Source organism: Pseudoxanthomonas japonensis (genome assembly GCF_043632995.1).
Classification (GTDB): Bacteria; Pseudomonadota; Gammaproteobacteria; order Xanthomonadales; family Xanthomonadaceae; genus Pseudoxanthomonas_A; species Pseudoxanthomonas_A japonensis.
This window is the reverse complement of sequence record NZ_CP171632.1, coordinates 3254073-3310868: the sequence shown is the minus strand read 5'-3', so window position 1 is coordinate 3310868 and position 56796 is coordinate 3254073. Positions and strand designations below refer to the sequence as shown.

General features: G+C 66.3%; 49 protein-coding genes (2 of these 49 running past the window's edge). 35 read left to right on the top strand and 14 right to left on the bottom strand.

The genetic code is table 11. From position 1 onward, the window contains the following. The 9 genes from mraY to lpxC all read left to right on the top strand — a co-directional run. On the top strand, positions 1–278 hold the 3' portion of the coding sequence (gene mraY / locus ACGHX3_RS15490; protein ID WP_162336848.1) for a phospho-N-acetylmuramoyl-pentapeptide-transferase. The gene continues 808 nt to the left of window position 1, outside the view; only the last 278 of its 1086 coding nucleotides appear in the window; its start codon lies off the left edge, out of view; its stop codon occupies positions 276–278. Beyond that, positions 278–1591 (top strand): putative lipid II flippase FtsW, encoded by a 1314-nt coding sequence (gene ftsW, locus ACGHX3_RS15485; protein ID WP_162336849.1) that lies wholly within the window; start codon positions 278–280, stop codon positions 1589–1591. Before mraY ends, ftsW begins: the two co-directional genes overlap by 1 nt. 71 nt (positions 1592–1662) lie before the next feature. Beyond that, on the top strand, positions 1663–2733 hold the full coding sequence (gene murG, locus ACGHX3_RS15480) for an undecaprenyldiphospho-muramoylpentapeptide beta-N-acetylglucosaminyltransferase (RefSeq protein ID WP_394697308.1): 1071 nt from the start codon (positions 1663–1665) through the stop codon (positions 2731–2733). Continuing rightward, complete coding sequence (gene murC / locus ACGHX3_RS15475; RefSeq protein ID WP_394697307.1) at positions 2733–4184, top strand: UDP-N-acetylmuramate--L-alanine ligase; 1452 nt, start codon at positions 2733–2735, stop codon at positions 4182–4184. Before murG ends, murC begins: the two co-directional genes overlap by 1 nt. After that, positions 4181–5143: a D-alanine--D-alanine ligase gene (locus tag ACGHX3_RS15470; protein ID WP_213604584.1), complete on the top strand. Its 963-nt coding sequence runs from the start codon at positions 4181–4183 to the stop codon at positions 5141–5143. Before murC ends, ACGHX3_RS15470 begins: the two co-directional genes overlap by 4 nt. Then, positions 5140–5922 (top strand): cell division protein FtsQ/DivIB, encoded by a 783-nt coding sequence (locus ACGHX3_RS15465; protein ID WP_394695534.1) that lies wholly within the window; start codon positions 5140–5142, stop codon positions 5920–5922. Before ACGHX3_RS15470 ends, ACGHX3_RS15465 begins: the two co-directional genes overlap by 4 nt. Continuing rightward, positions 5919–7154, top strand: a complete 1236-nt coding sequence (gene ftsA / locus ACGHX3_RS15460; protein ID WP_055940270.1) for a cell division protein FtsA — start codon at positions 5919–5921, stop codon at positions 7152–7154. Before ACGHX3_RS15465 ends, ftsA begins: the two co-directional genes overlap by 4 nt. A gap of 86 nt (positions 7155–7240) precedes the next feature. Continuing rightward, positions 7241–8467 carry a cell division protein FtsZ gene (ftsZ, locus tag ACGHX3_RS15455; RefSeq protein WP_213604586.1) on the top strand — a complete coding sequence of 409 codons (1227 nt, stop codon included), beginning with the start codon at positions 7241–7243 and terminating at the stop codon, positions 8465–8467. A gap of 328 nt (positions 8468–8795) precedes the next feature. Continuing rightward, a complete protein-coding gene (gene lpxC / locus ACGHX3_RS15450; RefSeq protein ID WP_394695533.1) occupies positions 8796–9710 on the top strand; it encodes a UDP-3-O-acyl-N-acetylglucosamine deacetylase in 915 nt (304 codons plus the stop codon). Positions 9711–9911: 201 nt separating this feature from the next. Here the strand turns inward: lpxC and ACGHX3_RS15445 are convergent, their stop codons facing one another. Further along, on the bottom strand, positions 9912–10385 hold the full coding sequence (locus tag ACGHX3_RS15445) for a DUF721 domain-containing protein (protein WP_394695532.1): 474 nt from the start codon (positions 10383–10385) through the stop codon (positions 9912–9914). A gap of 8 nt (positions 10386–10393) precedes the next feature. Here ACGHX3_RS15445 and ACGHX3_RS15440 point away from each other — a divergent pair, with 8 nt between their 5' ends. From ACGHX3_RS15440 to ACGHX3_RS15430, 3 genes are all read left to right on the top strand, one after another. Next, complete coding sequence (locus ACGHX3_RS15440; protein ID WP_213604589.1) at positions 10394–11344, top strand: M23 family metallopeptidase; 951 nt, start codon at positions 10394–10396, stop codon at positions 11342–11344. 171 nt (positions 11345–11515) lie between these two features. After that, complete coding sequence (secA, locus tag ACGHX3_RS15435; RefSeq protein WP_394695531.1) at positions 11516–14269, top strand: preprotein translocase subunit SecA; 2754 nt, start codon at positions 11516–11518, stop codon at positions 14267–14269. A 117-nt stretch (positions 14270–14386) separates the two neighbouring features. Continuing rightward, complete coding sequence (locus tag ACGHX3_RS15430; protein ID WP_394695530.1) at positions 14387–15361, top strand: bifunctional MutT family pyrophosphohydrolase/thiamine phosphate synthase; 975 nt, start codon at positions 14387–14389, stop codon at positions 15359–15361. A gap of 321 nt (positions 15362–15682) precedes the next feature. Here ACGHX3_RS15430 and coaE read toward each other — a convergent pair whose 3' ends face one another. The 5 genes from coaE to ACGHX3_RS15405 all read right to left on the bottom strand — a co-directional run bounded on the left by coaE (position 15683) and on the right by ACGHX3_RS15405 (position 20983). Then, entirely contained in the window at positions 15683–16300 is a 618-nt protein-coding gene (gene coaE, locus ACGHX3_RS15425; RefSeq protein ID WP_394695529.1) for a dephospho-CoA kinase, read from the bottom strand. A gap of 132 nt (positions 16301–16432) precedes the next feature. Next, complete coding sequence (locus ACGHX3_RS15420) at positions 16433–17296, bottom strand: A24 family peptidase (protein WP_394695528.1); 864 nt, start codon at positions 17294–17296, stop codon at positions 16433–16435. A gap of 3 nt (positions 17297–17299) precedes the next feature. Beyond that, positions 17300–18562 (bottom strand): type II secretion system F family protein, encoded by a 1263-nt coding sequence (locus ACGHX3_RS15415; RefSeq protein WP_394695527.1) that lies wholly within the window; start codon positions 18560–18562, stop codon positions 17300–17302. Positions 18563–18829: 267 nt separating this feature from the next. Then, positions 18830–20563 (bottom strand): type IV pilus assembly protein, encoded by a 1734-nt coding sequence (gene pilB, locus ACGHX3_RS15410; RefSeq protein ID WP_394695526.1) that lies wholly within the window; start codon positions 20561–20563, stop codon positions 18830–18832. Positions 20564–20653: 90 nt separating this feature from the next. Next, positions 20654–20983, bottom strand: a complete 330-nt coding sequence (locus ACGHX3_RS15405; protein ID WP_394695525.1) for a prepilin-type N-terminal cleavage/methylation domain-containing protein — start codon at positions 20981–20983, stop codon at positions 20654–20656. 212 nt (positions 20984–21195) lie between these two features. On the opposite strand from ACGHX3_RS15405, the gene ACGHX3_RS15400 reads away from it, so the two are divergent. The 8 genes from ACGHX3_RS15400 (at position 21196) to ACGHX3_RS15365 (ending at position 28729) form a co-directional block, all read left to right on the top strand. After that, positions 21196–22047, top strand: a complete 852-nt coding sequence (locus ACGHX3_RS15400; protein WP_394695524.1) for a glycosyltransferase family 2 protein — start codon at positions 21196–21198, stop codon at positions 22045–22047. 82 nt (positions 22048–22129) lie between these two features. After that, on the top strand, positions 22130–23404 hold the full coding sequence (locus ACGHX3_RS15395; protein WP_394695523.1) for a glycosyltransferase family 4 protein: 1275 nt from the start codon (positions 22130–22132) through the stop codon (positions 23402–23404). Next, positions 23401–24648 carry a lipopolysaccharide biosynthesis protein gene (locus ACGHX3_RS15390; RefSeq protein ID WP_394695522.1) on the top strand — a complete coding sequence of 416 codons (1248 nt, stop codon included), beginning with the start codon at positions 23401–23403 and terminating at the stop codon, positions 24646–24648. Before ACGHX3_RS15395 ends, ACGHX3_RS15390 begins: the two co-directional genes overlap by 4 nt. Before the next feature lie 166 nt (positions 24649–24814). Beyond that, on the top strand, positions 24815–25849 hold the full coding sequence (locus ACGHX3_RS15385; RefSeq protein WP_394695521.1) for a glycosyltransferase: 1035 nt from the start codon (positions 24815–24817) through the stop codon (positions 25847–25849). After that, positions 25842–26582 carry a WbqC family protein gene (locus ACGHX3_RS15380; protein ID WP_394695520.1) on the top strand — a complete coding sequence of 247 codons (741 nt, stop codon included), beginning with the start codon at positions 25842–25844 and terminating at the stop codon, positions 26580–26582. The genes ACGHX3_RS15385 and ACGHX3_RS15380 overlap by 8 nt, the downstream gene beginning before the upstream one ends. After that, a complete protein-coding gene (locus tag ACGHX3_RS15375; RefSeq protein ID WP_394695519.1) occupies positions 26579–27307 on the top strand; it encodes a class I SAM-dependent methyltransferase in 729 nt (242 codons plus the stop codon). The genes ACGHX3_RS15380 and ACGHX3_RS15375 overlap by 4 nt, the downstream gene beginning before the upstream one ends. A gap of 4 nt (positions 27308–27311) precedes the next feature. Next, positions 27312–27743, top strand: coding sequence for a flavodoxin domain-containing protein (locus ACGHX3_RS15370; protein WP_394695518.1), 432 nt, complete (start codon positions 27312–27314; stop codon positions 27741–27743). Further along, positions 27743–28729, top strand: a complete 987-nt coding sequence (locus ACGHX3_RS15365; RefSeq protein ID WP_394695517.1) for a leucine-rich repeat domain-containing protein — start codon at positions 27743–27745, stop codon at positions 28727–28729. The genes ACGHX3_RS15370 and ACGHX3_RS15365 overlap by 1 nt, the downstream gene beginning before the upstream one ends. A 2-nt stretch (positions 28730–28731) precedes the next feature. Here ACGHX3_RS15365 and ACGHX3_RS15360 read toward each other — a convergent pair whose 3' ends face one another. The 6 genes from ACGHX3_RS15360 to ACGHX3_RS15335 all read right to left on the bottom strand — a co-directional run bounded on the left by ACGHX3_RS15360 (position 28732) and on the right by ACGHX3_RS15335 (position 37822). Further along, positions 28732–29898, bottom strand: coding sequence for a DegT/DnrJ/EryC1/StrS aminotransferase family protein (locus tag ACGHX3_RS15360; protein WP_394695516.1), 1167 nt, complete (start codon positions 29896–29898; stop codon positions 28732–28734). A 131-nt stretch (positions 29899–30029) separates the two neighbouring features. Beyond that, positions 30030–31943, bottom strand: a complete 1914-nt coding sequence (locus ACGHX3_RS15355) for a hypothetical protein (RefSeq protein WP_394695515.1) — start codon at positions 31941–31943, stop codon at positions 30030–30032. A 1-nt stretch (position 31944) separates the two neighbouring features. Further along, entirely contained in the window at positions 31945–33756 is a 1812-nt protein-coding gene (locus tag ACGHX3_RS15350; protein ID WP_394695514.1) for a hypothetical protein, read from the bottom strand. A 149-nt stretch (positions 33757–33905) separates the two neighbouring features. After that, entirely contained in the window at positions 33906–34274 is a 369-nt protein-coding gene (locus tag ACGHX3_RS15345) for a prepilin-type N-terminal cleavage/methylation domain-containing protein (RefSeq protein ID WP_394695513.1), read from the bottom strand. A 425-nt stretch (positions 34275–34699) separates the two neighbouring features. After that, entirely contained in the window at positions 34700–36103 is a 1404-nt protein-coding gene (locus ACGHX3_RS15340; RefSeq protein ID WP_394695512.1) for a sigma-54 dependent transcriptional regulator, read from the bottom strand. A gap of 99 nt (positions 36104–36202) precedes the next feature. Next, on the bottom strand, positions 36203–37822 hold the full coding sequence (locus ACGHX3_RS15335) for a PAS domain-containing sensor histidine kinase (protein WP_394695511.1): 1620 nt from the start codon (positions 37820–37822) through the stop codon (positions 36203–36205). Between the two features lie 200 nt (positions 37823–38022). Here ACGHX3_RS15335 and sucC point away from each other — a divergent pair, with 200 nt between their 5' ends. The 6 genes from sucC to ACGHX3_RS15305 all read left to right on the top strand — a co-directional run bounded on the left by sucC (position 38023) and on the right by ACGHX3_RS15305 (position 43601). Beyond that, positions 38023–39192: a succinate--CoA ligase subunit beta gene (sucC, locus tag ACGHX3_RS15330; protein WP_394695510.1), complete on the top strand. Its 1170-nt coding sequence runs from the start codon at positions 38023–38025 to the stop codon at positions 39190–39192. A gap of 96 nt (positions 39193–39288) precedes the next feature. Beyond that, positions 39289–40167, top strand: a complete 879-nt coding sequence (gene sucD, locus ACGHX3_RS15325; RefSeq protein WP_394695509.1) for a succinate--CoA ligase subunit alpha — start codon at positions 39289–39291, stop codon at positions 40165–40167. Between the two features lie 266 nt (positions 40168–40433). Continuing rightward, positions 40434–40718, top strand: a complete 285-nt coding sequence (locus ACGHX3_RS15320) for a ribbon-helix-helix protein, CopG family (protein ID WP_213600704.1) — start codon at positions 40434–40436, stop codon at positions 40716–40718. A 3-nt stretch (positions 40719–40721) separates the two neighbouring features. Then, complete coding sequence (locus ACGHX3_RS15315) at positions 40722–41024, top strand: type II toxin-antitoxin system RelE/ParE family toxin (RefSeq protein ID WP_394695508.1); 303 nt, start codon at positions 40722–40724, stop codon at positions 41022–41024. An 11-nt stretch (positions 41025–41035) separates the two neighbouring features. Beyond that, positions 41036–42673, top strand: coding sequence for a glutamine-dependent NAD(+) synthetase (locus ACGHX3_RS15310; protein ID WP_394695507.1), 1638 nt, complete (start codon positions 41036–41038; stop codon positions 42671–42673). A 40-nt stretch (positions 42674–42713) separates the two neighbouring features. Then, a complete protein-coding gene (locus tag ACGHX3_RS15305) occupies positions 42714–43601 on the top strand; it encodes a vitamin K epoxide reductase family protein (protein ID WP_394695506.1) in 888 nt (295 codons plus the stop codon). Positions 43602–43677: 76 nt separating this feature from the next. On the opposite strand, the gene ACGHX3_RS15300 is transcribed toward ACGHX3_RS15305, so the two are convergent. Further along, positions 43678–44565, bottom strand: coding sequence for an outer membrane protein assembly factor BamD (locus ACGHX3_RS15300; RefSeq protein WP_394695505.1), 888 nt, complete (start codon positions 44563–44565; stop codon positions 43678–43680). Positions 44566–44683: 118 nt separating this feature from the next. On the opposite strand from ACGHX3_RS15300, the gene rluD reads away from it, so the two are divergent. From rluD to ACGHX3_RS15280, 4 genes are all read left to right on the top strand, one after another. Beyond that, positions 44684–45667 (top strand): 23S rRNA pseudouridine(1911/1915/1917) synthase RluD, encoded by a 984-nt coding sequence (gene rluD / locus ACGHX3_RS15295; protein WP_394695504.1) that lies wholly within the window; start codon positions 44684–44686, stop codon positions 45665–45667. Further along, entirely contained in the window at positions 45664–46434 is a 771-nt protein-coding gene (gene pgeF / locus ACGHX3_RS15290; RefSeq protein ID WP_394695503.1) for a polyphenol oxidase family protein, read from the top strand. Before rluD ends, pgeF begins: the two co-directional genes overlap by 4 nt. Continuing rightward, positions 46419–46958, top strand: coding sequence for a DUF4166 domain-containing protein (locus tag ACGHX3_RS15285; protein ID WP_394695502.1), 540 nt, complete (start codon positions 46419–46421; stop codon positions 46956–46958). The genes pgeF and ACGHX3_RS15285 overlap by 16 nt, the downstream gene beginning before the upstream one ends. A gap of 221 nt (positions 46959–47179) precedes the next feature. Beyond that, positions 47180–47596, top strand: a complete 417-nt coding sequence (locus ACGHX3_RS15280; RefSeq protein WP_394695501.1) for a thiol-disulfide oxidoreductase DCC family protein — start codon at positions 47180–47182, stop codon at positions 47594–47596. A gap of 105 nt (positions 47597–47701) precedes the next feature. Here ACGHX3_RS15280 and ACGHX3_RS15275 read toward each other — a convergent pair whose 3' ends face one another. Then, complete coding sequence (locus tag ACGHX3_RS15275) at positions 47702–50122, bottom strand: TonB-dependent siderophore receptor (protein WP_394695500.1); 2421 nt, start codon at positions 50120–50122, stop codon at positions 47702–47704. A 177-nt stretch (positions 50123–50299) separates the two neighbouring features. Here ACGHX3_RS15275 and ACGHX3_RS15270 point away from each other — a divergent pair, with 177 nt between their 5' ends. From ACGHX3_RS15270 to ACGHX3_RS15250, 5 genes are all read left to right on the top strand, one after another. Beyond that, positions 50300–50773, top strand: coding sequence for a DUF3574 domain-containing protein (locus ACGHX3_RS15270; RefSeq protein WP_394695499.1), 474 nt, complete (start codon positions 50300–50302; stop codon positions 50771–50773). 199 nt (positions 50774–50972) lie between these two features. Next, the gene (locus ACGHX3_RS15265; protein ID WP_394695498.1) at positions 50973–51710 is read left to right on the top strand and encodes an FG-GAP repeat protein; all 738 of its coding nucleotides are present in this window, start codon (positions 50973–50975) and stop codon (positions 51708–51710) included. A 46-nt stretch (positions 51711–51756) separates the two neighbouring features. Beyond that, positions 51757–53340 carry a hypothetical protein gene (locus ACGHX3_RS15260; protein WP_394695497.1) on the top strand — a complete coding sequence of 528 codons (1584 nt, stop codon included), beginning with the start codon at positions 51757–51759 and terminating at the stop codon, positions 53338–53340. Between the two features lie 160 nt (positions 53341–53500). Then, a complete protein-coding gene (gene clpB / locus ACGHX3_RS15255) occupies positions 53501–56101 on the top strand; it encodes an ATP-dependent chaperone ClpB (RefSeq protein ID WP_394695496.1) in 2601 nt (866 codons plus the stop codon). A gap of 134 nt (positions 56102–56235) precedes the next feature. Next, positions 56236–56796, top strand: the start of a protein-coding gene (locus ACGHX3_RS15250; protein ID WP_162337738.1) for an EAL domain-containing protein. Its footprint extends 1719 nt past the window's final position; 561 of the gene's 2280 nt are visible here — the first part of the coding sequence; its start codon is at positions 56236–56238; its stop codon lies off the right edge, out of view.

Genomic DNA, 56796 nt, shown 5'->3' with positions numbered 1-56796 from the left:
GCGCCTTGGCGCTGGGCGCCGTGCTGGGCACCATCGCGGTGATCGTGCGCCAGGAACTGGTGCTGGTGATCATGGGCGGCATCTTCGTCATCGAGACGCTGTCGGTGATGATCCAGGTCGCGTCGTTCAAGCTGACCGGCAAGCGCGTGTTCCGGATGGCGCCGATCCACCACCACTTCGAACTGAAGGGCTGGCCGGAGCCGCGCGTGATCGTGCGCTTCTGGATCATCTCCGTCGTGCTGGTCCTCGTCGGCCTGGCCACGTTGAAGGTGCGCTGATGAACGACACGCCGCGCCAGGCCACGCGACTGGAAGCCATCGGGGGCCGTTTCGACCCTTGGTTGCTCGGTGCCATGCTGGCGCTGGCCTCGCTCGGCGTGGTGATGGTCGCCTCCGCGTCGATCTACCAGCACGGCAACCCGTTCTACTACCTGATCCGCCACGGCATGTTCCTGGGCGTCGGCCTGGGCCTGGCGGCCTGGGCGATGCGTACCGAACTGAAGAGCATCGAACACCACAACCAGCTGCTGTTGCTGGCCTGCTTCGTGCTGCTGGCGCTGGTCTTCGTGCCGGGCCTGGGAAGCAGCGTCAACGGTGCGCGTCGCTGGATCAACCTCGGCGTGTCCAAGTTCCAGGTGGTCGAAGCGGTCAAGGTGCTCTACATCATCTGGATCGCCAGTTATCTGGTGCGTTTCCGCGATGAGGTCAGCGTCACCTGGCAGGCGATGCTGAAGCCGGTGGTGGTGGTCGGCCTGCTGGTCGGCCTGCTGCTGCTGCAGCCCGACTTCGGTTCTTCGATGCTGCTGCTCAGCATCACGGCCTGCATGCTCGTGCTGGGCGGTGCGCCGATCAAGCGCATCATCCTGCCGATCTTGCTGCTGCTGCCGGCACTGGTGGCGCTGGTGGTGTTCGAGCCCTACCGCATGAAGCGCGTCACGTCCTTCATGGATCCGTGGGCCGACCAGCTGGGTTCCGGCTATCAGCTGAGCAACGCGCTGATGGCCATCGGGCGTGGCGAGTGGGGCGGCATCGGCCTGGGTGGCTCGGTGCTGAAGCTCAACTACCTGCCGGAAGTGCACACCGACTTCATCTTCTCGGTGATCGGCGAGGAGCTCGGTTTCGTCGGCGTCTGCCTGGTGATCGCGCTGTATGCGTTGCTGGTGGGCCGCGCGTTCTGGGTGGGCCTGCGCTGCGTGGAGATGCGTCGGCATTTTGCCGGCTACATCGCCTTTGGTGTCGCGCTGTGGGTGGGCGTGCAGAGCTTCGTGTCGATGGGCGTGAACCTGGGCCTGTTGCCGACCAAGGGCCTGACGCTGCCGCTGATCTCGTCGGGCGGCTCCAGCATCCTGATGACCTGCGTGGCGATGGGCCTGCTGCTGCGCGTGTCGTACGAACTGGAGCGCACGCAGCGCCAGGTCGCGCTGCGTGGCGAGGCGGTCCAGGGTGCAGGCGAGGCGCCGCGCGCGCCGGCCGACCCGCGTCCCGCACCGGCCGCGTCGGCATCGGTTGCCGCTGCATCGCTGTCGCAGACGCTGCGTGGCACCAGCCGCCTGCAGCCGCGCATCGAGCCGACCTTCGAGAGGCTGGCATGAACGCGGTCCGTCATGCGAATCCCTCGCAAAAGCCCGCACATCCATGTGCGGGGGTTCAAATTGCTCCCGTGATGATCATGGCCGGCGGCACCGGCGGGCACATTTTTCCCGCGCTGGCCGTGGCCAAGGTGTTGCGTGCGCGCGGCGTGCCGGTCGTCTGGCTGGGCGCGGACGGTGCGATGGAAACGCGGCTGGTGCCGCAGCACGACATTCCGCTGGACACGCTGGCCATCACCGGCCTGCGTGGCAAGGGCACGCTGGCGCTGCTCGGTGCGCCCGTGCGCGTGCTGCGCGCGATCCGTGCCGCCGGCTTCGCCTTGCGCCGCCGCGCACCGCGCGCGGTGGTCAGCTTCGGTGGCTTCGCGTCGGGCCCGGGCGGTGTGGCGGCGAAGCTGATGGGCCTGCCGCTGCTGGTACACGAACAGAACCGTGCGGCCGGCTTCACCAATCGCGTGCTGGTCAAGGTCGCGCGTCGGGTGATGACCGGGTTCCCGGGCGCCTTCCCGTCGCGCGAAGAGGTCGTCGGCAATCCGGTGCGCGACGAGATCGCCGCGCTGCCGCCGCCGGCCGAGCGCTTCGCCGGTCGCAGCGGTCCGCTGCGCGTCCTTGTCCTCGGCGGCAGCCAAGGTGCGCGCGCGCTGAATCTGGCGGTGCCGAAGGCCATCGCGGCCTTGCCTGCCGGCAGCATCGACCTGCGCCACCAGTGCGGCGAGAAGCTGCGCGACGAAGCGGCCAAGGCCTATGCCGATGCCGGCGTGTCCGCCAGCGTCGAAGCCTTCATCACCGACATGGCCGCCGCCTACGCGTGGGCGGATCTAGTGGTCTGCCGCTCCGGCGCGTCGACGCTGGCCGAACTGTGCGCCGTCGGCGTGGGCAGCGTGCTGGTGCCGTTCGCGCAGGCGGTCGACGACCACCAGACCCGCAATGCCGAATACCTGGTCGAGCGCAACGCCGCCGTGCTGCTGAAGCAGGACGACGCGCTCGCCGACAGCCTGGCCGCCACGCTGCGCCCACTCATCGACGACGGTGCCAGGCGCCTCGCGATGGCGCAGGCCGCGCGCGCGCTGGCCAAACCCGATGCGGCCGACCGCATCGCCGACACGATTCTCGAGGAAGCAATCAAGATGAGGACGCAGGCATGATGATGGCCGCCGCACGCGAGCGCCGCCTGCAACACACCGGCAACCTGGCGAAAGAGTTCCGCCGGGTGCACTTCGTCGGCATCGGCGGCTCCGGCATGAGCGGCATCGCCGAAGTGCTGTGCACGCTGGGCTACGAGGTGTCGGGATCGGACAATGCCGACAACGCCGCGACCCGTCGCCTGGCCTCGCTCGGTGCGCGCGTGATGCGCGGCCACAACGCATCCAACGTGCTCGGCACCGACTGCGTGGTCGTATCCAGCGCGATCAAGCACGACAACCCCGAGCTGATGGAAGCGCGCAGCCAGCGCATTCCGATCGTGCCGCGCGCCGCGATGCTGGCCGAGCTGATGCGCTTCCGTCGCGGCATCGCCGTGGCCGGCACGCACGGCAAGACCACCACCACCAGCCTCACGGCCGCCGTGCTGAGCGAAGGCGGCCTGGATCCGACCTTCGTCATCGGTGGCCAGCTGCTCGCCGCCGGCGCCAACGCCAAGCTCGGCGACGGCCAGTGGCTGGTGGCCGAGGCCGACGAGAGCGATGGCAGCTTCCTGCGCCTGAATCCGCTGATCTCCATCGTCACCAACATCGATGCCGATCACCTGGAGAACTACGGCAACGATTTCGAACGCGTGAAGGCCGCCTTCGCCGAGTTCCTGCAGCGCCTGCCGTTCTACGGCCTGGCCGTGCTGTGCATCGACGATCCGGAAGTCGCCGCCATCGCCGCCGACACGCCGCGCCACGTGATGAGCTACGGCTTCGCCGAGAATGCCGACGTGCGCGCCGAAGAGGTGGAGCAGGAAGGCGGTCGCATGCACTTCACCCTGCGCCTGCCGGAAGACGCCAGCATCCGCGTCAGCCTGGCGCTGCCGGGTCGCCACAACGTACTGAACGCCCTGGCTGCCGCCGCGGTGGGCTGGCAGCTCGGCGTGTCGCCGGAGAACATCGCCGCCGCGCTGGAGAAGTTCGCCGGTATCGGCCGCCGCTTCAACGACCTCGGCGAAATCGCCACGCCGCAGGGTGCGCGCGTGCAACTGGTCGACGATTACGGCCACCATCCGAAGGAACTTGCGGCGGTGTTCGCCGCCGCGCGCGGCGGCTGGCCGCACAAGCGCCTCGTGGTCGCGTTCCAGCCGCACCGCTACAGCCGTACGCGCGACCAGTTCGACGCGTTCGCCGCGGTGCTGTCGGAAGCCGACGCGCTGGTACTGAGCGAGGTGTATCCGGCCGGTGAGCAGCCGATCGCCGGCGCGGATTCCAAGTCGCTGGCGCGCGCGATCCGTGCGCGTGGCCGCAACGAACCCGTCGTGGTCAGTCAGGTCAGCGACCTGGTCGACGTGCTGCCTGACGTCCTGCAGGACGGCGACCTGCTGCTGCTGATGGGCGCCGGCGACATCGGCCACCTGTCGCAACACCTCGCGTCGCACGGCTTCACCGCGAAGGATCCCGCATGAGCGCGATCGCCGTACCGCCGCTGCGCATCACCGACGCCTCGCGCTTCGGCCGCGTCGCCGTGCTGCTGGGCGGCGTGTCAAGCGAGCGCGAGGTGTCGCTGAACTCCGGGCAGAACGTGCTCGACGCATTGCTCGCGCGCGGCGTGCAGGCGTTCGCCGTCGACGGCGTGCCGGCGCTGGTCGAGGCGATCCGGGCCGGCAAGGTCGATCGCGTCTTCAACATCATGCACGGCGGCGATGGCGAGAACGGCGTGCTGCAGGGCCTGCTGCAGTCGCTCGGCGTGCCGTACACCGGCCCCGGCGTGCTGGGCTCCGCGCTGACGATGGACAAGATCCGCACCAAGCAGGTGTGGCAGGCGGCAGGTCTGCCCACGGCGAGCTTCGTGCGCATTCCCGCCGGCGGAGATCTGCTCGCAGCGGTGCGTACGCTCGGCTTCCCCGTGTTCGTGAAGCCGTCGGCCGAAGGCTCCAGCGTCGGCGTGTTCAAGATCGAGGGCGAAGCCGACCTGGCGCCAGCGGTCGCGTTCGCGTCGACGTACCCCGGTGAACTGCTGGCCGAGCAGATGCTGACCGGCGGCGAATTCACCGTCGCCATCCTTGGCGACCTGGCGCTGCCGTCGGTGCGTATCGTCCCGGCGAACGGCTGGTACGACTACCACGCCAAGTACATCGCCGAGGACACGCAGTACCTGTGCCCGGGTCTGGACGACGCCGGCGACGAAGCGCGCATCCGTGCGCTGGCGCTGGACGGCTTCCGTGCGGCCGGCTGCAGCGGCTGGGGCCGCGTCGATGTGATGCGCCATGCCGACGGCCGTTTCCTGCTGATGGAAGTGAACACTGCGCCGGGCATGACCAGCCATTCGCTGGTGCCGAAGGAAGCGGCGCAGGTCGGCATCGGCTTCGAAGACCTGTGCTGGCGCATCCTCGAACAGACGGTGCCGGAGGTGGCAGGCCGATGAACGCCGCCCTGCGCATCCTGACCTGGCTGATCGCGCTGGCGCTGGTGGCGCTGCCGGTCGTGGCCGTGGTCAACGGCTGGATCGGCGCGGACCGCTGGCCGCTGTCGCGCCTGCGCGTGCAGGGAGAACTGGTGCGTGTGGATCCCGCCCAGCTGCAGGCGACGGTGCTGCCGTATGCGCGCCGTGGCTTCTTCGCCGTGCGGCTGGAAGATGCCAAGCACGCCGTCGAGAAGCTGCCGTGGGTGGAGCGCGCCGACGTGCGCAAGCGCTGGCCGGACGTGCTGGAAGTGCGCATCACCGAGCACAAGCCGTTCGCGCGCTGGGGCAACGACAAGCTGCTGTCCGAGCACGGCCGCCTGTTCCCGATGCCGAAGGAACTCACGGGCCTGGACCTGCCACAGCTCGGTGGTCCCGACTCGCAGGTGCAGGAAGTGACCGCGCTGTACAACGAATCGCGCCAGCTGTTCGCGCCGATGGGCCTGGACGTCACCACGCTGGTGATGGACGCCCGCGGCAGCTGGTCGCTGCTGCTCGGCAACGGCACGCAGGTGGTGGTCGGCCGTGCCGACGCGCGCCCGCGCCTGGGCCGCTTCGCGCGGATGCTGCCGCAGCTGCTGGCCGCGCAGGCGCAACCGCTGGTGCGCGCCGACCTGCGCTACACCAACGGCTTCGCGCTGAGCTGGGGCGACGCGCCGAAGGCGCCGCCGCCGGCCGCCACACCGACTCCATTGCCTGCGCCGATCGCGGTCGCGGGTCGTCTTCTGCAGGGCATTACATGAATCGCAAGGGTGACAAATCGCTGATCGTCGGACTGGACATCGGCACCTCCAAGGTGACGGCGCTGGTCGGCGAGTACGCGCCGGGCAATCCGATCGAGGTGATCGGCATCGGCTCGCACGAGTCGCGCGGCCTCAAGCGCGGCGTCGTGGTGGACATCGAGTCCACCGTGCAGTCGATCCAGCGCGCGATCGAGGAAGCCGAGCTGATGGCGGGCTGCGAGATCCGCTCGGTCTACGCCTCGATCTCCGGCAACCACGTGCAGTGCCGCAACTCGCCCGGCATCGTGCCGATCCGCGACGGCGAAGTGACCTGGGGCGACCTGGATCGCGTGCTGGAAGCGGCGAAGGCCGTCGCCATCCCGGCCGACCAGAAGATCCTCCACGCCATTCCGCGCGAGTACAAGCTGGACAACTCGCAGGAAGGCATCCGCAATCCGGTCGGCATGACCGGCGTGCGCCTGGAAGTGGACGCGCACCTGGTGTTCTGCGCGCAGTCCGCCGCCGCCAACATCAGCAAGTGCGTGCAGCGTTGCGGCCTGCAGATCGACGACCTGATCTTCTCCTCGCTGGCCTCCAGCGTGGCCGTACTGACCAGCGACGAGCGCGAACTCGGCGTGGTGCTGGTCGACATGGGCGCAGGCACGACTGACCTGGCGGTGTTCGTGCAGGGCGCGATCTGCCACACCGCGTCGCTGCCGATCGCCGGCGACCAGGTGACCAACGACATCGCGCACATGCTGCGCACGCCGACGCCGGAAGCCGAGCAGATCAAGGTGCGCTACGCCTGCGCGCTGGCGCAGCTGGCGACCGCGGAAGAAAGCATCCAGGTGCCGAGCGTCGGCGACCGTCCGCCGCGCCGCCTGCCGCGCCATGCGCTGGCGCAGGCCGTACAGCAGCGCTACGAGGAAATCTTCGAGATGGTGCAGGCCGAACTGCGCCGTTCCGGCTTCGAAGAACGCGTGCGTGCCGGCATGGTGCTGACCGGCGGTGCCGCGAAGATGGAAGGCGTGGTCGAGCTGGCAGAAGAGATGCTGCAGATGCCCGTTCGCGTCGGCATCCCGCAGCACGTCACCGGCCTGGGCGAAGTGGTCGGCAACCCGGTGCATGCCACCGGCGTCGGCCTGCTGCTGATGGGCAGCCAGATCGAACATCCCCGGCGTCCGTCGTTGCCCACGGGCAAGGCAGGCAGCTGGTTCAAGAAACTGCAGAACTGGTATCGCGGCGAGTTCTGAGTGAGGCGACACCTACCGCGAAGTTGAAGGCGTCACGACGTTCGTTCCAACAAGCACTACATAACTAAATAAACGAGGACAAGGACATGGCACATTTCGAACTGGTTGAGAAGATGGCCCCGAATGCGGTGATCAAGGTCGTGGGCGTGGGCGGCGGCGGCGGCAACGCCGTGGCGCACATGGTCAACGGCAGCGTGGACGGCGTGGAGTTCATCACCGCCAACACCGATTCGCAGGCGATCAAGAACTGCGGCGCCAAGCTGCAGCTGCAGTTGGGCAGCAACGTCACCAAGGGCCTGGGCGCGGGCGCGAATCCGGAAGTCGGTCGCCAGGCCGCGCTGGAAGACCGCGAGCGCATCATCGACGCCCTCGACGGCGCCGACATGGTGTTCATCACCGCCGGCATGGGCGGTGGCACCGGCACGGGCGCCGCGCCGGTCGTGGCGCAGCTGGCCAAGGAAATGGGCATCCTGACCGTCGCCGTGGTCACCAAGCCGTTCCCGTTCGAAGGCCGTCGCCGCATGCAGGTCGCGCTAAAGGGCATCGAGGAACTGAGCCACCACTGCGACTCGCTGATCACCATCCCGAACGAGAAGCTGATCACCGTGCTGGGCCGCAACGCGACGATGATCCAGGCGTTCCGCGCCGCCAACGACGTGCTGCTCGGCGCCGTGCAGGGCATCGCCGACCTGATCGTGCGTCCGGGGCTGATCAACGTCGACTTCGCCGACGTGCGCACCGTGATGAGCGAGATGGGCCTGGCCATGATGGGCACCGGCTCCGCCCGCGGCGACGACCGCGCGCAGGCCGCCGCCGAGGCCGCGATCCAGAATCCGCTGCTGGACGACGTCAACCTCAACGGCGCCAACGGCATCCTGGTCAACATCACCGCCGGTCCGGACTTCACCATGGCCGAGTTCGACGAAGTCGGCCGCACCATCGAAGGCTTCGCCTCCGAAGACGCGACCGTGGTCGTCGGCACCGTGCTGGACCCGGACATGCAGGACGAAGTGCGCGTGACCGTGGTGGCCACCGGCCTGAACCGCAACGCCGCCCGCCAGCCGGTCGGCCGTGGCGGCGACCTGCGCGAGCCGATGCGCGCGCCGATCAAGCTGGTCCGCGACGCCACCACCGGCATGCCGATCGACGACGGTTTCCCGATGGATCCGATCAGTGCCGCCACCAGCGGCCTGGGGCTGCGTCGCGGTTCGGCCTCGCCGGCACCGTCCGCGCCGGCGTCCGCGCCGGTCGCGGCGGAACTGCCGTCGGACTACCTGGATATCCCGGCGTTCCTGCGCCGCCAGGCGGACTGATCGCATAGAAGTGGAACCCTCCTCCGCTTGCGGGGGAGGGCAGGGTGGGGGGCAAGCGGAGTCGGTCGACGCGAATGCCATCCAGTGGGTTCGAGCGAGCGGTCTTCGGCGCCCCCATCCCAACCTTCCCCCGCATGCGGGGGAAGGGGCTGTGTACTGCCATGTCCCTTCGCTGCCGGGCCTTCGCCGGTCCGGCAGCCCTTTCCCGACGGCCTTAGCAGACTGTTGTTGCAGGGGTGGGACAGACCGGTTCTTCCGTTAAGATTCAGTGGTCTGCGTGATATTCTCGCTGCCCGCTCAGGTTCCCCCCACCTGTGAATTCCTGCCGATGGCCCAGCAACGCACCCTCAACAACGTGATCCGCGCGACGGGCGTGGGGCTGCACAGTGGCGAAAAGGTCTACATGACCCTGCGCCCGGCCCCCGTGGATACCGGCATCGTGTTCCGTCGCATCGACCTGGCGCCGGTGGTTGAGATTCCCGCCAGCGCGCAACTGGTCACCGAGACCACGCTGTGCACCGGCCTGACCTGTGAAGGCGCCAAGGTGCAGACCGTCGAGCACCTGATGTCGGCGATGGCCGGCCTCGGCGTCGACAACGCCTATGTGGAACTGTCCTCGGCCGAGTTGCCGATCATGGACGGCTCCGCGGGTCCGTTCGTGTTCCTGATCCAGTCCGCCGGCATCGCCGAGCAGGACGCACCGAAGCGCTTCATCCGCATCCTCCGTCCGGTCGAAGTCACCGAGGGCGACAAGGTGGCGCGTTTCGATCCTTACGACGGCTTCAAGCTCGGCTTCACCGTCAAGTTCGACCATCCGATGATCCCGGCCTCGCAGTCGCGTGCGGAAGTGGACTTCTCCACCGGCGCCTACATCAAGGAAGTCGCGCGCGCGCGCACGTTCGGCTTCATGCGCGACCTGGAGTACATGCGCGAGCGCAACCTGGGCCTCGGCGGCTCCATGGACAACGCGATCGTGCTGGACGAGTTCCGCGTGCTGAATGAGGACGGCCTGCGCTATGCGGACGAGTTCGTCCGCCACAAGATCCTTGACGCCATCGGCGACCTGTACCTCGCCGGCAAGCCCATCCTGGGTGCCTACGAGGGCTTCAAGTCGGGCCACGCGCTGAACAACAAGCTGGTCCGTGCCCTGCTGGCCGAGACCTCGGCGTGGGAAGAAGTGACCTTCGAGGACCGCGCAACGCCGTCGCCGGTCGCCTACGTGACCCCGGCCCTCGCTGTCTGAGACGTCCGTCCCGCCGGGACGGTGAATCCGTTGTCGCCCGGTTTCCCACCCCCGTCACGCGGTGGTGTGCGATTGGTTACGCCTTGACGAAAGTGTGACGTCAGTCAGGGAATGGGTTCGAAAATAACGCGCCCTTAACTTCCGGCTAACGTCCCGACCGGCGGTGGCCGGTACCATGCCCCGTCCTTCGTGATGGCCGGGTCAAATTTCCCGCCTCCCACGATGAATGCCCCTCGGGGCCGGCGCGTCGGCGGAGTCCGATGCCGACAGGAGGTCGAGGGCGGCTTGCAGGCCTTTGCGGGACGCTTCCGATACGGGTACGACCGGGTTCTGCGCAGGCTTCCGGGGATGAAGCGGCGCCAGACTCGTCTTGGCAGTGACTTCGCTGACTGCCAGTCCGATGGATTGGGCCACGTTGATCAATTCGGGTGCCGCCAGGCGTAGCCGGGCGTTCCACACGGGGGAGTCGACGATAAAAACGAGCCGCTTGCCCGCCACGTTCGCCAACCGGCAATGCGGCGCGAGGGCAGGCGGAAGGCAGGGGCGAAGCTGCTGTTCCAAGGCGTCGAGCCACAGGGCGCGACGCACCGGGTCGGTGGCGGCATCCGTCAGGGCAGCCTGCAGGGCAGGTTGCGCGATGCCGGCGCGGCGCGGCTTGGACTTCGAATCAGACATCGGTATCTATGAGCTTTAAGACCATCGTAAACAATTCGCGTACCTGGTGGGCCCATGCGTCCGCCCATGGTGCCTACCGTATCCGTCTCGCGTTCCATGCACGTCCGCTGGCCAGCGCCGCGGTGCTGGTCGCCGCCGGCCTGCTGGTCGGCGCCGCCGGACGCAGTGCCGCCGGCCTGGGCCAGGTCTCGCTGCTGCAGGCCAAGGCCGAGCAGCGCGATGCGGAACTGGAGCAGGTGCGCCGCGGCGCCCAGCAGGAAATCAATGCCATGGCCGCGCGCCTGGGCGAGCTGCAGGCGCAGGCCAACCGCCTGAACGCCCTGGGCGAGCGCCTGACCCGCGTGGGCCAGTTGCAGGACGGCGAGTTCGACTTCAACGAGCCGGTCGGCGTCGGCGGCAACGATGTCTCCTTCGACATGAAGCCCGCCGACCTGAAGGACGGCGTGGACAAGCTGGAGCGGCAGTTCGCCGCTTCCGGCCGACAGCTGTCGGTGCTGGAAGCGCTGCTGTTCAACCGCGAACTGGACAGGAACGCGACCCCCGGCCGCATGCCGATCGCCAACAGCTACATCACCTCAGGTTTCGGCGGTCGCGCCGATCCGTTCGGCGGCGGTGGCCAGAACCACAAGGGCATCGACTTCAAGGCGCGCGTCGGCGACCCGGTGCTGTCGGTGGCCGATGGCGTGGTGAGCTTCGCCGGCGTAAAGGGCGGCTACGGCAACGTCATCGACGTCGACCATGGCAACGGCTACGTCACCCGTTATGCGCACAACTCGCGCCTCAGCGTGCGTGCGGGCGATCTGGTCCGCGTGGGCCAGGAAGTCGCCAAGGCGGGCTCGACCGGCCGTTCGACCGGCGCGCACGTGCATTTCGAGGTGTGGGAGAACGGGCGCGTGGTCAATCCGCGTAAGTTCCTGGGCGAAGGCCCGACGCCGGTGGGCCAGGTCAAGCGCGGCTGATCGCGCGGAACCAATCGGGGGCGGGACGGTCTTACGGCCCGCCTTGATTCCCCGGGCGGCGCCCCAAGCTACAATACGGTGTTGCCAGACAGGGCGCCTAGCGCCCTGTTTCGTTTTTGGGGCCGCACACGCTGCGCCGCCCCGGCGTCCTTTTCCTTTCCGGTTCCCTACATGATCAACAACCTGCTCACCCGTGTCTTCGGCAGCCGCAACGAGCGCCTGCTCAAGCAGCTGCACCGCACCGTCGACAAGATCAACGTGCTGGAAGCGGAGCTGCAGAAGCTCACCGACGAGCAGCTGAAGGCCAAGACGCCGGAGTTCCAGCAGCGCATTGCGGGTGGCGAATCGCTCGACAAGATCCTGCCCGAAGCCTTCGCGGTGTGCCGCGAGGCCAGCCGCCGCGTGCTGGGCATGCGCCACTACGACGTGCAGCTGATCGGCGGCATGGTGCTGCATCTGGGCAAGATCGCGGAAATGCGCACGGGTGAAGGCAAGACGCTGGTCGCCACGCTGCCGACCTACCTCAATGCGCTGGAAGGCAAGGGCGTGCACGTCGTCACCGTGAACGACTACCTGGCCCGCCGCGACTCGGCCTGGATGGGCCGCCTGTACAACTGGCTGGGCCTGACGGTCGGCGTTGTGTACCCGGGCATGCCGCACGGCGACAAGAGCGCCGCCTACGCCGCCGACATCACCTACGGCACCAACAACGAATTCGGCTTCGACTACCTGCGCGACAACATGGCGATGTCGCGCGCCGACCGCTTCCAGCGCGGCCTGCACTACGCCATCGTCGACGAAGTCGACTCCATCCTGATCGACGAGGCGCGCACGCCGCTGATCATCTCCGGTCCGGCCGACGAGTCGCCGGAACTGTACATCCGCGTCAACCGCATCGTGCCGCAGCTGATCAAGCAGGAAAGCGAGGAAGCCGAGGGCGACTACTGGGTCGATGAGAAGGGCAAGCAGGTGCACCTGTCCGAAGCGGGCATGGAGCATGCCGAGGAGCTGCTGCTGCAGGCCGGCATCATCAGCGAGGAAGAACCGCTGTACGGCGCCAACAACCTGTCCGTCGTGCACCACCTCAACGCCGCGCTGCGCGCGCATGCCATCTACCAGCGCGACGTCGACTACATCGTGCGCGATGGCGAAGTGGTCATCGTCGACGAGTTCACCGGCCGCACGCTGGCGGGTCGTCGCTGGTCCGACGGCCTGCACCAGGCGGTCGAGGCGAAGGAAGGCGTGCCGGTCCAGCGTGAGAACCAGACGCTGGCCAGCGTGACGTTCCAGAACCTGTTCCGCATGTACAACAAGCTATCCGGCATGACCGGCACGGCCGATACCGAAGCCTTCGAATTCCAGAGCATCTACGGCCTGGAAGTCATCGTCATCCCGACCAACCGCCCGACCGTGCGCAAGGATTCGCCCGACCAGGTGTTCCTCAACCGGCAGGGCAAGTTCAAGGCGGTGCTGGCCGACATCCAGGACTGCTACCAGCGCGGCCAGCCGGTGCTGGTGGGCACCACGTCGATCGAGACGTCGGAAATGCTGTCTGACTTCCTCAACAAGGCCGGCGTGCCGCACGAGGTGCTCAACGCCAAGCAGCACGAGCGCGAAGCGCACATCGTCGCGCAGGCCGGTCGTCCGGGCGCGATCACCATCGCCACCAACATGGCCGGTCGCGGTACCGACATCGTGCTGGGCGGCTCGCTGGAAGCCGAATACGAAGCGCTGGGTGAAGACGCCGACGAGGCCGCGCGCGCCGCGGTGAAGGCCGAGTGGCAGCAGCGGCATGACGCCGTGAAGGCCGCCGGGGGCCTGCACATCGTCGGCACCGAACGCCACGAATCGCGCCGCATCGACAACCAGCTGCGCGGCCGTTCCGGCCGCCAGGGCGATCCGGGTTCGTCCCGCTTCTACCTGTCGCTGGAAGACAACCTGATGCGCATCTTCGCCTCGGACTGGGTCCAGAAGGCGATGAAGCTGATCGGCATGAAGGAAGACGACGTCATCGAGGACAAGCTGGTCAGCCGGCAGATCGAGAAGGCGCAGCGCAAGGTGGAAGCGCACAACTTCGACATCCGCAAGAACCTGCTGGACTTTGACGACGTCAACAACGACCAGCGCAAGGTGATCTACGCCCAGCGCGACGAGCTGCTCGATGCGGAGTCGGTGAAGGACAACATCGACGGCATCCGCGGCGACGTGGTCGCCGAGACGGTCGCCCGCTTCGTGCCGCTGAACTCGGTGGACGAGCAATGGGACCTGCGCGGCCTGGAAAGCGAACTGGGCGAAGAAATGGGCGCGGAGATCCCCGTGAGCCGCTGGCGCGAAGAGGCCGAAGAGCTCGATGCCGAAACCATCGAGCGCCGCGTGCAGGACGCGATGGACCAGCACTTCGCCGACAAGGAAGCCGCGATCGGTAGCGAAACCATGCGCGCGCTGGAAAAGCACATCATGCTGACCGTGCTCGACAAGAACTGGAAGGAGCACCTGGCGCGCATGGACTACCTGCGCCAGGGCATCCACCTGCGCGGCTATGCGCAGAAGCAGCCCAAGCAGGAGTACAAGAAGGAAGCCTTCGAACTGTTCTCCAGCATGCTGGAGCGGGTGAAGAGCGAAGTGGTCACCCTGTTGTCGCGCGTGCGCATCCGCAGCGAGGAAGAGGTCGCGGCGCTGGAGGCGCAGGAGCGCGCGATGGCCGAGGCGCAGGCCCGGCAGATGCAGTTCCAGCACCAGGATGCCGGCGGTTACGGCGCCGACGAGGAAGCCGAAGAGGCGCAGCGCCTGGCCGCCGCGCAGGGTGGCTACGTGCAGTCCGGCCCGGTGCAGGCGCACCGCGATGCACCCAAGGTCGGCCGCAACGACCCGTGCCCCTGCGGCAGCGGCAAGAAGTTCAAGCACTGCCACGGCCAGCTGGCCTGAGGCATCGCCGCATCGCCCGACGGAAAAGGCCGCGCACTGCGCGGCTTTTTCTTTGCGCCGGGCCAGGCCCGACAAGACTATTTGCGTCTACCGGCCGGTTCCCGGCAAGCTGTTTCCATGCCCACCCCGTTGCGTTCCATCCATGTCATGGCCGCCGTCATCGCCGACGCGCGCGGCCGCATCCTGCTGGCCCGCCGCACGGAGGGGCGCGACCTGGCCGGGCGCTGGGAGTTTCCCGGCGGCAAACAGGAGCCGGGGGAGAGTCCCGAGGACGCGCTGGTGCGCGAGTTGCGGGAGGAACTCGGCATCGAGGCGCGGGTGGGCGACCACGTCATCAGCGTCCCGCAGCAGTACCCCGACAAGCGGCTGTGCCTGGAAGTCCGCCACCTGACGGGCTGGACCGGCACGCCGCGTGGACACGAAGGGCAGGCGCTGGCCTGGGTCGCGCCCGACAAGCTGATGCGTTACGACATGCCGCCGGCCGACCGCCCCGTGGTGGCGGCACTGCGGCAACCGGATCGCTACCTGGTCACGCCGGAGCCGGAAGACCCGGCACGTTGGCTGGCCGCGCTCGACCAGGCTCTCGCGGACGGTGTCCGTCGTGTGCAGCTGCGCGTGCGCAGCCTGTCCGGCGAGGCATGGACGACGCTGGCGCGGAGCGCCGTCGCGCGCTGCCGCGATGCGGGCGTGGAGGTGCTGCTCAACGGCGACATCGACCTGGCGCGCGACCTGCAGGTTGGCGTGCACCTGCGCGCATCGCAACTCGCGGCACTGACGGCCAGGCCGTTGCCTGAGGGCCTGACGGTCGCAGCGTCCTGCCACACCGCCGCCGAGCTACAGCAGGCCGAAGCGGTGGGGTGCGACTTCGCGGTCGTCGGCAGCCTCCATCCGACGCCCAGCCACCCCGGCGGTCAATCGCTCGGCTGGCCCGGGTTCGTCCACCTTCGCGAAGGCGTGTCGCTGCCGATCTACGCCATCGGCGGCATGACGCCCGCGGACATCGATGAGGCACGCCGGCACGGCGCGCAGGGCATCGCGGCGATCCGGAGCCTTTGGCCAGCCACGGTTCGGGAAGCGCCTCATGAAATGTAGAGCCGAGCTTGCTCGGCTCCGCGAGGCATGGCCACCGGGCCAGCGGAGCAAGCTTCGCTCTACGGGGTGGAGTCGAGGCGATGCGGAGCCCTTGGCCGGCCCCGGTTCGGGAAGCGCCTCAGTCGATGTAGAGCCGAGCTTGCTCGGCTGCGCGAGGCATGGCCACCGGGTCAGCGGAGCAAGCTCCGCTCTACGGGGTGGAGTCGAGGCGATGCGGAGCCCTTGGCCGGCCACGGTTCGGGAAGCGCCTCAGTCGATGTAGAACCGAGCTTGCTCGGCTCCGCAAGGCATGGCCACCGGGCCAGCGGAGCAAGCTCCGCTCTACGGGGTGGCAGCCGCCAAGGCCAGGTACCGCCGGTGCAGCGCGTCGGCGGCGTGCTGCAGGTGCGCGATGTCGCCGTCGTTGACGACGATGTCGTCGGCCAGCGCCAGCCGGTCGGCGCGCGAGGCCTGCGCGGCCATCATCCGTTCCGCCAGCGCGGCGTCGATGCCGTCGCGCTGCATCAGCCGGGCTTTCTGCACGGCGGTCGGCGTGTCGACCACCAGGATCCGGTGGAGCCACGGATAAACCGCACGGCCCCCGCCTTCGGCCAGCAGCGGGATCACCGCGATGGCGTAGGGACTGGTTGCGTTCTGGCAGATCTCCCGCAGGTGTGTGCGGATCGCGGGATGCAGGATCGCCTCCAGTGCCCGCCGTTCCCCGTCGTTGCCGAACACCCGCTGGCGCAGGGCAGCGCGGTCCAACTGGCCATCCGCCAGCAGTACCTCGCGACCGAACCGCTCCACCACGGCGGCCAGCGCCGGCGAGCCCGGTTTCACCACGTCGCGGGCCAGCAGGTCGGCATCCGCCACGACGATGCCATGCGCGGCGAACGCCTTCTCCAGCGCGCTCTTGCCCGAGGCGATGCCGCCGGTCAGTCCGATGAAGTAGTCGCTCATGGGGGGATTATGGACATTCCCCGGCGCCATCCGCCAAGCCCATCATGCCGCGCAGGGGCGCCCCATGGGCGCGATGCCGTTGCTTCGGTCTTCGGTCCGTTGCCCCAGAAGCATCGCGGGCATGGCCCGCTCCTACGCCAGCCCGGCGAAGCGCAGATAGGCATCGATCATCTGCTCACCCCAGAAGAAGACGATCCAGCCGGCGATGGCGAGATAGGGGCCGAACGGAATGGGCGTCGCATGATCACGACCTTTGATGCCCAGCCAGACCGAGCCGATCACCGCGCCCACCACCGAGGAGATCAGGATGATGGGCAGCACGCCGCTCAGGCCGACCCACGCGCCCAGCGCCGCCAGCAGCTTGAAGTCGCCGCGGCCCATGCCTTCCTTGCCGGTGACCTGCTTGAACAGCCACCACACCAGCCACAGCGACACGTAGCCGGCGATGGCACCCAGCAGCGCGGGCTTGGCCGGCATGTAGAGGTTGTCCAGGCTGCCAATCAGGCCCAGCCACATCAGCGGCAACGTCAGCTGGTCGGGCAACAGGCGCGTGCGCAGGTCGATGCCGCTCAGCGCCACCAGGTAGCAGCCCAGCAGCGCCGCCCCGAAACCCTGCCAGCCGAAGCCGAAGCGCCACACGGCCGCAACCGCCAGCAGTGAGGTCAGCAGTTCGACGATGGGATATTGCGGCGAGATCGGCGCCTTGCAGTGCCGGCACTTGCCACGCAGCACCAGCCAGCTGAACAGCGGGATGTTCTCGTACCAGGACAGCGGCGTCTTGCAGTGCGGGCAATGCGAGCGTTCGACCACGATGCCGGGCGGCGGCGGGTCGTAGAGCTCGGGCTCTTCCAGCACTTCACGTGCGTCGCGCTTCCACTCCCATTCCAGCCGCTTGGGCAGTCGCAGGATGACCACGTTGAGGAAGCTGCCCACCAGCAGGCCGAGGCCTGCGACCACCGGGTATCCCAGTTCGGGGTGTTGATCGAGGAACGCCACAGGTCAGCCGGCTACCGTCGCGGCGACCTTGAAGATCGGCAGGTACAGCGCCACCACCAGGCCACCGACCAGCACGCCGATGATCACCATGATGAAGGGCTCGATCAAGCTGGACAGCGCATCCACCGCGTTGTTGACCTCCTGCTCGTAATACTCGGCCACCTTGAACAGCATGTTGTCCAGCGCACCGGCTTCCTCGCCGATGGCGGTCATCTGCACCACCATGTGCGGGAACTGCTGGGTCTGCTTCATCGCCATGTTCAGCGGGTAGCCCACCGACACGTCGTCGCGCATGCGGTGCACGGCCTTCTCGTACACGGAGTTGCCAGTGGCGCCGGCCACCGTGTCCAGCGCCTCGACCAGCGGCACGCCGGCCTTGAAGGTCACCGCCGTGGTGCGGGCAAAACGCGCGATCGACGAGTTGTGCATGATCTGGCCGATCACCGGCACGCGCAGGATCATGCGGTCGACCGCATGCTGGAACGCAGGCGACCGCTTGAACAGGTACATGCCCAGGAAGCCCGCACCCACCACCAGCGCGAGGATCAGCCACCACCAGCTGACCATGAAGCGCGACAGTCCGATGACCAGTTGGGTGAAGTAGGGCAGCTCGGTGCCGAAGCTGGCGAACGTCTCCTCGAACGTCGGCACCACGAAGATCAGGATCACCGCGCAGACCAGGATCGCCACCGCGATGACGGCCGTCGGGTAGAACAGCGCCTTCTTGATCTTGCCCTTCAGCGCTTCCAGGTTCTCCTTGTAGCTGGCGATGGTCTCCAGCACGGTCTCGAGCACACCCGCCGACTCGCCGGCGCGCACCAGGTTGCGGTACAGCTCGTCGAACTGCACCGGGTGCTTGCTGATCGCCTCGTACAGCGACGAGCCGCCTTCGATGTCGAAGCGGATCTGCTGCACCATCTTGCCCATGCGGGGGTTCTTCTGGCCGCCCTCGATGATCTCCAGCGACGACACCATCGGCACGCCGGACTTCATCATCGTCGCCAGTTGGCGGCTGAAGAAGGCGATCTCCTTGGCGGAGATGGTCTTGCCTGCCGTGCCGAACAGCGGCTTCGGCTTCACCTTCACCACGGTCGGGGTGATGCCCTGCTTGCGCAGCTCGGCGCGCAGGAAGTTGGCGTTCTTGGACGACTGCTCGCCCTTCATCTTGACGCCGCGCTTGTCGGTGCCCTCCCAGACGAACAGGTTCAGCGGATTCTCGCGCGCGGGCGCGGTGGCGGATTTCGCAGCGGAACGGGTCACGGCCATCGGTAGTCCCCTGTCCGGATTTCCCCACCCGGACGTCAATGCCGCATGGTAGCCGGTTATCGGCCCAATGGAAGCGGCGCGCCTGTGACGGCGGCCGGGTTTCGGTGAATGCGGTCACCGCGGCCCACCCTGCAGCCAGAACAGGGCGTCAAGCGGCTGCAGGAGCGGGCCATGTCCGCGATGCGCTTTCGTGCACGGACCGGAAAGCATCGCGCCCCAGGGCGCTCCTGCAGATCTCGCCCCGCACCCTTGAAGGCGCGGCGCGACTCAATCCTTGGTCACGCGGTTGATCTCGGCCAGGCTGGTGATGCCGTTGCGCACCTTCAGCAGCGCCGACTGGCGCAGGTCGCGGATACCGGCCTTCTGGGCCACCTCGGCGATCTGCAGGGCGTTGCCGCCTTCCAGCACGATCTCTTGGATCGCCTCGCTCATCGGCATCACCTGGTAGATGCCCGTCCGGCCCTTGTAGCCACTGGTGCACTCATCGCAGCCGACGGCCTCATAGACGGCGAAGCCGCTCGCGATCTCCGCCTCGGTGAATCCCTCGGCGAGCAGGGCCTGCGGCGGCAACTGCGCCGGACGCTTGCACTTGGGGCACAGCCGGCGCGCCAGGCGCTGGGCGATGACCAGCGTCACCGAGCTTGTGATGTTGTAGGGCGCGATGCCCATGTTCATCAGGCGCGCGATAGTCTGCGGGGCATCGTTCGTATGCAGGGTGGACAGCACCATGTGGCCGGTCTGCGCCGCCTTGATGGCGATCTCGGCGGTCTCCAGGTCGCGGATTTCGCCCACCATGATGATGTCCGGATCCTGGCGCAGGAAGCTGCGCAGCGCGGCGGCGAAGGTCATGCCGCGGCGGTTGTTCTGCTGCACCTGGTTGACGCCCGGCAGGCGGATTTCCACCGGATCTTCCGCGGTGGAGATGTTGCGGGTCTCGTCGTTCAGGATGCCCAGCGCGGTGTACAGGCTGACCGTCTTGCCCGAGCCGGTCGGGCCGGTCACCAGCACCATGCCGTAGGGCTTGTGGATGGCGTCCTCGAACAGCTTCTGCTGGTCCGGCTCGTAGCCCAGCTTGTCGATGCCCAGTTTCGCGGCGCTGCCGTCCAGGATACGCAGCACGATCTTTTCGCCGAACAGCGTGGGCAGCGTGCTGACGCGGAAGTCGATCTGCTTGGTCTTGGACAGGTTCAGCTTGATGCGTCCGTCCTGCGGCACGCGCTTCTCGGCGATATCCAGCTGCGACATCACCTTCAGGCGGGCCGCGATGCGGTCCTTCAGCTTGGTCGGCGCCTTGGCCACCTGCTTGAGGATGCCGTCGATGCGCAGGCGCACGCGGTAGTCGGTCTCGTAGGGCTCGAAGTGGATGTCCGAGGCGCCGCGCTTGATCGCGTCCACCAGCACCTTGTTGACGAACTTGACCACGGGCGTGTCGTCGCCTTTCGCATCCACGGCGCTGTCGCCACCGCCGTCCTCGTCCCCCGCGTCCACGTCCAGGCTGTCCAGGCCGTCGTCATCTTCGCCGAAGTTGCTGGCCAATGCACCGGCCGCGTTCTGCCACTGGTCCAGCGTCCGTCGCAACTGGTCCTCATCGACCAGGATCGGCTCGACGATCAGGTTGGTGTGGAACTTGATCTCGTCCAGCGCCGAATGGCTGCGGGTGGGATCCGACACGCCGACGAACAGCTTGCCGCCGCGCTTGTACAGCGGCAGCACCTGGTGCTTCTGCACCAGTTCCTCGCTGACCAGCTTGAGTGCGTTGTGCGTAGGGTCGAAGGCAGAGGCATCCAGCAGCGACATGCCGAATTCCATGGCATTCGCGGCCGCCAGCTGCGGGGCGGTGACCAGCCGCTTTTCCGCGATCCACTGCGGCAGCGGCACCTTGGCTTCGGTGGCGCTGGCCATCGCCGTGCGGGCGACAGCCTCATCCAGCGCGCCGTCCTGGACCAGTCGGCGGGCAATGCCGGTGATGCCGACGAGATTGGCGGAGGCGACTGCATTCATAGCGATATCCAGAAAGACCGAGCTTCCGACATTAAAGCAAGAAGCGCGCCCATGCGCCGCCTCGCCTTTAGGAAGACGGAACGGGCGTCACTACAGGTTGCAGGAACCGCCCGCCAGCAGGCTGCAGGTCACTGTGCCGGTACCCGGCGAGAGAGGAACCGCCGTGAACATGGTGGCCGTATCGGCGGGCGTGGCGATAGCCTGGCAGCGCCCCGCGCTGTGGGCGGGAATCGCGTAGTTGCCTGCCATCGCAGACACCACGCCAGTGGCATAGGCCTTGGCCTCTCCCAAGCAGGCGCTGTCGGCGGAGCGGATGGTGAATGCACGATAGGCGGGCAGCGCGATGGCAGCAAGGATGGCGATGATCGCCACCACGATCATCAGTTCGATCAATGTGAATCCACGGATGTCGCGATACATGCTGCCCACCAGATGGAGATGCCGCTGGGGACCAAGCAAGTACCGCGCCATAGTGGAAGGACATAAGGCCAAGGCAGGGATAATTGCGTCAAAATGTGACGGACACCGTCATTTCTGTCGCCGGCAAGATCGCAGAAGCCTCTGGGCCGCCTTCGCATGGGCCTTTCTACGCGTTTGGCTTCCGGATAACCTAGTCGGAAAGGGGACCAAAAATGACCATTTCCGTCATCCTGCCAGCGAAAAACGAGGCGGGTGGCCTGGATCGGACGCTGCCGGCGCTCAACGCCTGCCTGCCGGGCGTCGAAATCATCGTGGTGGACGACGGGTCGACGGACGATACCGCCGCCATCGCCACGGCGCATGGCGCCACCGTGCTCTCCTCGCCCTATTCGATGGGCAACGGTGCGGCCATCAAGCGGGGCGCGCGCGCGGCGAAAGGCGACATCCTGGTCTTCATGGATGCGGACGGCCAGCACGACCCCGCCTGCATCGACGCCTTGCTGGCCAAGCTGGACGAGGGCTACGACATGGTGGTTGGTGCGCGGGACTGGTCCGGGCAGGCCGGCGTGCATCGGGGCGCGGCGAACGCGTTCTACAACTGGCTCGCCAGCCGGATGACGGGGTTCGACGTCAAGGACCTGACGTCGGGCTTCCGCGTCGTGCGCGCCGACAAGTTCCGCGAGTTCATCCATCTGCTGCCCAACGGCTTCAGTTACCCGACCACCAGCACCATGGCGTTCTTCCGCAGCGCCTACGCGGTGGCCTACCTGCCGATTCCGGTGGCGAAGCGCCTGGGCAAGAGCCACATCAGGCCGCTCCGCGATGGCGTCCGGTTCCTGCTGATCATCTTCAAGATCGCCACGCTGTACTCGCCGCTCAAGCTGTTCGCGCCGGCGGCGGGCCTGTTCTTCCTGACGGCACTGGGCTACTACGCCTACACCTTCGTCACGCAAGGGCGCTTCACCAACATGAGCGCGTTGCTGTTCAGTGCGTCGGTCATCGTCTTTCTGATCGGGCTGGTGTCCGAGCAGATCACGGCGTTGACCTATCGGCGTGACGATTGACGGCGATGCCGCCCATGCATTTTCTCTACGGTGGCGGTGGGTGGAGGCTGGATGGCGCTGTTTCTTGTCGCCCCGGGCGCGCATGGATGACGGACCTGCGTCCGGAAAGCGTGCGCCGGCCATGACGGGCGCGCAAAGCCGGCGGCAAAGGGTGATGCTGGTATCGCGCAATATGCCGCCCCTGTTGGGCGGCATGGAACGGTTGAACTGGCATATCGCGGCCGAACTCGTTTCGGCGCACGACGTGCTCCTGGTGGGCCCCGAAGGATGCGCCGCGCTGGCGCCGGCGAATGTCGAGACGACGGAACTCCCCTTGCAGCCGCTCTGGAAGTTCCTGCTGGCAGGCCTGCGCATCGCACGCCGCGAGGCCTTGCGCTGGAGGCCGGACATCGTGCTCGCGGGCAGCGGTCTTGCTGCACCCCTCGCGTACATCGCGGCGCGTTCGTGCGGTGCGCGCACGGCCGTCTATGTGCATGGTCTGGATATCATCGTGGATCACCGGGCGTACCGGTGGTTATGGCTTCCGATACTGCGGAGGTTCGACAGTGCGATCGCGAACAGCACCAATACCGCGGATCTGGCACGGCGTGCGGGCGTCGCAAGGGGACGCATAAGCGTCGTCCATCCGGGCACGAGCGTCTCGCCGGAGCAGGCAATGCCCGGCAGGCAACCAGTCGCGGCGTCTGATCAAGGCGAGGGGCCGATCCTATTGAGCGTCGGCCGCCTGACCGAACGCAAGGGTCTGGTGCAGTTCATTACCCACGCCATGCCCCTGATCGTCGCGGAGCATCCACACGCGCGTCTGGTGGTGGTGGGTGACGATGCCCCCAATGCCCTGCGCAAGGGCGCGGGCGACCCTAGCCGCGACCTGCTCGCGGCGATCGATTCCGCGGGCATGCAGAGGCATGTGCTTCGCCTGGGGCCATGCAGCGATGAAGAATTGGCCAAGGCTTACGAGCGTGCCGCCGTGCATGTGTTTCCGGTACGGCACGTGCCGGGCGATGTGGAAGGCTTCGGCATGGTGGCGATAGAGGCCGCGGCGCACGGGTTGCCCACCGTCGCGTTCGCGGTGGGCGGCGTGCCCGATGCGGTGTCTGACGGGGTCAGTGGTTATCTTGTCAGTCCGGGGGATTACGAGGCATTCGCCGGTCGTGTCAATCGCATCCTGGCCGGCAGCGATGAGGCGTTGAAGGTAGGAAGCCGCCAGTTCGCCCGTGAATTCGCATGGGAGAAGTTCGGGGAACGTATCCGCGCCGCACTCGTGGCTTCCCTGGTTCGCGATTCAGGTGATGGCGGGTGCCAAGGGCGCGTCGTACTGGACGAGGGAAGCAACGCGAATTCCCGACGACGACCATGAGCAACCGGATCAACACCTTGATTGGATACCGTCCAGGGAAACTGGGACGGGGCGCACTGCTAGGTACGGCTGGCTTGGTCATGCGGGCACTCATCCAAGCCTGCTACCTGATGATTCTTTCTCGTTGGTTAGGTGCCTCGGGCTATGGCCTGTTTGCGGGTTGCGTAGCGCTGGCGGTGCTCGGCGCGCCGTTGGCGAACTGGGGAAGTTCTCTCCTCCTCACGCGCTACATCGCACAAGATCGCGGCCGTTCTCGCGCCATGTGGGCGACCGCGATCACGCAGACTGTTGTTGTAGGCAGCCTGCTCGCGCTGGTGGTGTTGGGATTGTCGACGTGGGTGCTGCAGGAAACCCTTCCGCTGGCTCCCATGCTGCTTCTGGCGCTGTCCGAGTTGATACTCCTGCCGATGGCTTGGGCCGCGGCAAGTCAGTGTTACGCACTCGAACGCGGAGGCACGTCAGCCGTCGTAGTGTGTCTCGTGCCGCTGGGGCGCGCGATGGTTGTTGTGGCCTGTCTTTTGCTCGGTCTTGCTGGTACGCCAGATGTGGTGGCGATAGCGCATTTCGCCGGTTCGGTAGTGGGCTGCGCCGCGATTTTCATCGTGATGGCCAGGCTGGATGGATGGCCGAAATGGCACGAACGTCTTCCTCTTGGCGTCGCAACTCGCCAAGGCACTGCATACGCTCTCAGCAGCGTCGCCAGTACAAGCTATCAGGAGGTGGACAAGGTCCTGATGTTGCAGTTGTTGGGGGCTGCCGTGGCGGGGCCTTACACGGTTGCATTTCGGGTGGTCAGTATCTTCCTGATGCCAATCTCCGCGCTCGTCAGTGCGACACTTCCGCGGTTGATCGCGCAGCATGGGAATATCCAGGCCCCGCGCACCTTCCGCGTGCTGGTGCTCGTCGCAAGCGCCTATGGTTTGCTGGCCGGTGTCGTTATTCTGTTGTCCAGGTCGTTCATTCCTCGCCTTTTCGGCGCGGACTACGGCCAGGTCGCCGATCTTCTTCTTCTGTTGGCGCCATGGCCGTTGTTCTGTGCGCTCCGCCAGTGCTGGGCTGCCAAGCTGACGGCCATGAATGGCCAAGCGACACGTTCCATGCTCGAGATACTCGGCTTTCTCCTTGTTGTGCTTCTTAACTTGATGCTACTTCCACATGTCGGTGCCCAGGCGTCGGCGATCTCGCTGTTGCTTACTGAAGTGGTCGTGCTGATCGGCGTCCTCATCTTCGTCGAGCGGAAATAACGGATGGATAGCCGTAGATGCTCGCAACCCTTGCACAAGGCAAACATCGGTCGATGGGATCTGCGCCTGTGGTCGCAGGTGGCGACGGGCATGGCGTGTGACACCGATCGTTCGTGTGGCGGTCCTGTCCGGGGTGGAAGACATGGCGAATAGGGAGGGGGGCGACATGAACGAGACATCAGTCGTGACGTGGTGCGAGACCAGCGACGATGCGGTGGTTCGCGTAGCGCCGTTGATCAGCGTGCTAATGATCGTATACAACCATAGCGACTATCTCCGCGAAGCGATTGAAGGCATCGTCAAGCAGAAGAGTCACCTCCCGTTTGAACTGATCATCGGGGAGGACGGATCGTCGGACGAGTCGCTGGCAATCGCCTTGGAGTACCAGCAGAAGTTTCCGCAGCTGATACGCGTCCTGCATGGCGGTCCCAACCTGGGGATGAACGGGAATTCGAGGCGTGTCCGGGCGGCTGCCCGCGGAGAGTTCCTCGCCTGGTGCGAAGGAGACGATTACTGGTGCGACACCGGAAAATTGGAAGAGCAGGCCCGCGTCCTGCTCACCCGGCCCGAAGTCGGGGCCGTTCATACGGACTGGGTCAGGAGTCGATTGCGGGAAGGCAACTGGGAGGTCAACTGGAGCGATACGGTGCACCGACGCGTTCCCTTGGCGCTGCTCCAAGGAAGGCTTCTAGCGAACTTCCATAACCCCGTAATTCTCAGGACGTGTACGCTCATGTTCCGAAAGGAAATTGCCGACCGAATCGACAGCTCTTTCTTTGGTCGGCGGAACTACGATTTCGGGGATGCAGTGACTGCCCTGTTCATCACCTCCTTCTGGGACGTAGCTTACCTGCCCAAAGTGACGGCCGTTTATCGACTGTCGCCCGGATCGGTGCTGCGCTCGGGTGTGCCGGCCAGAATCCGCTTTCTCATGAGCTCGCTGGCGTTTGATACGGATGCTCGCGCCCACAAGCCGGCCGGGGGGCGGTATCCAGACGCATACAGGTGGGAGATTCTGGTTGGTCTGGCGCTGTGGTCAGTGCGTGGGCTCGATCGGAGCGCGCTGTTCTTTTCGCTGCGGTCCCTGGCGTCTGATTTCACGCCTCTCGGATTCCTGAAGGCGGCGCTGCTTACCCTCTGGATGCGGCGTCGGACACTATTCGCACGCAGGCCCAAGGCTAGGTTGTCATCGGATGATTGAAGCGAGCGCAGCCATGCTGGACCAGGGGCACGGTCGACGCCTTGCCATCATGCAGCCCTACTTCTTTCCGTATATCGGCTACTTCCAGTTGGTTGCCGCGGTGGACAGGTTTGTCTTCTATGACGACGTCGCTTTCATGAAGCAGGGGTGGATAAACCGAAATCGACTTCTTCTTTCTGGAAGACCAAGCTGGTTCACGCTTCCGGTATCGGGGGCCAGCAGCAACCGAAAGATCAATGAGTTGTCTGTCCAGCCGGGTGACGTTTGGCGGCGAAAGATGCTCGCGTCTGTCAGGCAGTCGTATGGAAGAGCCCCTTACTTCGAGCAGGCCTACGGGCTTCTTGCCGGCATCCTCCTCTCAGACGAGTGTTCGTTGTCCGCGCTCGCGAGAAGGAGCGTTGTCGATCTTTCCCGGTACATGGGGCTGGAGACCGAGTTCGTGGTGTCAAGCGGGCGATATGGGAACGAGGGTATGCAAGGGGCAGAGCGAGTGCTTGACATCTGTCGGCGGGAGCGAGCGACCGAGTACCACAATCTGCCGGGCGGCAAGGCACTTTACTCCGTCGAGCAATTCGCCGCTGCTGGTGTGGAACTGTGCTTCGTGGAGCCCAACCCGATGGAGTACATGCAGATGGAAGCACCGTTCAAACCCTTTCTTTCCATGCTGGATGTTCTGATGTTCAATGAGCGCTCGACCCTTCTTCCACTACTCCAGACGGAAAGCGCTCGATGAACAACCACTGGCAATCTTTCTGGGATGGGTACCGGAATGCGGAGGCGCACTCCGAGGCTGACCTCTTCGTCCAGGTAGGCAAGACGATTGCGCGTCAGCCGATACCGAGGCGCATGTTTGAAATCATGGTGGAAAGGATCGTCGACCGGCTCGAGCTGGGGCGCGAGGACCACCTGCTCGACATGTGTTGTGGCAACGGCTTGGTGAGTTATGAGCTTGGTCCGGTCGTTGGGCATGTCACTGCGGTCGATTTCGCTGCCCATTTGATCGCGGCGGCCAAAGCCTTCAAGCCGCTTCCCAACATAGACTATCGTGTGGGTGACGTCAGTTCGCCCATAAGTGAGATGTTGGATGCGACAGGAACGGAAGCGGGCATGCCCGGCAAGTTCCTGATGAATGACGCGCTCGCGTACTTCGAGCCTGGGTCGCTCGATAGGATCGTTCGGAACATATGCATCGCGCGTGGAGAAGAGCCATTCCGTTTCCTTCTGACGGGAATTCCGAACGCTGCGCGGAAATGGAATTTCTACGACACAGAGGAGCGCAAGGCCCGTCATCTGGAGAATCTTCGCAAGGGCGACGTGGAGAATGAGGGGATGGGCCGTTGGTGGGAATCCTCAGAGATAGAGGACATTGCTGCGGGCAACGGATTGGCAGTGACTGTCGAGGAGCAGCCGCTTGCCATATCGGCCTACAGGATGGATGCGCTGATCTGGCGAGCGTAAGCGAATGGTGATCTTTTCGAGTGTCGGGGGGACTACCCGGAAGGTCGCGCAGCGAGTGGCCGGCCGGGTCGGCGATGAGCTCCTGCTGAGTGCGCGCGAAGCCATGTCGCTTCCCCTGTCGCGAAGGGTGGAGCGTGTCCTTCTCTTCTGTCCGACCTATGGCGATGAAGAACTTGAAGAGAATTTCGAGGATCTCTTGCTTCGCTACGATTGGGCGGCACTGGAAGGTGCGGGTTTCGCATTCTGCGAATTGGGAATTTACACCGGATACGAGAACTTTGGGCATGGACTGGAGCGGATCGTTTGCAGGACATTGATCGATCACGGTCTACATCAACTGGTTCCGTCACTTTCGGTCGATGCGGTTCCGATCACGGATTGGGTGATGGTGGATGCCTGGTCTGATCTGATCCTTTCGCGTCAGACGGTCTCGTGATGAACGATCGGGATGTGGTTCGCTTGTTGCGCAAGAAGGTGGGTGCCGACTTTGAGGCCGTGTTTCGCGGAGATGACTGTGTTGCCCTGAGTTTGCATGATGAGGAAAGTATTTTCCGGGGACTCATCCGGCATCATTCGGATGCCGAGAAGCAGGACATACTGAAGCTGATTTCTCGCTTGAGGAGATTGGAGCACCTGAATCTTAGAAAGAATTCGCTTGGCGAGTTGCCGGAGGAATTCCAAGGATTGGACTCGCTGCGTGTTCTCAATCTAGGTAGCTGCCAGCTGCGCGCTATCCCCGAGTTCGTGTTCAGGAACGCCGCACTCGAGTCCTTGTTCCTTGGCAGCAATCCTATCGAGGTGCTGGATCCGCGGTTGATGTCACTGGACAAGCTCAAGAGCCTGCATCTGCATAAGCTCCTCCTGAAGGGTTTTCCTGATGGCCTGAGTCGGCTGCAGAGACTCGAGACGCTCCATCTCTATCTTTCAGGACTGAAAGAGTTTCCTCGCGAGACCTTCGAGTGCGGGGAGCTTTCCAGTATCAGTTTCGGGTTCTGCCCACTCAGGGTGCTGCCCGATGAAATCGGAAGGCTGCGCCAGCTTAGATACTTCACTTTGGTCGTGACCAAGGTGAAGACTCTTCCGGACAGCTTCTGCGACCTGCGGTCATTGGTGGCCACGCGACTCTACAAGAACAGGATCGAGCGGCTTCCGGACGCAATCGGTTCCTTGTTGAACCTCGAGCAGATCGCTCTCTATCAGAATCACTTGGACACATTGCCGGATTCGTTTCGCGATCTCTCAAGGCTGCGAAAACTGAACTTGGCAAAGAATAGATTCACGGAGCTGCCGTCCGTTATCCGCAACCTGCCGGCGTTGGAATGGTTTGCCTTCTTCGACAATCCAGTTGAATGCGCGCCCCAGGCTTTTCCCGGTCTGGAGACGGTGATTGAGCGGCCTTACGGGGGCTCGCGCATGGGGTGACCCTATCGCTTGCGTGCGCCGGCGACCGTACGCAGGAGTTGGCCTGTGGTTGGAGCAGCGTCTGCGCTGTTGGGCAGGATCACCACCCGGGGCGCCAACGCTGTCGTATTCGGCAGTACCAGGCCAGCGTGCGGGAATAGGTCGCGGTACGGTTGCATCATGTGGCATCCAGGCCAGAAATACTTACGCGCCAGAATTCCTTCCGCGTGCAGCGCTAAGATGATGTCGTCGCGATTCGCCGGAAAGTCTTCCCCGACTTCGAGCACCACATAGTGATGGCTGTTCCGGTCCGTGGGATCGTAGTCAAGCAAAGTGATGCCGGGAAGTCCCGCCAGCTCCTGTTTGTAGATGGTGTGGTTTCTCTGGCCGGCCGCGAAAATCCCATCGATGGCTTGCAGGTTTGCCAGCCCCATCGCCGCACACACTTCGATCATCTTTCCATTAGTGCCTGGATGGATGACATTGTCATAACCCTTGAAGCCGAAATTCCGCATCAAGCGCATGGCATCAGCCAATTCGTCGTCATTGGTGGTGGCCGCACCGCCCTCCATGGTGTTGAATGATTTTGTTGCGTGGAAGCTGAAGACCTCGCATGCACCGAAGCGGCCTATGCTCTGGCCTTTGTAACTGGATCCGAAAGCGTGGGCGGCATCGAACATCAGCTTCAGGCCGTGCTCCTCGGCGAGCGCCTGCAACTCATCAATGGGTGCCGCACGGCCCCACAAGTGCACGCCGATGATGCCCGTCGTTCGGGGTGTGATCATCCGGCGCACCGCGTCCGGGTCCAGGTTGTGGGTGGCGGGGTCGATGTCGGCGAACACCGGCGTGATGCCCTGCCAATGCAGGGCGTGTGCGGTCGCTACGAACGTCCACGAGGGGACGATCACTTCGCCGGCCAGACCCAGCGCACGGATAGCAATCTCCAAGGCGATCGTGCCATTGCACATCGCCACACAGTGTTTTACGCCCAGATGGTCGGCGATGCGCCGCTCCAGTTCGCATACCAGTGGCCCGTTGTTGGTCAGCCATTGGTTGTCGAGAACCTTGCCGACATGTGCAAGGAACGCATCACGGCTGACGATGTTGGGGCGCCCCACATGCACGGGCTGGTCGAAGGCCGGAGGTGCGCCATGGATGGCCAGGTCGTCAAGGGTGCGGATTTCTTTCATGGCCTGCTGCCTGTCTGGCGAAAAGCCTCAATGTTAGGAATGCGATCCGCTGCCCGGACGCCGCCGTCAGCAGTGATCTTGTCATGCACGCCATCATAGCGACGGTATCGATCCGGCGTACACGTGCCGGTTCAAGGCGATGGTCCGCTTTCGACCGGACCGCCGCTGCCCGCGGACCGCCTTCTCTCGCCGATGAGCTCGATGCCGGCGGCGAGATCCGGCCTGCCTTTCTGCCTAAGTTCGGCGGCGAGGTCCCTCGCGAAAGGATCGCCGGGAGGGGCCTTTTCAATGGCTTTGGCGAAATAGGGAATCGCGAGGTCCGGCTCATCCAGCGTGTTCATCACGGTGCCGCCGATCGAGGCGAGCATCGACGGAGAAAGTGCGGCGCGTCGCTCTAGCGTTGCCATGGCCCTGAGTAACTGCTGCTTGTCGACCGCCACGCCGAGGCCGGCGTAATAGGCGAGGATGAGTGGGGCACGGGTGTTGTCCCAGCTCATGCGCACGCTGCCCAGCCTTTGCTGGAACACGGTCCAGTCCTCGGACGTGATGTCACCGCGAAAGGTCTTGAGGGCCACCAGGAGCGCGGGGCTGTTGAGTGAGTCGGGTGCGTTGGCCGTGCCATTCGCGCAGGCTTCGATGGCGTCTTCCAGATGGGGGTTGTCCGGCGTGACGCCGCCTCCGGCCAAAAAGTAGGCATCGCACAGGTCGACCCAAGCGCGGGCGGACGTCGGTGCTGCCTTGGTGGCCGCCGCGAGCAGCGATATCCCGTTGCTCCACGTGTGCGACCGCATCAGGGTCGCGCACGCCAGAGTTGTCAGGAGAGCCACGCACAATGCGGCTTGCGGCGCTGGCGACAGGCGTAAGCGCTGGCTGGCGAACGCGAGCGAACTGCCAACGGCTAGTACCGCGCCGACAAGTGCGAAATGGTTCCGGTGTTCGAAGGCCAGCTCCAGCGCCACCACATTGCTGGCGACTGCATGTGCGCCGAAAAAGAGGAATACCCCGAGGGCGAACAAGGGCAGGCGTCGGCGGAGGCCCCAAGCCAGGCCAAGCAGGCCCAGCACCGCCACAATGGCGGGCAGCGTAGTCCAAGGTTGCAGAAGACCACGCGAAGGTTGCAGCCAGTCGTAGTAGAAGGGCATGTGCTGCGGCAATGGAAGCAGGATCTGCCCCAAGTACATGCACAATACGCGGGGCTGCGTCAGCAGGCGCTCCAGCGTGGAGAAGTCGCGCCCGGCATGGGCGTCCCATTGCCAGTAGTGGGGAACAACCCAGAACAGGTAGGCCAGTGCAGCCGCCGCGGCTGCGACGGCATAGCCCCGACGCAGGACAAGCGTCGTGCGCGGATCGGCAGCGGCGAAGCGCAGTACGGTCAGTTCGAGCGCCAGCGTGTAGACGGGCAGCAGGACGGAATCCTCCTTGCAGCCCATGGCAAGCGTCCACGCGAGGATGGTCACTAGCATGCCGCCCTTGCTGGGACGTCCCTGAATTTGCGCACGCCTCGCGTGCAGATAAGCCAAGAGCGCCAGCACCAGGAACAACGTGCCCATGGTCTGCAGGCGCTGCACCGCGTAGAGCACCGAAGACACCTGCAGCGGATGCAGTGCCCAAGCCAATGCCAGCGCCAAGGCGCACCAGTTCGCGCGCCTGGAGGACGCGGCCGCGGAAAGCAACAGGCTGCGGAAGAACCAGGCCAGCGCACCGGCCGTCAGCGCGTGGATAAGGATATTGGTGGTCTTGAACGTCGCCGGGTCGGCAACGCCGCCGGCGCGCCAATAGTCCAGCGCGAAGGTCAAGGTCGGCAGGCCGCGCATGGCGCCGGAGACCTGCTTGGTGGAGAGAATCTCCAGAAGTGCGCCTGCATCCAGGCGGGACAGATGGATGGTGCCGTTGTTGACGATGTTGGGGATGTCGTCGAATACGAACGCACCCGGCAGGCCAGGCAAGAACGCCAGCGCAGCTAGCAAGGCGACCACCAGGCTAGCCAGCAGGAAGCGGCGGGCGGTAGCGATGTCCTGCATCTCTTTAAGGGTTATCGATTCCACGTCAATCTTCCTTGTGCGTGAGCTGTCGTACCCATTCCTCGCGGCCTGCCGACCTGAGCTGGGAGAACGCCTGGACAACGAGGGGATCGTCAGGCGTTGCCTGCTCGACGGCGCGCTTCAGGTACACGAAAGCTTCATCCGGATACCGCGTGTCGCTGAAAGCATAGGCTGCCAATCGCAGGTTCTCCTCGGTGGTGAAACTGGCCCGCCGCGACACGATCTCAATCGTGTCGAGCACGCCCCGATCATCCATCGCCACGCCGCGCTGGGCGTTCCGGATCATGGGCCAGATGACATTCCGGTTCTGCAACGTCATCGGGATCCTTCCCAGACGCTTGTGGAACCGCTGCCAGTCGTCGGGCGTCACGCTGCTTTGGATGGTCTTGTAATACACGAGGTTGGACAGCAGCAATGCGGAATCGATGCGCTGAGCACCCGTCTGGCAAGTTTCGATCGCCTTCTGCAGATACGGACTGTCGGCGCTGAACCCGCTCAGGGTGGCGTAGGTTTCGCCCAGTGCCAGCCAAGCGCGCTCCGACTGTGGTGCGATCGCTACGCTGTAAAAAGCGAACCGGATAGGCTCGCCCCAAGCATGCGCCCTCGCCAGCGTGGCAGATGCTGCGGCGACCAACGCCAAGGTTGCGATGCCGGCCATCCAAGCCGGACGCATCCGCCAACGCTGGAAAGCCACGACACATAGATCGCCGATGGCCAGCACTGCGCCGATCAAGGGCAGGTGGTTCCGGTGTTCGAACATCATTTCCAGGTTGATCACGTTGCTGGTCATGGCATGGCCGGCAAAGAACAGCAGCACGCCGCAAGCGAACACGGGCCGCTGTTCGCGCCATCGCCAGGCCAGGACCAGCAAGCCGGCGATCAGTGCCAGGGCTGGCAGCGTCGAGGGCGGATCCAGCAAGCCGCGGGAGATCTGAAGGTCGTCATAGAAGAAGGTCAGCCGCTCCGGCAGAGGCAGGAGAATCTGGCTGATGTACAGGGCCATCACCCGCCCTTGGGTGAGCAGGCGCTCGGCGGACGAGAACGTCCGGCCCGGGTAATCGCTCCAGGTCCAGTAGTGCGGCAGTACCAGGAAGAGATAGACCGCGAGGCCGGCTAGGGTCGCCAGCAGGTAACCGCGACGCCACGCCCGCGCCAAGGACGGCTGCGCCGCGCGGAAGCGCAGCACGGTGAGTTCCAGTACCAGGGCATAGGCGGGAAGGAGGATCGCGTCCTCCTTCGCGGCGAAAGCCAGGGCACCGAACAAGCCGGTCAGGACGAGATATCTGCTGCCGCGGCGCCCGTCGATCTGGACCGCGCGCGCCGTCAGGTACGCCCACAACGCGAGCACGACGAACAAGGTGGCCAACGTCTGCATGCGCTGCACGACGTACAGCACCGAGGAAACCTGCAGCGGGTGGATCGCCCAGAGTCCGGACAGCGCCAGGGCGGCCCACATGGCGCGACGGGCAGGCCAATGCGCCAGCATCAGCAATCGCCGGAACAGCAATGCCAATGCGAATGCGGTGAACGCGTGGATGGCGAGGTTGGTCGCCTTGAACACCTTGGGATCGGGGCCGCCGCGCCAGTGGTCCAGGGCGAAGCTGAGCATCGACAGTGCGCGCGTGCCGTGGCCGGGCTGGTAGCTGTAGGTCGCCGCCAGCACGTTGTCCACGCTCAGTTCGGTGAGATGGAGGGCGCCGTTTTCCTGGATGTTGGGCCGGTCATCGAAAATGAAGCCGCCTCCCAGTCCGGGGAGGAACAGACAGCAAGCGATCAAGGCGCACAGTAGCGCCAGGGCGGGGAAGCGGAACCGCATGAAGGCCACTGGGACTCCCTGGCGACGGGTCAATAGCAAGGGATGTTACGTGTAATGGAACGGCCAGAAAGACGAAAAGCGCCTTGCGGCGCTTTTCGTTGAATGCAGGCGACGGTAAGGAACTGACAGCCGCGCTGGATTCCAGTTGCTTAGTTGGTGCCTTCGGGGCGCAGGCTGCAGGTGCCGCTGCCCATGTTGCACTGGGTGCCTCGGATGATGGTGGCATTACCACGGGTGCGTGCCGCGAACGTGATGTTGGCGTTGCTGTTGTACTGACCCGTCGTGGCGTTGGTGCCGCTGGCACAGGCGCTGGCAACGAAGTTGTTCGGCGCACGGTTGTCGGCAGCATCGGCCACAGCAGAATTGACGTAGGCCTTGGCCTCGGCCAGGCAGCCGCCGTTGGCCGAGCGCTGGGTGTAGTCGCGGTAGGCCGGCAGCGCGATGGCGGCCAGGATGGCGATGATGGCGACGACGATCATCAGTTCGATCAGGGTGAAGCCCTGGGCGTTCTTCTTCATGGTATTTCCCCTTTCAGGATTGGCTTGATGGTTAGGGACACAAGCCCCGTGTCCCTACATGGACCGTGGGCGCCGCGTACAACATACGACGCGTGCACGGGATGTAGAGCAGGATGCGTGCCAACTTCTGATACCCCCAGCGATTCCCCCACACTTCCCCGGAAGAAACCCTGACACCGAAGTCGGGCGGGACTATCGCATCATTTTTTAACGTTGGGTATCGGGAAGTGCGGCCAATGCCGGCCCATGTCACAGATTGAGCGATTGGCTTTTTCGGGGCGTTCCGCACCCATCGTTGACGCATCATTGGTGATATGACCGGATGCGTCAGAAAGTGACGCGATGTGTCACCCGGGTCACTGTGCGATGCGGCGCACGCTTGCGCCGAGACCTATATATAAGAGTGGCGTAAGGCCTTGAACGGCCTACTCCATGCCCAGCTTCTTGAGCTTGTAGCGCAGTGCCCGGAAGGTGATGCCCAGTTGGGCGGCCGCCTTGGTCTTGTTCCAGCGGTTCTCCTCCAGTGCCTTCTGGATGGCGGCCCGTTCCAGCTGCTCGATGTAGTCGGGCAGGGCACCACCGGCGGCCGGATCCACGTCCACCGCGCCAGGTACGTCGCGGACCACCTCGCCAGGATTGAAATCACCGCCGAATTTCTTGCCAGCCGGCGCCTGCGGCAGGTACAGGTCGTCGATCTCGATGCTGTGGCCCTCGGACATGGCCAATGCGCGCTCCAGAATGTTTTCCAGCTCGCGCACATTGCCCGGGAACGGATAGCGCCCCAGCGCCTCCATCGCTTCCGGCGACACCGACGGCGCCATCCGCCCGTGCTGCGCGGCCAGCCGCTCCAGGATGGCGGTGGTCAGCTGGGCCAGATCGCCGGTGCGCTCGCGCAGCGGCGGTACGCGCAGCTCGATGACGTTGATGCGGTAGTACAGGTCGTGGCGGAAGCGGCCGTCCGCAGCCAGTTCGCCCAGGTCCTTGTGGGTGGCCGACAGGATGCGCACGTCCACCAGCACCTCACCGGAGGCGCCGACCGGACGCACGGCCTTCTCCTGGATGGCGCGCAGCAGCTTGACCTGCATCGGCAGCGGCAGCTCGGCCACCTCGTCGAGGAACAGCGTGCCGCCATTGGCCGCCTGGAACAGCCCCTGCTTGTCCGCATGCGCGCCGGTGAAGCTGCCCTTCTTGTGGCCGAAGAACTCGCTTTCCATCAGCTCGGCGGGAATCGCGCCGCAGTTGACCGGAATGAACGGGCCGGCCGCACGGGCGCCCTGTTCGTGGATCGTGCGGGCGACCAGCTCCTTGCCGGTACCGGACTCGCCCATGATGTAGACCGGCGCCTGGCTGCGGGCGACCTTGCCGATGGTCTCGCGCAGGCCGTCCATCGCGGCCGACGCGCCGAGCAGGCGGCTGGCCTGTTCCGGCGGCGGGGGCGGGGGCGGGGTGCGCTCGCTGTTGTTCAATTCCAGCGCGTGCTTCACCAGTCCGCGCAGCACCGTCAGGTCCACCGGCTTGCTGACGAAGTCGAAGGCGCCGGCCTTCAGCGCTTCCACCGCCAGCTCGATGTTGCCGAAGGCGGTGATCATGGCGACCGGCGTGCTGGGGTAGTTGCGCGAGATCTCGCCGACCAGGTCGATGCCGTTGCCGTCGGGCAGGCGCATGTCGGTGAAGCAGAGGTCGTAGCTGTTGCGGCCCAACAGTTCGCGGGCCTCGCCGAGGTTGGCGGCGGTGTCGATGCGCAGGCCCATGCGGCCCAGCGTCAGCGTCAGCAGTTCACGGATATCGCGTTCGTCGTCGACGATCAGGGCGCTACGGCTTTGATTCATGCATCTCCCCTCGTGCCCCTGTGCCACCAGTGTATAGGCTGAATGTGAATCATGGTACGCGAGGTGTCATCGGGCGGAAAACGGCCAGCAGACCGGCTGTCATGCAGGAAGCAAGGCGTGCGGGCCGGGCAGGGTGACGCGGAAGCAGGCCCCGCCGCCGGGCACGGGTACGTACTCCAGCGTGGCCTGGTTGGCCCGGCAGAGTTCACGGGCGATGTACAGGCCCAGGCCGGTGCCGTGCTCGGAGGTGGTGAAGAACGGGCGGAACAGCTGCGCCGCCACCGCTTCCGGGATGCCGGGGCCGCGGTCCATCACGTCGACGGTGGGGCGACCCTCGGCATTGAAGACGCGGACGCGGATGCGGGCGGACTCGCCCGGCAGGCGGCCGTAGTTCAGCGCGTTCTGCACCAGCACCGTGACGATCTGCTGCAGGTGGCGCGGGTCGATCAGCGCGGGCACGGGCTTGGCGCCGATGATGGTCTCCAGGGTGTCGGTCTCGATCGACAGCGTCTGCTGGTAGTCGTCGACGAAGCGGCGCACGAAGGCGTTGAGGTCCACGTGCTCCGGCGTGGCGCGCTCGCGACGGGCCAGGCCGAGCACGCTCTCGACGATGCCGTTGGTGCGCTGGCACTGCTGGTGGATGATCTGCAGCAGGCGGCGGTCGCCGTCGGTGACCTGCTGGGACTCCTCCAGCAGCTGCACGGCGTAGTTGATGGCGGCCAGTGGATTGCGGATCTCGTGCGCCAGGCTGGCCGAGAAGCGGCCGAGCGCGGCCAGGGTCAGCGATTCGGCCCGGCGCGAGACCACCGTGGCGTCGTCCAGGAAGATCAGCGAGGTCTCGCTGTCGGCCAGCAGTCGGGCGAACCGCGGCTGCACTTCCGGCTGGTCGGGCGTGAACTGCATCGGGGTTTCGTCGGTCTGCCAGCCGTTGCGCCAGCGCTGCAGGCGACGGGCCAGTTCCGGCGCGGCATGCAGCAGCGACACGCCCTTGCCGTCGGCGCCCTGGCCGTCGCCGCCGTCGCCGAGCAACAGGCTGGCGGCCTCGTTGGCCAGCTTGATGTGGTTGTCCGCGTCCACCACCAGCACGCCCGTGCGCATGCGGCGGATGATCAGCTCGTTGACCTCGAACAGGTTGGCGACTTCCTCGCCGCGCTTGTCCGCCAGCGCCTGGCTGGTGCGCGCCTTCTGCCCGGCCTGGTGGGCCAGGTAGGCCAGCGCCAGGTAGCTGGCCGCGAACATGATGACCTCGGCCAGCGATCGCCCGCCCTGGTCGTGGAACAGGGTGAAGACGTACTCGCCGAACAGCACGCCGATCGCCAGTGCCGCCACCGCCAGCGCCATGCGCGTGGACGGCAGCAGCAGGGCCGCGGCCGACACGTTGAACAGCAGCATCATCGCCACGCCGGCGGTCGCGTCGGGCAGCGCATGGGTGATCAGCGCGGCCACCACGATGTCGGCCGAGACGCTGAAGAACACGATCCAGACCAGCCACTGCACGCTGCGGCCGACGAAGAACAGCACCAGCGCCAGCACCAGGTAGGCGATGGCGACGCCCACGCCCAGGTCCGGATGGCGCGGCTGGCCCAGCATTTCGCCCAGCGGGCTGAACACCAGCGCGGCCAGGATGCCGGCTTCGAGCACCCGGTACATCGCGAAAAAATAGAGCTCGCGGCGCGGAACCGATTCGATGCGGGACAGGAGCGACTGGGCCTGGCGCAAACGCGTACTTCCCCTGTAGCGAGGCCGACAGTATAGGCATGCCGGCCCCCGGATCGCGCGCCCGGCCCTTTGCCACCAAAGGCTTAGACCCCGGGTTTTGCGCCCCCCGGCTGCGTCGGCGACAATAGGGGGCTCGCCCAGCCGCCGCCCGTGTGGCCCCGGCCCGGGCGGTGTCTTCTGTTCCCTACCCACGGTGACGCATGAATTTCCACGAATATCAGGCCAAGCAGCTGCTGGCCGAGTACGGCATCCCGGTCCCGGCCGGCAAAGTCGCCTCCACGGCGGACGAAGCGGTTGCGGTCGCGCAGTCCCTCGGCAACGGCCCCTGGATGGTCAAGGCCCAGATCCACGCGGGCGGCCGCGGCAAGGCCGGCGGCGTCAAGTTCTGCAAGACCACGGATGATGTGAAGGCGGCTGCCGGCAAGATGCTCGGCACCAGGATGGCCACCTACCAGACCGCCGGCGTCGAGCTGCCGGTCAACCTGGTGCTGGTGACCACCGCCGGCGAGATCGTCAAGGAGCTGTACCTGTCGGTGCTGGTCGACCGCGGCACCCGCACGATCACCTACATCGCCTCGTCCGAGGGTGGTGTGGAGATCGAGCAGGTCGCGGCCGAGACGCCGGACAAGATCCACACCCTCAACGTCGACTTCGTCGAAGGCGTGCAGCCGTACCAGGGCCGCGAGTTCGGCTTCAAGATGGGCCTGACCGCCAAGCAGGCCGGCCAGTTCGCCAACATCATGGTCAACCTGTACCGCATCTTCAACGAGAAGGACCTGGCGCTGGTCGAGATCAACCCGCTCGCCATCCTGGACGACGGCAACCTGTACGCGCTGGACGGCAAGTTCAACAGCGACGACAACGCCAGCTTCCGCCACAAGGACCTGCTCGCCATGCGCGACAAGTCGCAGGAAGACGAGACCGAAGTGCTGGCCTCGGAGATGGACATCAACTACGTGACCATGGACGGCAACATCGGCTGCATGGTCAACGGCGCGGGCCTGGCGATGGCCACCATGGACGTCATCAAGCTCAACGGCGGCGAGCCGGCGAACTTCCTCGACGTGGGCGGCGGCGCCAACAAGCAGCGCGTGATCGAGGCGTTCAAGCTGATCCTGTCCTCGGACAAGGTCGAAGGCATCTTCGTCAACATCTTCGGCGGCATCGTCCGCTGCGACATGATCGCCGAGGGCATCATCGCCGCGGTGAAGGAAGTGGGCGTCAAGGTGCCCGTGGTCGTGCGCCTGGAAGGCACCAACGTGGAAGAAGGCAAGCAGCTGCTGCGCGACAGCGGCATGGCCATCATTCCGGCCGACAACATCAACGACGGCGCCAAGAAGGTCGTTGAAGCGGTCAAGGCCGCTGCCTGATCCCATGCGTGTCGTAGGGCGGGCCCCGGCCCGCCATCGACCGATCCAGACATCACGACGGCGGGCCAGGGCCCGCCCTACAGGAAGACAGATTCCATGAGCGTTCTGATCAACAAGAACACCAAGGTGATCGTGCAGGGCTTCACCGGCCAGCAGGGCACCTTCCACGCCACCCAGATGATCGAGTACGGCACCCAGGTCGTCGGCGGCGTCACCCCGGGCAAGGGCGGCACCACCCACATCGACCTGCCGGTGTTCGACACCGTCGCCGATGCCGTCAAGAGCACCGGCGCCGATGCGTCCGTCATCTACGTGCCGCCGCCGTTCGCGGCCGACGCCATCCTCGAAGCGGCCGCGGCCGGCATCAAGGTCATCGTCTGCATCACCGAGGGCATCCCGGTGCTGGACATGCTGCGCGTCAAGAACGTGCTGACCCGCGCCCATCCGGACACCGTGCTGGTCGGCCCGAACTGCCCCGGTGTGATCACCCCGGGCGAGTGCAAGATCGGCATCATGCCGGGCCACATCCACTTGCCGGGCAAGATCGGCATCGTGTCGCGTTCGGGCACGCTGACCTATGAAGCGGTCAAGCAGACCACCGAAGTGGGCCTGGGCCAGTCGACCTGCATCGGCATCGGCGGCGACCCGATCAATGGGCTGAACTTCGTCGACTGCCTGAAGCTGTTCAACGAAGACCCGCAGACCGAAGGCATCATCATGGTCGGCGAGATCGGCGGCGACGCCGAGGAAGCCGGCGCCGAGTACATCAAGGCGCACGTGAAGAAGCCGGTCGTCGGCTTCATCGCCGGCGCTTCGGCCCCGGCCGGCAAGCGCATGGGCCACGCCGGTGCGATCGCCTCGGGCGGCAAGGGCACGGCAGAAGGCAAGTTCGCGGCGATGGAAGCCGCGGGCGTCACCACGGTGCGTTCGCCGGGTGACCTGGGTGCGGCGATCGCCAAGCTGCTCAGCAAGTAACGTGTCAGGGATTGCGTGTTCGGAAAGGCCGCCTTGTGCGGCCTTTCTTTTGATCGCGTGAACGTACGGCACTTTTCCGAGTCCGGCATATCCCGATGCGCTCAGCAAGCGCGCGCCTCCAGTTGGAGATCCGGGCGTGCCCGGGTGCGCTGGAGCGGCGGCGAGCGCATGCGGGCAAGACATGGTGGGTAAAACGATCTGCGGAGGAAGGTCGGGGTAGCACATGTGTGCTACATTTCATCGTCAGGGAAATCGGAGGTCGCCCAATGTCCACCACCACGATCCGCTTGCCGGAGGAGCTCAAGGCGCGTGTCGCCGAGGCTGCCCGGAAAGCCGGGGCCAGTACCCACAGCTTCATCCTTGAGGCGATCACCGAGAAAACCCAGGCCCAGGAACGACGCAGCGAGTTTTACGCCGAGGCGCAGCGACGCTGGGAGGAAGTCCAGCGAACCGGCAAGGTGGTGCCCCTGGAGGAGATGCGCGACTACGCACTGGGTTTGGCGCGTGGAGAAACCCCTCCGGTTCCTGTTGCCCGAAAGCCTGAGCGTTGAGTGGTGGCCAAGGTCGAGCTTGCGGATCGCATTGCTGACGACCTGCGCCGCATCGTGGTGCACCTTGCCGAGCACGACGTGGAGGTCACCGAAGGCCGGGTCGCAGGCATTTTCCGGGCCCTGGGCATGCTGGAAGACAATCCGTTGATCGGACGTATTGTCAGGCATGAGTTGCGCGAACTCGTGATCGGGCGTGATTCCCTTGGCTACCTGGCGTTGTACGTCTACAAACCGCTGGACGATACCGTCTATGTCCTGGCGATCCGCTCGCAACGCGAGGCCGGATACGCCATCGATTTGTCCTGATTGGATCCACTATGACCCAGACACTCCGCATCGCCATGGCGCAGTTCGATTTCCCGGTCGGGAGCGTCGCGCAGAACAGTGCCAGCATCCGGCGGATGATCGCCGAGGCGCGCGACGAGTACGGCGCGGACGTGGTGCTGTTTCCCGAGCTGGCGGTCAGCGGTTATCCGCCCGAGGACCTGCTGCTGCGGCCCCGCTTCCTGGCCGACTGCGAAGCCGCGCTGGCGGAAATCGCCGCGACCACGCACGGCATCGTCGCCGTGGTCGGCTGGCCGCAGAGCGCCGGCAGCGTGGTCTACAACGCCGCCAGCGTGCTGCGCGACGGCGCCATCGAGACGACCTACCGCAAGCGTGAGCTGCCGAACTACGCGGTGTTCGACGAGCGCCGCTACTTCGATGTGGATCCGGACGGTGGCGCCTGCACGTTCGAGGTGAAGGGCGTGCCGCTGGGCCTGGTGATCTGCGAGGACCTGTGGTTCCCGGAGCCGCTGGCCGAAACGGGCGAGGCCGGCGCGGCGCTGACGTTGGTGCCGAACGCCTCGCCGTTCGACCGCGACAAACACGCGCAGCGCGATGCACTGATCGCCGAGCGCACGCGCGAGACCGGCATGGCGCTGGCTTACCTCAATGTGGTGGGCGGTCAGGATGCGGTGGTGTTCGACGGCGCCTCCGTGGTGGCCGACGGCGACGGCACGGTGCATCCGGCGGCGGCCGCGTTCACCGACCAGTGGCTGGTGGTGGATTTCGACGTCGCCACGCGCACGTTCAGCCCCGTGGTCTGGATGGACGACGGCGACGAGAGCCGCGACGCGCTGGCCTGGCGTGCGATCGTGCGCGGCCTGCGCGACTACTGCGCAAAGAACGGTTTTCCGAAGGTGTGGCTGGGCCTGTCCGGCGGCATCGACTCGGCGCTGGTGCTGGCGCTGGCGGTCGATGCGCTGGGCGCCGACAACGTCACCGCGGTGCGGCTGCCGTCGCGCTACACCGCCGGCCTGTCGAACGATCTGGCGGCCGAGCAGTGCGCGGCGCTGGGGGTGAAGCTGGAGGCGATCTCGATCGAGGCACCGTTCAAGGGCTTCCTGGAAGCCTTGGGGCCGGTGTTCGGCGACAAGGCCGCCGACACCACCGAGGAGAACCTGCAGTCGCGCAGTCGCGGCGTCATCCTGATGGCGCTGAGCAACAAGTTCGGAGGCCTGCTGCTGACCACCGGCAACAAGAGCGAATATGCGGTCGGCTACGCCACGATCTACGGCGACATGTGCGGCGGCTATGCGCCGATCAAGGATCTGTACAAGACGGAGGTCTTCGCGCTGGCGCGCTGGCGCAACACCGTCGGCGGAGCGCCGGTGATCCCGCCGGCCGTCATCGACCGCCCGCCGTCGGCGGAACTGCGCGAGAACCAGAAGGACCAAGATTCGCTGCCGCCGTACGACGTGCTGGACGCCATCCTGTTCCGCTACGTCGACCTGGAACAGTCGCGCGACGAGATCGTCGCCGCCGGCTTCGACGCCGCCACCGTCGACCGCATGCTGCGGCTGGTGCGCATCAACGAATGGAAGCGTCACCAGTCGGCGCCCGGTCCGAAGGTCTCGCGCCGCGCGTTCGGTCGCGAACGCCGCTATCCGATCACCAACAAGTACGCGCTGTAGCACCGGCCCGTTGCCGCGCACCGCCGACACGGAGAACACGATGAGCAGGAAGAAGAAGCGCACCGCACACCGCGATCGCCCGGCCGCCCCCGCGCCGCGGCCGGCGACCCCGCCGGATCGGGTGATGCTCGCGCTCGCGGCGCTGGGCCTGCTGATCACCGGCTACCTCACGTGGACGGCGGGCAGCGGGTCCGCGTCCGCGTTCTGTACCGCCGGAGGCGGCTGCGACGCGATCCAGCGCAGCGGCTGGTCGACGCTGCTCGGCCTGCCGATGGCGTTGTGGGGCTTCGGCCTGTATGCGCTGGTCGCGCTGGTGTCGTTGTCGCGCAAGGCCTCGTTGCTGCTGCGCTGGCAGCGGCAGTGGCGGCTGGTCCTGCTGGGACTGGCGATCAGTGTCTACCTGACGGTCGTGGGCAAGCGGGTGCTCGATGCGTTCTGCATTGGCTGCCTGGCGTCGCTGGCCGTACTGGCGGCGATGTTCGTGTGGCTGCAGCTGCGCCGTCCGGCTTCCGCGCCCGGCCAGGCATGGGGGCGTTGGTGGGCGGTGCAGGCGATGCCGGTGCTGCTGGTGCTGGCCGTCCTGCACGTGCACCAGAGCGGGCTGCTGCACCAGCGGCCGGAAAGCCGCCGCGCCGAGGCGCTGGCGCAGCACCTGACCGACTACGGCGCGAAGTTCTACGGCGCGTCGTGGTGCGTGGAATGCAGCCGGCAGAAGCGGCACTTCGGCCATGCGGCGGACCGGCTGCCCTACGTCGAGTGCTCGCCCGGCGGCCGCAACACGCCGATGGTGTCCGCCTGCGCAGCGGCCGGCGTCACGGTGTTCCCGACCTGGGTCATCGACGGCATCGAACACAATGGTGTGATGGAACCGCAGCAGCTGGCGGTGCTGACCCGCTTCGACTGGGACAAGGCCGCCGCGGCCGACTGACCGCATCGCGTCGGAGCGCACGCAAAGAAAAAGGGCCGCGAGGCCCTTTTTCGTTTCCTGTCCGGGTGCGGACCGGTCAGTCCTTGTTGCGCTTTTCCACGGAGTTGCTCGATTTCTCGCCGGCAAACGGGTTCAGGCGGCGCACCATCCACGGATAGTCGGGGAACTTGCCCGCCAGCCAGGGGTGCTGAGGATCGTTGAGTTCCAGCACGCGCTTGGCGTCGGCGGCCAGCGTCTGGTTGCCCAGGTGGGTGTAAGCCTCGGCGAGCACGGCGACAGCGTCGTACTGGTAGCTGCTCTGCGGGTAGGTTTCCAGCAGGTAACGGGCGCGGCTGGCGGCCGACACCCATGCGTCGCGGCGCAGGTAGTAGATCGCGGTGTCCAGCTCGTGCAGCGCGAACTGGTCGCGCAGCCGGATCATGCGCTGGCGCGCGTCGGCGGCGTAGCGGCTGTTCGGGTAGTTCTCGGCGACGCGGGCGAAGTCGTTGTAGCCCTGCATGGGCGTGGCCAGGTCGCGGCGGCTGGCGTCCAGGCGCCATACCTTCTGCAGGAAGACGGTGTCGCGGTTGGAGTTGGCCAGCCCGCGCAGGTAGTACATGTACGGGATGTTGCGGTGGGTCGGGTAGGTGCGGATGAAGCGGTCGATGGTGGTGACCGCGTCGTCCAGCTTGCCGGCCTTGTATTCGGCGTAGGCCGTTTCCATCAGCGCCTGCTCGGTGTACGGGCCGTACGGGTACTGCGCGATCAGGCGGCGGAAGTTCTGCAGGCCGCGGTCCCAGTTGTTGTTGACCATCGCCCGGTGGGCTTCCTCGTACATCACCTCGACGGGCTGGTTCTCGGGCGCTGCCTTCTTCTTGAAGATCTTGCCGCAGCCGGTGCCGGCGAAGGCGACGACCAGGGCCAGCAGGACGAAGCGGGAGGTCGCGAAGGAGCGGGAGAAGCGGGGGAAGGCGCGCTGGGTCATGGGCTGGCGGCAGGCCGCGGCAGGGAAACAGGCCGTCGATGATAGCCTAGGCGCCGCCTTCGCCATGAACATTCGGCCAATACGGACCGGATCCTGGCCTCCCTGGACGTCTTTCCGCATGACCGAACCCGATTCCCCCGACACCTCAGACGCCCCGCGCACGGCCATCGTGCCCGCCAGCGCCGCCGGCCGCCGCTTCGACGCCGCCCTGGCGGAGCTGTTCCCCGAATTCTCGCGTTCGCGCCTGACCGAGTGGATCAAGTCCGGCAACGCCCTGCTCGATGGCCAGGTGGTGCGCCCGCGCGATCCCGTGCGCGGCGGCGAGACCGCCAGCCTGGACGTGGTGCTGGATACCCAGACCCATGCCGAGCCGGAAGACATCCCGCTGGACATCCTGTACGAGGACGAGCACGTCTTCGTACTCGACAAGCCGGCGGGCCTGGTCGTGCACCCCGGTGCCGGCAATCCGACCGGCACGCTGGTCAATGCGCTGCTGTTCCGCGACCCGTCGCTGTCGGCGCTGCCGCGCGCGGGCATCGTGCACCGCCTCGACAAGGACACCTCCGGTGTGATGGTGGTGGCGCGCACGCTGCCGGCGCACACCTCGCTGGTGGCGCAGCTCGCTTCGCGCGACGTGCACCGCCAGTACCTGGCCGTGGTGGTCGGGGCGATGGTGTCCGGCGGCACGGCCAATGCGCCGATCGACCGTCATCCGCGTGACCGCCTGAAGATGGCGGTACGCGAGGATGGTCGCGATGCGGTCACGCACTACCGCCTGCGCGAACGCTTCCGTGCGCACACCGCGCTGGAATGTCGGCTGGAAACCGGTCGCACCCATCAGATCCGCGTGCACATGGCGCACATCAAGTACCCGATCGTCGGCGACCCGCTGTACGGCGGGCCGCTGCGCCTGCCGAAGGGCGCCAGCGACGAACTGATCGCCGTGTTGCGCAGCTTCCGCCGGCAGGCGCTGCATGCGGAGACGCTGGAATTCGCGCATCCGGTCAGCGGCGAGCCGGTCCGGGTCACGGCGCCCGTCCCCGCGGACATGGTGGCGCTGCTGGCGGCGTTGCGCGCGGACAGCCAGGCCAAGCGCGGATGAATCGCGCACCGGCGGTGGCGGCGGATTGGCCGGCGCCTGCCGGCGTGCACGCGTTCACCACCCTTCGGCACGGGGCCGGCTATTCGGCGGCCCCGTTCGACACCTTCAACCTGGGCAACCGCTACGCCGCCGACGGGGATGATCCCGCCACGGTAGCGCGCAACCGCGCGTTGCTGGTCGACCTCGCCGGACTGCCGTCGACGCCGCACTGGCTGAAACAGGTCCACGACATCGACGTACTGCGCGTGGAAGCGCCGGCCGATCCGGAATCCGCCGAACCCGTCGCCGACGCGCTGGTGACCTCGACGCCGGGCGTCGTGCTCGCCATCCTCACCGCCGACTGCCTGCCGGTGGTGTTCGCTGCGAAGGATGGCCGCGAGGTCGCCGCCGCGCATGCCGGCTGGCCGGGGCTGTCGAAAGGCATGCTGGAGGCCACGCTGGCGGCGATGACGACGCCGGCCGCGGACGTCGTCGCGTGGATCGGTCCGGCGGCCGGTCCCGCGCGTTACGAGGTGGGAAAGGACGTGTTCGACGTGTTCGTCAGCCACGATGCGGAAGCGGCCGCCTGTTTCGTGCCGACACGGCCGGACCATTGGCTGGCGGACCTGCCCGCGCTCGCGCGCCGCCGCCTGGTCGCGCACGGCATGTCGCCGACCGATATCCACGGCGGCGATCTCTGCACGATGAGCGAGCCCGCGCGCTTCTTCTCGCATCGCCGTGACGGCCGCAGCGGACGCATCGCCACGCTGGCATGGATGCAGCCGTAAGGTCGTTGTTCGCGCAGGTGCTGGGGCCGGCGTTCGACGCGCTGCCGGCGCCGGTGCGCGCGTTGCATGTCGCGCAGGGCCGGCGCCGTTACGCCGGTGCGGTCGAGGTCGAACGCGGATCGGGCCTGCTGTCTCGCCTGGCGGCCTTCGCCACGCGTCTGCCGCCGGCCGGATCGGGTCCGCTGTGCGTGGAGATCGAGGCCTCGCCGTCGCAGGAGTACTGGACCCGCTACATCGGCGGCCGCGCCATGCCCTCGCGGTTGTGGCGCGAGGGTAGCGTGCTGTGCGAGCGGCTGGGCGTGGCGACGTTCGGGTTCCACCTGGAGGTCGTGAACGAGGCGATAGTCTGGCGCGTGGTGCGGGTCCGCGTGTTTGGCGTGTCGCTACCGCCCCGCTGGTTCTCCGGCGTCGGCGCGCGCGAGTCCGCGGACGGCGAGCGTTACGCGTTCGATGTGTGGGCCTCGTTGCCGCTCGCCGGCCTGCTGGTGCATTACCGCGGGTGGCTGGATGTGCGCAACGAGTAAATGGCTGTCCTTCTCCCCGCGTGCGGGGAGAAGGTGCCCGGAGGGCGGATGAGGGGTGCTTCTCGTTGTCGACACGGGGGGGGGCGGGCGTCAGTGCATCGCGCGTTGCGCCTGTGCGGTGGCGCGATGGGTGGCAGGCTCCGTTCGCCCCTCACCCGCCGTTGGCACCCTCTCCCCGCACGCGGGGAGAGGGGAATCATCCTGTCTGATGGAGAGGTTGCGTGACGACAAGGGATTCGTCCAGTCCGCGAGTGCCGGTCATCGTCTTCGATGGCATCTGCGTGCTGTGCAACGGCTGGGTGCGGTTTCTGCTCAAGCACGACCGTGCCGGACGCTATCGCTTCGCCGCCATGCAGTCGGCGTCGGGACGCGCGCTGCTGGCGACGCACGGGCTGGACCCCGACGATCCGGCCTCGTTCCTGCTCGTCGATGGCGACAACGCATGGACCGACAGCGATGCGATCGGTCGCGTGCTGACCGGGTTGGGTGGCATGTGGCGGCTTGCCGGCGTTATCGCGTGGGTGCCACGTGCCGTGCGTGATCCGCTGTACCGCTGGATCGCGCGCAACCGCTATCGCCTGTTCGGCACCACGGCCTGCCACGTGCCGACGGACGAGCAACGCGCGCGCTTCCTGTAGCGTGCGCCGTGCGCACGATGCCGTGCATCCGACATCCTGAGGCCGTGCGCATGGCGCACGCTACGAGCGTCATCCCGGCCTGCGCCGGGATGACGCGTGTTCGACTCAGAATGTGTAGCGCAGCCGGGTGTAGTAGTACGCGCCGTTGCTGCCGATGGGCGACAGCACGTCATAGGGCAGGTTGCCGAAGTACGAGATGTCCGCGCTCGACAGGTCGGGATACTCGTCGGTCAGGTTGAGGCCACCGAGCGCCACGCTCCACTTCGGCGAAAAGCGGTACTCCACTTCAGCGTCCAGCTGCCACTCGGCGCCATAGGTCTGCTCCGGCTCGAAGCCGCCCCCGAAGTTGAACACGCGCTTGGCGCTGCCGTGGCGGGTGACCCGTCCCAGCAGCGACCAGGCCGTGCTGTCCCAGCTGGCGGTGAAGATGCCGCGCGTGCGCGGTGCCGCATCGGTCAGGGTGTTGCTTTCCTCCACGCCGAACAGCACGTAGTCCGGATCGATGGCGAGCAGTTCGGCCGGCGTGGCGGCGATGTTCTTCAGCTCGGTCTTCGCATAGCTGTAGGCGCCGGTCAGCAGCAGGTTGCCGTCGCCGAGTGGCTGCCGCCAGTTGGCGACCAGTTCGGCGCCCTCGGTGCGGGTGTCGGCGGCGTTGATGAAGAAGTTGGCGCTCTGCACGCCCGGCACGCCGAAGTTGTCCAGCACGAAATCGGTCAGCGCATCGCCGCTGATGCGCTCGGTGATCGCCACGCGGTCGTCGATGTCGATGCGGAACACGTCCAGCGACACGTCGAAGTGCTCGCCGATGCGGCTGGTGAAGCCGAGGCTGAGGTTCAGCGCCTTTTCCGGGTCCAGGTCCTGCGCGCCCAGCGCCCGGGCGATGGGATTGTTGACCGACAGCAGGCGGCCCTGGGTCAGCTGGCCGGACGCGTCGTAGCCGGTCGACGTCGACTCGAAGCCGATCTGGCTCAGCGACGGGGCGCGGAAGTTGTTGGACACCGAACCGCGCAGCGCGAAGGCCGGCGCGAACTCGTAGCGCGCGGCGACCTTGCCGGTCAGTTCGCCGCCGAAGTCGTCGTAGTGCTCGTAGCGCGCGGCGAGGTCGGTGGTGAACTTCTCGCCCCACTGGCTGCTGAGACTGGCGTAGACGCTGGACACATCGCGGTCCAGGTCGGCGGTGTCCTGCGGCGTCAGCCCGCCGCCGGCCTGCGAGCCGGTCGGTCGGTCGGTGAACGGCCCGGCGGCGTACGAAGCCGGATCGCCAGCGCCGGTCTCGAAGGTCTCGTGGCGCACCTCGATACCGGTGGCGAACGTATGCGCGCCGAACACGCGGCTCAGATCCAGGTTCGCCAGCGTCTGCGTGCCCTCGTAATCGCCGGTCTTGAAGCGCGTCGGGCTGGTCGGGCCGAGCGAGGCATTGAGCGAGTTGCGCAGGCGGTAGGTGAACTCGTTGCGGCCGTGGTTGAGGCTGGCGTCGTAGTCCCATTCGCCCCACTGGCCGCGCACACCGGCCACACCGGCCACGTCGAGGTTCTCGCCTTCGGAGATCGGGCGATAGCCGTTCGGATAGACCTGCTTCCAGTTCGCCACGCCATCGGGGTAGCGGAAGTAGTTGGCGCCTTCGGTATCGCTCTGGTGATACGTGCCGAACGCGTAGAACTCCGCCGCGTCGCCCAGCGGTACCGCCGCGTTGATCCAGGCGTTGATGTCCTTCGAGCTGCCGTCGCCGAGCACGTAGTTGCGCTGGCCGGCCAGTGCCAGGTTGTCCGGCGTCTGTTCCTCGAAGAACGGGATCTGGTCGAAGCCGGCGCGGTTGGTCGCGTCGCGCTGCTTGTACTCCAGGCCCAGCCGGAAGAAGCCGTCCTGGCCGATGCGGTCGCCCACCTGCGCGCTGAAGAAGCCGCTCTGCCCGTCGGTGACGGTCCGGCCGATCGGCTCGACGTCGGTGTGGTGCGCGCCATAGCTGGCTTCGAACGCACCGCCTTCCGGCGCGTCGTTGAGGATCACGTTGATCACCCCGGCCACCGCATCGGAGCCGTACTGGGCGCCGGCGCCGTCGCGCAGCACCTCGATGCGCTTGATCGCGCTGACCGGAATGGCGTTGAAGTCCACCGGCGTGTTGCCCTTGCCGATCTTGCTGTCGGTGTTGACCAGCGCGCTGCTGTGGCGGCGCTTGCCGTTGACCAGCACCAGCACCTGGTTGGGGCTGAGGCCGCGCAGCTGGGCGGCGCGGATGTGGTCGGCACCGCCGGAGTTGGACTGGCGCGGGAAGTTCAGCGACGGCAACAGCGCCTGCAGCGCGCTGCCCAGTTCACCGTTGAGCACGCCGGCCTTGCGGATGTCCTCGGCCGTCAGCACGTCGATCGGCGAGGTGGATTCCAGCGCCGTGCGATCACTCGCGCGGGTGCCGGTGACGATGACGGCATCCAGGTCGGTCGCACCGGCGGGCGTGGTCTGGGCGAAGGCGGGCAGGGCAAGCGCCAGGGTGATGGCGGCGGCCAGGGGAGCAAGAACAGCGTGGGGCATGGGGGGCTCGCAGGACAGGAAGAACGGACAAAGTCTATCGCTTTATTGCGATGAAGCGATATATTAGCCGCCCCTGCAGCCTGCCTGTCATCGCCGCTTCCCATCTCCTTATGCTCTCCGGTCATAAGGCAACCCGACGCCGGTAATGCATGCTGCCCGTCCCCCGTGAGGTTTCCCATGTCGCATCGTGCCGTCTGGCTGCTCGTCCTTCTCGCCCTCGCCGGGTGCGCATCCGCCCCGCCGCAGGCCACGCCGTCGGCGACCACCGCCGCGCTGGAAGGCGACGCCCTGCGTCCGGCCAGCGCCATCGGTTGGGTGCGCAGCGAGCTGTATTTCGGCGTGGGCGAGGAGACCGGTCCTGCAGACCGCCCGCAGGCGGAACCGATCACCGACGCGACCTGGCGCGCCTTCCTCGACAAGGAAGTGACCTCGCGCTTCCCGGATGGCCTCACCGTCTTCGACGCCTACGGCCAGTGGCTGTTCCGCGGCGCGAAGGAGCCCAACCGCCTGAAGACCAAGGTGCTGGTCGTCCTGCACGAGGATACCCCGCAGCGCCGTGCCGACATCGAGGCGATCCGCCTGGCGTGGAAGCAGGCGACCGGCCACCAGTCGGTGCTGTGGTCGCGGCACGCCGTGGACGTGTCGTTCTGAGGCCGGTGGATTCGGCTAGTCTCGCAGGATGATCACGACAAGGATGGTGGGGTCGATGGCACCTGGGTTTTCTGCCCGGCGTACCTGTTTCGCTGCGTTTCTCTTCTGCCTGGCCGGGTTGATGCCCGCTGCGCGAGCGAGCGACGGGCGAGAGCTCCGATTCCAGGTTGCGCCGGGGATCAATGCTCACGCTGAGCTGATGGAAGACGAAAGCCTTGTGATCGAAACTCATCGAGACGACGGCAGGCAGGTGATCGTGCCCCTTCCCGAGTCCGAGAGCCGCTATCGCTTGATGCATGCCGACTACAACTTCGACGGCTTTCAGGACCTGGCGGCCAGTGCCCCGACAGGGCAGGTCAATGAGGTGTATTCGGTCTATCTGTACGACCCGGAAAGCGGCCAGTTCCGCCCATTGGTCGCACCTGTCGCGCAGGGCATCAACTGCGATGGCCTGTGGTCGCTGACGGCGGACCCGGCCAGTCGCACCCTGAGCAGCACCTGCCGCAGCGGGCCGATGTGGTACACGGACATCTATCGCTATTCCGGTCCATCGCTTTACCTGTTCCGTACGATGCGCACCGTCTCCTTCGACAGCCGGTCGCTCGAGGCGGAACTGAGCCTTGATGACGTCGATAGCCTCGGGGTACCGGTTGTGTGGAGCACGTACGACCCAGCTGGCAGGGTGCTGGAGACCGCCATGGCCGACGGACTGGAAAGCCCTTCTTCGAACCATCCGCTGCGTGGCTATCCAGCCAGTGTCCTGTCGTCGCGTTTGGCGCTGTACGCCAAAGCCGGAGATACCACCACGCGCCGTTATCTGGTGAAAGGCGACAACGTTGAATTATTGGATGCCCTTGATCATTGGGTGCGGGTGAGCTACCAGAACCCCTCGCGTGGCGTGGTCCAGGGTTGGGTGAAGCTGCCCGAACCGGAATGACGCTCCTTTCCCCCTCCTGCCGGCCTGTTGCGCCGACGACTTCCCCATGACCAACTCCTCGTCTTCACGCACCCGCTGGTTCGTCCCCGGTGACCTCAACGGTTTCTTCGGCCTGGTGGTGGACAACCTGTCCATTCTCGGCTTCATCGCCGCCGCGCTGATCGGCATCTTCCAGTTCCCGGCCGAGGTGGTGTTCACCCGCATGTTCCCCGGCACCGCGCTGGGGGTGCTGGTCGGCAACCTGATCTACACGTGGATGGCGCACCGGCTGGCGGCGAAGACCGGCCGCGACGACGTCACCGCGATGCCGCTGGGGCTCGATGCGCCCACCAGCATCGGCATGGCGCTGCTGGTGCTGGGCCCGGCGTTCGTCGGCTTCAAGCAGGCCGGCCTGGACGAACAGGCCGCGGCCACCGCGACCTGGCAGCTCGGCATGGCCTCGCTGGTGGTGATGGGCGTGCTGAAGCTGGTGCTGTCGTTCTTCGGCGATGCGGTCACCCGCGCGGTGCCGCGCGCCGGCCTGCTCGGTTCCATCGGCGGTGCGGCGCTGACGCTGCTCGGCTTCCTGCCGCTGATCGAAACCCTGCGCCAGCCCATCGTCGGCTTCGTCACCTTCGGCCTGCTGCTGTACGTGCTGGTGGCGAAGGGCAAGCTGCCGGTGAAGATTCCCGGCGTGCTGCTGGCCTTCGTCGTCGGCACCGCGCTGTACTACGTGCTTGGCCTGTCCGGTCTGGGCGCGCCCGGTTTCAAGGTGCCGGATGCCGTGCCGCTCGCGCTGACGCTGCCGCTGCCGTCGCTGGGCTGGCTGGATGGCCTGGCCTACACCGTGCCCTACCTGCCGCTGCTGCTGCCGTTCGGCCTGCTGATGGTGGTCGGTGGCATCAACGTCAGCGAGAGCGCACGTGCGGCCGGCGACGACTACCGCACGCGCGACGTGCTGCTGGCCGAAGCGGTGTCCACGCTGGTCGCCGGCTTCTGCGGCGGCGTCGCGCAGACCACGCCGTATATCGGCCAGCCCGCCTACAAGCACATGGGGGCGCGCAAGGGTTACACGCTGCTGACCGGTGTCTTCATCGGACTCGGCGGCGTGCTCGGCTACGTGTCGGGCCTGGTGCAGTGGCTGCCGGTCGCGGTGCTGGCACCGATCATCGTCTACGTCGGTCTGGACATCACTGTGCAGGCCTTCACCGAAACGCCGCGCAAGCACGCCATCGCAGTGGCACTGGGCTTCCTGCCGTCCGTGGCCTATCTGCTGACGATCAAGTTCGGCAATCCGGCGTGGATCGCCCCCGACCGCTTCGCCGGCCTGTACGAAGGCGTCGACGGCCACGGCCTGCCGGACCTGGCCACCATCGTCACCCTGGGCAACGGCTTCATCATCACCGCGATGATCTGGACCACCGCCCTGGTGGCGATGATCGACGGCCGCAACGGACGCGCGGTCGTCGCGCTGCTGGTCGGTGCGGTACTGACGCTGTTCGGCATCATCCACTCGGTCGATCCGCGTGGCGGCATCTACCTGCCGTGGGATGTCGAAGGCCTGCGCGCGACCATCCTGTGGCAGTTCGCCGGTGCGTATGCCGCGCTGGCGGTGCTGCTGGGTTTGTTGTCCCTGCAGAAGAAGCCGTAGGGCGGGCCTTGGCCCGCCGTTTCCGGTACATGCGCGGACGGTGGGCCAAGGCCCACCTTGCGTGAATCCGGGTCTCAACAGCTCTTGAAACACCGCCGCTTAACCGCATGTGGGTAGCATCGGCCGGGTTCGCCGGCCCCTTCTTCCTGGAGTTCTCCCGATGCGGATGGACAAACTGACCTCGCGTTTCCAGCAGGCGCTGGCAGACGCGCAGTCGCTGGCCGTGGGCCGCGACCACACCATGATCGAACCCGTCCACGTGCTGACCGCGCTGCTGGAACAGCAGGGCGGCAGTTCGCGGCCGCTGCTGGCGCAGGCCGGCGTCAATGTCCCCGTGCTGCGCGAGCGGCTGGGCGAAGCGCTGGACAAGCTGCCGAAGGTGACCGGCCAGGCCGGCAACCTGTCGATCGGCAACGACCTGTCGCGCCTGCTCAACGTTACCGACAAGCTGGCGCAGGACGCCGGCGACACCTACATCGCCAGCGAGTGGTTCCTGCTGGCCGCGCTGGACGACAGCGGAGCCGCCGGCCAGGAGCTGAAAGCCAGCGGTGCGGACAAGCAGAAGCTGCGTGCGGCCATCGAGCGCCTGCGCGGCGGCGAGAAGGTGCAATCCGAGAACGCCGAGGACCAGCGCCAGGCGCTGGAGAAGTACACCATCGACCTGACCGAGCGCGCCGAGATCGGCAAGCTCGACCCGGTGATCGGCCGCGACGAGGAAATCCGCCGCACCATCCAGGTTCTGCAGCGCCGCACCAAGAACAATCCGGTGCTGATCGGCGAGCCCGGCGTGGGCAAGACCGCCATCGTGGAAGGCCTGGCACAGCGCATCGTCAACGGCGAGGTGCCCGAGGGCCTGCGCGGCAAGCGCGTGCTGTCGCTGGACATGGGCGCGCTGATCGCCGGGGCCAAGTTCCGCGGCGAGTTCGAGGAGCGCCTGAAGGGTGTGCTCAACGACCTGGCCAAGAACGAGGGCCAGATCATCCTCTTCATCGACGAACTTCACACCATGGTCGGCGCGGGCAAGGCAGAGGGTTCGATGGATGCCGGCAACATGCTGAAGCCTGCGCTGGCCCGTGGCGAACTGCACTGCATCGGCGCGACCACGCTGGACGAGTACCGCAAGTACGTCGAGAAGGACGCCGCGCTGGAGCGCCGCTTCCAGAAGGTGTTCGTCGGCGAACCCAGCGTCGAGGACACCATCGCCATCCTGCGCGGGTTGAAGGAGAAGTACGCCGTGCACCACGGCGTCGAGATCACCGACCCCGCCATCGTCGCCGCGGCGCAGCTGAGCCACCGCTACATCGCCGACCGCCAGCTGCCGGACAAGGCCATCGACCTGATGGACGAGGCCGCCAGCCGCATCCGCATGGAGATCGACTCCAAGCCGGAAGAAATGGACCGCATGGAGCGCCGGCTGATCCAGCTGAAGATCCAGCGCGAAGCACTGAAAAAGGAGAAGGACGCGCAGTCGAAGCAGCGCCTGGCCGACCTGGAAACCGAGATCGAAGCGCTGCAGCGCGAGTTCAACGACCTGGAAGAGATCTGGAAGGCCGAGAAGGCCACCTTGACCGGCGCGACGAAGATCAAGGAGCAGATCGAGCGGGTGAAGCTGGAGCTGGAGGCCGCGCAGCGCAGGCAGGACTACGCGCGCATGAGCGAGCTGCAGTACGGCCAGCTGCCGGAACTGGAGAAGCAGCTGTCCGCCGCGCAGGAAGCCGAGCAGAAGGGTTTCCGCCTGTTGCAGGACAAGGTCACCGACGAGGAGATCGCCGAGGTCGTCAGCCGCTGGACCGGCATCCCGGTCAGCAAGATGCTGGAGGGCGAGCGCGAGAAGCTGCTGCAGATGGAGCAGTCGCTGCGTGGCCGCGTCATCGGCCAGGAAGAGGCGATCAAGGTGGTGTCCGACGCGGTGCGCCGTTCGCGCGCCGGCATTTCCGATCCCGACCGTCCGAGCGGCTCGTTCCTGTTCCTCGGCCCGACCGGCGTCGGCAAGACCGAGCTGTGCAAGGCGCTGGCCGAATTCCTGTTCGACAGCAGCGACGCCATGATCCGCATCGACATGAGCGAGTTCATGGAGAAGCATGCGGTCAGCCGGCTGGTCGGCGCGCCTCCGGGCTATGTCGGCTACGAGGAGGGTGGTTACCTGACCGAGGCCGTGCGCCGCCGTCCGTATAGCGTGATCCTGCTGGACGAGGTGGAGAAGGCGCATCCGGACGTGTTCAACATCCTGCTGCAGGTGCTGGACGACGGTCGCCTGACCGACGGCCAGGGGCGCACGGTGGACTTCCGCAATACCGTCATCGTGATGACGTCCAACCTCGGGTCCAGCCTGATCCAGGACATGTCCGAAGGCGATGGCTCGGCGGACACGCCGGAGCGCTACACGCAGATGAAGGCCGCGGTGATGGGTGTGGTGCAGGCGCACTTCCGCCCGGAGTTCATCAACCGGCTGGACGACATCGTCGTGTTCCATCCGCTGGACAAGGCCCAGATCCGCGAGATCGCCCGCATCCAGACGCGTTACCTGGCCAAGCGCCTGGCCGAGCGGCAGATCGTGCTGGAGCTGGATGATTCAGCACTGATGCTGCTGGGCAACACCGGCTTCGACCCGGTGTACGGCGCACGTCCGCTGAAGCGCGCGATCCAGGCCCAGCTGGAGAATCCGCTGGCGCAGAAGATCCTGTCGGGCGCATTCGGTGCGGGCGATACGGTACGCGTGCGTGCGGAGGGCGGGCAGCTGGTCTTCGACGTCACGCGCTGACCGGCGGTCGGCGCGGCGTGTCCTGCTTTCGTCCGCCATCGCGTGGTAGTACGTTATGGGGCGGCCTGACGTAGGGGGGCCGCGTCGTATCGTCTCCGCGCTGGCGGAGGGTGCAAAGGGGCAAGGACGGACCGATGGCCGATCATGCAGGGCAACCGGTGCGTGGCCTGGGCGCGAGCATGCAGGTGCTCGTGCTCGGTGGCCTGTGCCTGCTGCTCCAGCAGGTGCCGATCCGCTACCGCATCGATTTCTTCGGCGAGATCGCCGACGCCTCGTTGATCCACCTGCACACCGGCATGCTGCTCGCCATCGCCATGCTGGTCCGCGACCGCCGCGTCGTGGCGGGCTGCTTCGCGCTGACCTTCGTCGGCTGGACGCTCCGCCAGCTTTACCTGTTCGACAACGGGCAACCCACCTGGATGCTGGGATGGGGTGCCGTGACGTATCTGCTGCAGTTCGCCTGGACCCTGGCGTGCGTGCGCTGGATGGGCTGGCCCCGCCATGCGGGCGCGCGCATGCAGCGCAGCGACCTGGTGCGGTTCGCGGCGATCGGCCTGCTGCTGTTCCCGCTGGTGATGGCGTTGCTGGGGCTCAGCATCGTGCTGCTGTCGTCGCCGGCGGACGCGTTGAGCGCGGCGTTCCAGATGTTCTTCGCCAAGCAGTTCGGCGTGGTGGTCGTGACCCTGCCGCTGGTG

Excerpts from the sequence above, each read along its gene's own strand:
- ftsW (WP_162336849.1), top strand. The coding sequence starts at position 278 with ATGAACGACACGCCGCGCCAGGCCACGCGACTGGAAGCCATCGGGGGC.
- murG (WP_394697308.1), top strand. The coding sequence starts at position 1,663 with ATGATCATGGCCGGCGGCACCGGCGGGCACATTTTTCCCGCGCTGGCC.
- murC (WP_394697307.1), top strand. The coding sequence starts at position 2,733 with ATGATGGCCGCCGCACGCGAGCGCCGCCTGCAACACACCGGCAACCTG.
- ACGHX3_RS15470 (WP_213604584.1), top strand. The coding sequence starts at position 4,181 with ATGAGCGCGATCGCCGTACCGCCGCTGCGCATCACCGACGCCTCGCGC.
- ACGHX3_RS15465 (WP_394695534.1), top strand. The coding sequence starts at position 5,140 with ATGAACGCCGCCCTGCGCATCCTGACCTGGCTGATCGCGCTGGCGCTG.
- ftsA (WP_055940270.1), top strand. The coding sequence starts at position 5,919 with ATGAATCGCAAGGGTGACAAATCGCTGATCGTCGGACTGGACATCGGC.
- ftsZ (WP_213604586.1), top strand. The coding sequence starts at position 7,241 with ATGGCACATTTCGAACTGGTTGAGAAGATGGCCCCGAATGCGGTGATC.
- lpxC (WP_394695533.1), top strand. The coding sequence starts at position 8,796 with ATGGCCCAGCAACGCACCCTCAACAACGTGATCCGCGCGACGGGCGTG.
- ACGHX3_RS15445 (WP_394695532.1), bottom strand. The coding sequence starts at position 10,385 with ATGTCTGATTCGAAGTCCAAGCCGCGCCGCGCCGGCATCGCGCAACCT.
- ACGHX3_RS15440 (WP_213604589.1), top strand. The coding sequence starts at position 10,394 with ATGAGCTTTAAGACCATCGTAAACAATTCGCGTACCTGGTGGGCCCAT.
- secA (WP_394695531.1), top strand. The coding sequence starts at position 11,516 with ATGATCAACAACCTGCTCACCCGTGTCTTCGGCAGCCGCAACGAGCGC.
- ACGHX3_RS15430 (WP_394695530.1), top strand. The coding sequence starts at position 14,387 with ATGCCCACCCCGTTGCGTTCCATCCATGTCATGGCCGCCGTCATCGCC.
- coaE (WP_394695529.1), bottom strand. The coding sequence starts at position 16,300 with ATGAGCGACTACTTCATCGGACTGACCGGCGGCATCGCCTCGGGCAAG.
- ACGHX3_RS15415 (WP_394695527.1), bottom strand. The coding sequence starts at position 18,562 with ATGGCCGTGACCCGTTCCGCTGCGAAATCCGCCACCGCGCCCGCGCGC.
- pilB (WP_394695526.1), bottom strand. The coding sequence starts at position 20,563 with ATGAATGCAGTCGCCTCCGCCAATCTCGTCGGCATCACCGGCATTGCC.
- ACGHX3_RS15405 (WP_394695525.1), bottom strand. The coding sequence starts at position 20,983 with ATGTATCGCGACATCCGTGGATTCACATTGATCGAACTGATGATCGTG.
- ACGHX3_RS15400 (WP_394695524.1), top strand. The coding sequence starts at position 21,196 with ATGACCATTTCCGTCATCCTGCCAGCGAAAAACGAGGCGGGTGGCCTG.
- ACGHX3_RS15395 (WP_394695523.1), top strand. The coding sequence starts at position 22,130 with ATGGATGACGGACCTGCGTCCGGAAAGCGTGCGCCGGCCATGACGGGC.
- ACGHX3_RS15390 (WP_394695522.1), top strand. The coding sequence starts at position 23,401 with ATGAGCAACCGGATCAACACCTTGATTGGATACCGTCCAGGGAAACTG.
- ACGHX3_RS15385 (WP_394695521.1), top strand. The coding sequence starts at position 24,815 with ATGAACGAGACATCAGTCGTGACGTGGTGCGAGACCAGCGACGATGCG.
- ACGHX3_RS15380 (WP_394695520.1), top strand. The coding sequence starts at position 25,842 with ATGATTGAAGCGAGCGCAGCCATGCTGGACCAGGGGCACGGTCGACGC.
- ACGHX3_RS15375 (WP_394695519.1), top strand. The coding sequence starts at position 26,579 with ATGAACAACCACTGGCAATCTTTCTGGGATGGGTACCGGAATGCGGAG.
- ACGHX3_RS15370 (WP_394695518.1), top strand. The coding sequence starts at position 27,312 with ATGGTGATCTTTTCGAGTGTCGGGGGGACTACCCGGAAGGTCGCGCAG.
- ACGHX3_RS15365 (WP_394695517.1), top strand. The coding sequence starts at position 27,743 with ATGAACGATCGGGATGTGGTTCGCTTGTTGCGCAAGAAGGTGGGTGCC.
- ACGHX3_RS15360 (WP_394695516.1), bottom strand. The coding sequence starts at position 29,898 with ATGAAAGAAATCCGCACCCTTGACGACCTGGCCATCCATGGCGCACCT.
- ACGHX3_RS15350 (WP_394695514.1), bottom strand. The coding sequence starts at position 33,756 with ATGCGGTTCCGCTTCCCCGCCCTGGCGCTACTGTGCGCCTTGATCGCT.
- ACGHX3_RS15345 (WP_394695513.1), bottom strand. The coding sequence starts at position 34,274 with ATGAAGAAGAACGCCCAGGGCTTCACCCTGATCGAACTGATGATCGTC.
- ACGHX3_RS15340 (WP_394695512.1), bottom strand. The coding sequence starts at position 36,103 with ATGAATCAAAGCCGTAGCGCCCTGATCGTCGACGACGAACGCGATATC.
- sucC (WP_394695510.1), top strand. The coding sequence starts at position 38,023 with ATGAATTTCCACGAATATCAGGCCAAGCAGCTGCTGGCCGAGTACGGC.
- sucD (WP_394695509.1), top strand. The coding sequence starts at position 39,289 with ATGAGCGTTCTGATCAACAAGAACACCAAGGTGATCGTGCAGGGCTTC.
- ACGHX3_RS15320 (WP_213600704.1), top strand. The coding sequence starts at position 40,434 with ATGTCCACCACCACGATCCGCTTGCCGGAGGAGCTCAAGGCGCGTGTC.
- ACGHX3_RS15310 (WP_394695507.1), top strand. The coding sequence starts at position 41,036 with ATGACCCAGACACTCCGCATCGCCATGGCGCAGTTCGATTTCCCGGTC.
- ACGHX3_RS15305 (WP_394695506.1), top strand. The coding sequence starts at position 42,714 with ATGAGCAGGAAGAAGAAGCGCACCGCACACCGCGATCGCCCGGCCGCC.
- ACGHX3_RS15300 (WP_394695505.1), bottom strand. The coding sequence starts at position 44,565 with ATGACCCAGCGCGCCTTCCCCCGCTTCTCCCGCTCCTTCGCGACCTCC.
- rluD (WP_394695504.1), top strand. The coding sequence starts at position 44,684 with ATGACCGAACCCGATTCCCCCGACACCTCAGACGCCCCGCGCACGGCC.
- pgeF (WP_394695503.1), top strand. The coding sequence starts at position 45,664 with ATGAATCGCGCACCGGCGGTGGCGGCGGATTGGCCGGCGCCTGCCGGC.
- ACGHX3_RS15285 (WP_394695502.1), top strand. The coding sequence starts at position 46,419 with ATGGATGCAGCCGTAAGGTCGTTGTTCGCGCAGGTGCTGGGGCCGGCG.
- ACGHX3_RS15275 (WP_394695500.1), bottom strand. The coding sequence starts at position 50,122 with ATGCCCCACGCTGTTCTTGCTCCCCTGGCCGCCGCCATCACCCTGGCG.
- ACGHX3_RS15270 (WP_394695499.1), top strand. The coding sequence starts at position 50,300 with ATGTCGCATCGTGCCGTCTGGCTGCTCGTCCTTCTCGCCCTCGCCGGG.
- ACGHX3_RS15265 (WP_394695498.1), top strand. The coding sequence starts at position 50,973 with ATGGAAGACGAAAGCCTTGTGATCGAAACTCATCGAGACGACGGCAGG.
- ACGHX3_RS15260 (WP_394695497.1), top strand. The coding sequence starts at position 51,757 with ATGACCAACTCCTCGTCTTCACGCACCCGCTGGTTCGTCCCCGGTGAC.
- clpB (WP_394695496.1), top strand. The coding sequence starts at position 53,501 with ATGCGGATGGACAAACTGACCTCGCGTTTCCAGCAGGCGCTGGCAGAC.